Here is a 57,671-nt window from a genome sequence, read left to right as displayed (position 1 = left end):
GGTACAAGCACCCCGAAGGCACGATTGCGTATGAGTTTACGGGTGAATTGGCCAAGCCCAAACGCAGCAGCAGTGCCGGGCAGCCCAGCATGAAGTTGGCACAGAAGAATCAGCCGCACATTGAATTGCAGGTGCGTAAACCCACAGGCCACGCTGGCCATTGATTGTTTTTTAAAGGAGTAAAACCATGAAAAATACATTGAAACTGAGTGCAATTGCTGTGGCTATTTTGAGCGCAGGTGCAGCCTACGCAGCCGACCACACAGTGCATGTGATTGAAAATCAACAACGCATGGAAGCCGAGGCCAAAGCCAAGGCGAAAGCCGCAGCTCAATCTGAAATGGCCGATGGCGAAATTCGCAAAATCAACAAGAACACCGGCAAGATCACGGTCAAGCACGGTGAAATCAAAAGCGTTGAAATGCCACCCATGACCATGGTGTTTGGTGTGGCTGACAAAGCCATGCTGGAAGGCTTGAAAGAAGGTGACAAGGTGAAGTTCAACGTGAAGCAGGAAGGTTCGAACTACACCGTAACCGAGATCAAGAAAGCGCAGTAACCGACCAAGGTTTACCGATAGGAAATCAGGCCATTGGGTTTGGCGGCAAATGCCTCCAGCCCATTGGCTTGATCTGCCAACACGCCTGCAATTTCACCTTCGAAATGGGCCTGCTCATTGAAGCTGGCCAGGCTGATTCCCCGTTGACCAAACAACAGTTTGCTGACACTGCAATTGGTGATCATCCAGTTCAGGTTAAATGCATTCGCATCGGGCAATTGCAACAGGTTTTGCGTAACCGCAGTAATCGGCCCGCCGGAAGTGAATACCGCCACATTGGCTGAGCCCGTGCCTTGTTTCAGTTGCATGGCTTGCGCTGTTACTGCACCCAATCCACTCATCACCCGGGTTTTGAAAGTTCGCCAACTTTCGGGGTAATCAGAATCGTGTTCACCGCTCACCCAGCGCGCAATCGCTTTTTCAAAAATCTGTTGAAATGCTTTGCGGGGGTCTGCGTTCTGCATTACTTGTTGCTCGAAGGCATCGGGGTCGTCGTACTGACCAATCAACGCCTGCAATATGGCCTCGTGGTCGTACTCATTCAAACCCGCATGCTGCACCGGTTCTTGAAACACACCGTAGGTGCTTGCAAAAGCCTGGGCGGTTTGCAAATGCCTGTTCATGCTGCCACTAAAAAAGCCATGCAATCGAATTTTCCGGGCCTTGAACCAGGCGCCTAGCTGTGCTGCTTGTAGTTGTCCAAGATCCGACAAATTGTCGTAATCAGCACTGTCAAAGCTGGCTTGCCCGTGGCGGATTAAATAGATGGTTCCCATGCGTGTTCAGCCCAGTTTTCTGATCAGCGATTTGCAACGCCAATCAAAATAATTCACCATGATCCAGAAGTTTTTGAATGCCGGGTTGCGGGTTTGCTTGTGGTGGTAGCGGTAATAAATTTGTTGGGCGATCACGGCGATCCGGAACAAGCCAAATACCTCGTAGAAGGTCCAGTTGTTGGTGTGTATGCCGGTTTTCTGCATGTAGTAGTCCACCATTTCCTGGCGCGTCATCATGCCGGGAAGGTTGGAAGGTTGCCGTTGCAGCATCTTCATCAAGAAGTTGTCGTCGCCTTGTACCCAATAAGTAATCACACTGCCCAGGTCCATCAGTGGGTCGCCCACGGTGGCCAATTCCCAGTCCAGCGTGCCGATAATTTCGGTGGGCTTTTCCGGGTTCAGCACCACATTGTCAAGCCGCCAGTCATTGTGAATCATGCACAGTTTCACATCTTCGGGGCAGTTCAAATCAAGCCAGCGGCGTACCTTGTTGAATGAACTCACGTTCCAGGTGCGTGCTTTTTCGTAGCGTTGATTCCAGCCATCCAGCTGGCGGCGGGTGTAGCCGCTGCCTTTGCTCAGGGCATTCAAGCCGCTGTCGTGAATATCGATCTGGTGTAGCTCAATTAATCGATCCAGAAAGTTGATGCTTAGTTGCCGGGCCTGTTCCCGGTCTAGCTGTGCACCGCGGGGCATGTGCTTGCGCGGAATAATGCCTTCGATTCGGTGCATCACATAAAACTCGCTGCCAATCAGCGACTCATCTGCGCAGTGCCCCACCATGTTTGGCACATAGGGGTACACCGGCTTTAGCAGGCTTTGAATGCGAAACTCGCGGCCCATGTCGTGCGCACCTTTGGCCTTGGTGCCTTTGGGTGGGCGGCGCAGTATCAAATCAGCCTCCGGGTACTTCAGCCGATAGGTCCAGTTCGAGGCCCCACCCGAATACTGAGTCAACTCCGGTTTGTCGCTTAGCGTCAAACCCTGCGTACGCAGCCAGCCGGTCACCACGTCGGTGTTTAATTCTTCGCCTGGTCGAACTGCAGTGCCTACATCCAATACCGATTTCGCTGAACCAGTCATTATTTGAAACCCCGCTTCATCATTTCAATGCGGGCAATCACGCCTTTGTGAACTTCATCGGGGCCATCGGCCAGGCGCAGGCTACGTGCTTGAATGTAAAAGCCGGAAAGCGGAGTGTCGCGGCTAACGCCCGCGCCGCCGTGCATTTGAATGGCCATGTCCACCACCTGTTCCAGCACATTGGGCGCCACCACTTTAATGGCTGCAATCTCGGTCATGGCCTGTAGCGCACCGACCTGGTCCAGTTTCCAGGCTGCGTACAGGGTCAACAGGCGTGCCTGGTCGATTGCCAGGCGAGCCTCGGCCACACGTTCGCGGTTGCCGCCCAAATTAATCAATGGTTTGCCAAAGGCCACGCGTGAGATACCACGCTTGATCATCAGGTCCAGCGATTCCTCGGCGGCGCCAATGCAACGCATGCAATGGTGAATGCGACCAGGGCCCAGTCTGCCTTGTGCAATTTCGAAACCTTTGCCCAAGCCGGCAATCACGTTGCCTTGGGGCACGCGCACATTGTTGAATTCCACCTCGCCGTGGCCGTGGGGTTCATCGTAAGTCCCGAACACCGGCAACATGCGTTTGATGGAAACGCCCGGCGTATTCAAAGGCACCAGCACCATGGTGTGTTGGTGATGGCGGTCCAGGTCAGGATTTTCTGTGCGCGCCATCACAATGGCTATTTTTGCACGCGGGTCGCCAATACCACTGCTCCACCACTTGGTGCCGTTGATCACCACTTCGTCGCCTTCCAGGGTGGCGGTGGCTTGCATATTGGTGGCGTCGCTGCTGGCCACATCGGGTTCAGTCATGCAAAACACAGACCGGATTTCACCAGCAAGCAGGGGCTCCAACCATTCTTTTTTCTGCTCGGCATTGCCGTATTTCCACAGCACTTCCATGTTGCCGGTGTCGGGCGCATTGCAGTTGAACACTTCAGGTGCCATCAGGCTGCGGCCTGTTTCTTCGGCCACCAGCGCATATTCCATGGTGCTCAGGCCCGCACCCAGTTTGTCGTCGGGCAAAAACATATTCCACAGGCCCGCCTCGCGCGCCTTGCTTTTCAGGGCCTCCATTTCCGGGGGTATGCGCCAGTTGACCCACTCGCGACCATTGCACTGGGCCTCAATTTTGTCCCAGTAAGCGGCCTCTAGCGGGGCAATTTCGTTTTTCATGAAGGCGCGGACGCGCTTTACAAAGTCTTGCGCCTTGGCGCTGGGCTCAAAATTCACAACGTGTCTCCTGGTGTTTCTTGGTGTTCGGCTTGTTTCCTCCGATATCATCCATGCTAACGGAAATTTCAAGGTGTCAACAACATGCGTGCTTTGGGCAAAGTTTTGATTACAGTGGTATTGCTGCCGGTGGTCGTTATTGGTGGTGTCGTGGTGTTTGGTTCTACGCCTGTGGAGCCTGTGGCCTGGAAGCCAGCGCCCATGCCCAGCCTGAGTTCAGGCCCCTATGCCAGCAACAGTTTGCTGCAAGATGCACAAGTGTTTGGTACCTACAACCTGCTGCAGCCAGAGTCCATTGCACCTGGTCCAGACGGATTGCTATACACAGGTATGAACACCGGTGAAATTGTTCGTTTCGACCCGGCAAAACTGCAGGTGCCTGAAAGCCCCCAAACAACCCCTTTTGATCTGATTGGCAACACCAAAGGCCGCCCCCTGGGTTTGGTGTTTCATCCCGAAGGTTATTTGGTGGTTGCCGATGCAATCAAAGGTTTGTTGAAAGTCACCATGCAAGGCGAAGTCACGGTACTGTCGACTGGGTCCGAAGGCGTGCCATTCAAGTTTGTAGACGATGTGGCTGTGAGTGCAGATGGTCGTTTTGCCTATTTCTCGGACGCTTCCAGCAAGTTTGACTTGAACAGCTACGTGCTCGATGTTCTTGAACATGGCCCCAACGGACGATTGCTTCAATATGATTTTCAAACAGGTGAAACCAAAACGTTACTGAGTGGCTTGCAGTTTGCCAACGGCGTCACAATTTCAAAAGCAGGCGATTATGTGCTGGTCAACGAAACCGGCGAATACCGCATTCTGCGCTATTGGTTACAAGGCGAAAAGGCTGGAACCAGCGATGTATTGATCGATGGCCTGCCCGGTTTCCCGGACAATATTCGCACGGACGCCGATGGAAACTATTGGGTTGCTGTACCCAGTTTACGTGACCCGCTGCTGGATTCGCTCGCCGACAAACCTGCTGTTCGCAAAGCGATGGCAAAATTATTGAACTACGTTCAATTCCCGATCAAACCCAAGGCCATGGCGCTGGCAATTAACCCGCAAGGCACCGTGATTGCCAACCTGCAAGCTGAGAAGGCTGGTGCTTACTATTATTACGTGACGCAGGTGACGCCCTTTGATGGCAAACTGTACTTTGGGTCTGTGCACATCAACGGGGTTGCAACTATTTCCAATCCACTGGGTCAGTCACCCATCGAATAGAACAGGAGAGAGAAAATGGCCAAAGCAGCAAAGAAACCTGACATGCCCTCCATTAACATCGGTATCCCCGATGCCAAGCGTGCCGCGATTGCCCAGGCCCTAAGCCGCCTGCTGGCCGAAACCTACACCTTGTACCTGACCACGCACAACTTCCACTGGAATGTGACCGGTAAAATGTTCAATACCCTGCACACCATGTTCATGGGGCAGTACACCGAAATGTGGAATGCAGTGGACCCGATTGCCGAACGTATCCGGGCGCTTGGTTTTCATGCACCAGGCTCCTATGCCGAATTCTCGAAGTTAAGCACTTTGAAAGATGCGCCTGCCAAGCCACCCAAGGCCATGGAAATGGTGGAAATTCTTGCCAAAGGTCACGAGGCGATTGCACGCACCGCTCGCGAAATTTTTCCTATCATTGAAGACGGCGATGACCAGCCCTCTGCTGATTTGCTGACACAGCGCATGGACATTCACGAGAAAACTGCCTGGATGTTGCGTGCCTTGCTGGAGGATTAATTCAGCTTGTTTGTTTTAACCCAAGCGGGGGGCCACCTTGTTTTTGCCCTCCCTTTTGCATCTGTTTCACCTTGCAGCGAGTAGTGTTAACGTGACCGACAAATATTCTACTGACCCAAGCGACTTTGACTACGAGGCGGCACTTTTGGCCTGTGCGCGTGGTGAAAAGTTTGCATTGCAGGCCATTTATGCGCGTGACAGCCGCTGGTTATTTTCGGTGGCCTATCGAATCGTGAAACGGCGTGAACTGGCCGAAGAGGTTTTGCACGATGCCATGGTCAAGGTTTGGAATCGATCTCGGTTATACTCTCCCGCCTTGGGATCTGCGCGCGGTTGGGTGTACACGGTGGTGCGCAACCAAGCGTTAAATACTGTGCGCAAGCGCTTGATGGAAGTGTCTTCCGAAGAGCACGACGTGCCGGAATTGTCGACCAACGACAATCAAGAGTTGGCCCAAGAAGCCGAAAAGCTCAGTGCATGTTTGGGAAAACTGGACGAAACCAAACGCAACGCCATTGTATTGGCCTTCGTAGATGGGTACACCCATGAGCAAATTGCAGAACGATTGAATTCGCCCCTCGGCAGTGTCAAAAGCTGGATACGCCGGGGATTGTTGAAATTGAAGGAGTGTTTGTCATGACAGAGACGACGCAGACAGAAGCCAAGATTGTTGAGGCTGGCGAGTACGTGCTCGGCGTAATGACAGACGCTGAGCGACAGGATTTCGAGCGACGCTTGAACCAGGATCCCGAGTTGGCCAAAGAAGTGAGCAGCTGGACTGAACACTTCGCCGCCATGTCCAGGAAGTTTGAGCAAGAACCTGTGAGTGCCAAGGTGTGGGCCAAAGTGGACCGTTCTATTGCCATGGCTGGCGAAAAAACTGCTTCAGCAGTGGCCGCGCTTTTTGCTTGGTTGTGGAAAGGGTGGGCTGTAGCAGCCAGCGCTGCAGTGGTAGTGCTGGGCGTGCAGTTGTTTGGTGCCAGTCAACAACTCAATGATGGGCCCCGCTACGTGGCAGTGATGAAAAGCCCCGATAAAACCACCGAATGGCTGGTGGAAGCGCGCCCGAACGACACCATTCGCGTGTATCAAATTGGTGGTTTGCCCATTGAAGGCAACCCCGCCAACATGGGCAAAAGCTTGCAGCTATGGACCAAAGCACCCACCGATGCTGGCCCAACCTCATTGGGTTTGATGGAATTGGGCAAGCCGCTGGAACTGCCCGCCGACATGCTCCCCAAACTGGTTGAGCAGCAGTTGTTCGAAGTCACGCTCGAACCAGCAGGCGGATCGCCTTTGGGCAACCGCCCTTCCGGTGAAATCATGTTCATTGGTACCGCGGTGGCGTTGAAGTGAATTCGATGGTGTGAATAAAAAAGCCCCGGTCTAACAGACCGGGGCTTTTTGCTTCTACAACTTGATTACTGTTGGTTGTAGATAATCGCCAAATCGCGAAGGTCGGCTGGGCCGGTGGCGCCACCAATTTGGTTGGTAGCGCCCGTGCCGATCAGTGCCCCAGCAGCGGTCGCTGCACCAGTTCCCAGGTTAATGTCAAACAGGCTGTATGGGCCGGTCAAACCAACGCGCCCAGCAATCACTCGCGCGCCATCGTCACCGCCCACTACATCAAAGCCGGCGAAGTTGTCCAAGGTGCCACCGATCGCACCGATTTGCCTCAACAAGCCCGTGTTGGGGGGCAGTTGTTGCAGCAAAGTCGAATTGGTGGAATCAATGTCGAACATTTTTGTGGCTGGACTCGGACGGATGGTCGATGAGAAATTGCGGGTGTAGGCAATTTGAGTCACGCTGAAGTCTGCAGCAGCTGGCGTTGGTGCAGCGGCATCAGCTTGCAAGTCACCACCAGCCGCATCGCCGCCGGGTGCAGCCAACCGGTCACGTTCCACAATAGTGGCACCCGTGTCTACGTTGATACGGTAGTTTTCGCCGTCACCAATGCCTGAGCTAACAACTCGCAGGCGGTCTGCTGCTGGGTTGAAGTCGATGCTGTAATTTTTGCCTGCGTCAAATACCAAAGCGCCACCGGCCGTATTGGCATTGCTCAAGCTGGATTCCAGCGTGGCTGCGCCAGTATCGGGGTTAATGGTATACAGCTTGCCGTTCGTGCCATTGCGCACGAAGCCGTATAGTTCTCCAGTTGCTGGGCGTACATCAATGCCCAACAGCTGATCGCCCATGGCCAACCCTGTCACTGCGACTGGGCTGCTAATCGTGTTCGGAGTGCGCAACGAGAAGCTGAACAGGGTTGGCGCAGTCAGTGTGCCGTTCAAGCCAACAACCGTTGGGTTTTCGTTCAATTCAACAGCAAGACCAATCACGTTACCGCTGATGTTGACGTTGCCCAGCAATGCTGCTGCATTGGTTGTGAGAGGAAATGTTTCGGCTGGGTCAGGAATACGCACTGTGTACAAGCCTTTGCTGCCCCCCACTGTGAGTAGCGCATAGCCCACATTGGTTTCAGGGTCGATGTCAAAACCATTGACAGCTGTTGCTGTTACTCCCAATGGAGCAATATCTGTCAACGTGCCCGGGTTTGCGCTTTGTAGTACCAAGCGATTGTTGACAGTGTCGATGTCAAAAAGTCGGGTGCCGCTGGTGCCATCAAACGAGTTGGTGTAAGCCGCGCCTGTTGTCTCTGCGTTGGCTGGGCCACCGTTGATTTCCAGGTCGGTGATTGTTTGTCCTGCTGTTTTGGTAGCACGGCGATCGTTGTCGAGGAAGATACGCAGGTTCTGGCCTGCATCGCTAACTACACGCAGCGCGTCAGCTGCTGGGTTAAAATCCACGCCAAAATTGTCGCCTAGCAAAGTGGCATAAGCGGCGTTTCCGGGTGAGTCATCTGCGGGGTCGGCCACCAAGGTGGCAATAAGAGTGAGCGCGCCAGTGGTGGTGTTGGCAGTGTAAACACGCCCTACATCACTTGCATCTTTGGTCACTACATACAGGTTGCCATTAAAAGGGCGGAAATCCATGCCAATTGCGACTTCGCCGTTGGTCATGAAACCGTTCAATTGGGTGCTGGTTCTTAACTGTGTTGGATTATCCCGGTTTAGAGAAGCCAACTGGTTTGCATCGGTCAGCAGGAACACATCACCTGCGCTCATCGCTGGGGTGTCATCGTCTGAAAAACAACCACCCAACACCAAACTGGACAAAGCCAGTGCCACAAATTTTTTCTTGAATTTCATTTGAATCCCTCTGTCGTTAATGCCTAAAACAGGTGTCAAACCACAAGTCGACACAGAGGGAACACAGCGTGGCGTGTTTTGGATGCAGCTAGTTGATTTGGCCTTTTTTCTTCAAGCCATCAAGATCCAGAATTTCAATATTTCCGCGTCCCAACAACAACAGACCTTCATGCTCCAGCTCCTTCAGCATCTGGTTCACTGTTTGCCGCGAAATTGACAGCATGGCTGAGAGCTTTTCTTGCGACACATGCAGGGTGCGCGCGCTTACGGTGCTGCTGTCCGATCGTATGCCGTAGCCCTCAGCCATTTGCAGCAAACGGCGGGCAAGGCGGGTGGGGGTGGGTAACAGGGCCGCGTCTTCAATGGCTCCAAAAATAAGGCGAACCTTCTGGGTTAACAGCAGGCCAAATTCACGCCAGTAGTTGGGGTTTTCTGAAATTAGTTGATCCAGCAGAGCCTGCCGCACATGAAATACAGTGGCAGGTCCATCCGCCAGCGCGTCGTGGGTTCTGGGTTGACGGTCAAACAGGCAAATTTCTCCAAACCAGTCCGGTGGGTCAATCAGGGTCAGGATTACATGCTTGTCCTCTGCGCCATGTTTGCTGGCCCCCACAATTTGTACCGACCCGCTGAGTACAGCATACAAACCGTCGGCACAATCGCCCCTCGAGAACAGGCGCTGCCCGTTCTGGAACTGACGCAAAACGCCATGCTTTAACAAAGCCTGTTGCAGGTTGCCGGGCAAACTGGCAAACCATTTTCCGCGGTTCAATATTTGTTGAATGTTGTGTGTCTGCATTGTTTTTTTGTTATGTCTCCACCTGTTCTACTAAATTAGCATCAAATGTCAGGCAATTGACAGACCTTTCAGCCTTGATTTGTAACCATACAAGCTCAAAATCAAACGTTTAGAACATTTGCCGCTTCAAGGAGAACAAGCCATGAGAACGTTGGTCGACCAACTGGCAACCTATGCCACGTATCACCGTGACCCACGCAACATTGCCACCCACTTTGTGGGCGTTCCCATTATTGTGTTGTCGGTGTTAATCCTGTTGTCGCGCGTGTCGGTGGATGTGGCCGGTATCGCGGTTACACCCGCCTTGTTGGTTTTTTTGCTGTCCAGCCTGTTTTATCTCAAGCTGAGCCCCACCTATGGCCTGGCCATGTTTGTCATTCACGGCGCGCTACTGCTGACTGCCGGGCATTTTGCAACCTTGAGCACAGCAGCCTGGCTGGGTGCTGGCGTGGGTATTTTTGTGGTGGGCTGGATTATCCAGTTTGTGGGCCATTACTACGAAGGCCGCAAGCCTGCTTTTGTTGATGACCTGATTGGCTTGGCGATCGGCCCACTGTTTGTGGTGGCTGAACTGGGCTTTTTAATTGGCCTGGGCAAGAAAACCCAAGCACAAGTTGAAGCAATTGCAGGCCCAGTGCGCCGCCGCGAAACAGCAAACGCCTAATTACACGCCAGCCAGTGAAGGGGGTTCATCAGAACCCCCAATGCACATCCACTTCTTTTTTCGCCGCTTCTTCCAGCATCTTCAACAAAGGGTAAGCCCTTTGTTCAAGTCCCACATGGTTTTTCAGGGCAATTTTTTCTTCTGCGCTTAGCTCATCTTCATCAATCGGGTTCTCGGCGCGAGCCATGCGTTCGGCATTTACCGCGGCCACCAGTTGTGCATGCGCATGGGCCAAGTCGCGAGGCTCAATCACACCCCGCTCGCTGGGTTCAATGCCCATGATTCGAAACAGTTGGTCTGCATTGGACTTGAACATCACAATGTCGCCGGCTGCTTTTGATTTGAATTTCACAATACCCATTCTGTTCACACTCTGGTTATCACTGCTATTGATCTGTATCAAGAGCCCCTACAATGGAGCACCTGCCTAATTTTCGCCTCAAAGCGCCTCATGAAAACAGCCTTTGCTCAAAGCCGTGCAATTTTCGTTTCCCTGCTCGCATTATGCGCCTTGGTCGCGTGTTCGCCCCAGTTCAACTGGCGGGTGGTACCCAACACCGACATTGGCTACATGGCTACATTTCCTGACAAGCCGGCGCAGGCCACCCGAACCATGGATTTGATCGGGCTTCAAGTGCCGCTGACTTTGCAGGCGGCTCAAATTGAAGGTTTATATTTTGCAGTGGGCACCGTGCCTTTGCAGGGCGACCTTGCTTTACAGGGCCCCGCCTTGCGGGATGCTTTGGCCCAGGCGATTGCCAACAATATTGCCGCTGGTCAAGCAGAAGTAAAGCCCATTCAATGGTTGGGTAAAACCGTGCATGAAATGTCGATCACAGGCAAGTTGTCTTCCGGTGAAGCCGCTTTTGCGCAGGCCCGTTTTTTCGAGCACCAAGGCGTACTTTATGAAGTGTTGATGATGGGCCCTGGTGAAGCAGCCAATCCCGATTCAGCCACTTCCTGGTTTGGTGGCTTTTCCCTGCTGGGGCAGTAATGCAATACAAGCCCCAAAATGTATCGCGTGAAATTGGGCCAGACGGCGTAGAGCACATGTATGTGAATGGCAGCCTCGCCATGCGCATGTTTGTGATCTTTGCGGCTGCGTACATCATGTCCTATGCATTCAGGGCCATCAATGCAGTCATTGCCCAGCCTTTGGTTCAAGAACTCGGACTGACTGCCGGGCAGCTGGGCTTTTTGGCCTCGGCCTATTTTCTGTCCTTTGCCATCATGCAATTACCTGTTGGCGTCATGCTGGATCGTTACGGCCCCAGGCGTGTTGAGGCGGTATTGATCGGTTTTGCAGCGCTGGGTGCCTTGTTGTTTGCCGTTGCTGATTCTTATTTGGTGTTGTGGCTGGGCCGCGCCCTGATTGGTGTGGGTGTGTCGGCATGCTTGATGGCGGCTGTAAAAGCCTACTCGCTGTATTTCAGGCCGCACATGCAGGCTAGCTTGTCGTCGTGGATGCTGGTGGCCGGGTCGTTGGGAGCACTCACCGTGACCACGCCCGTGGAGGCGGCGCTGCCTGCCCTGGGGTGGCGAGGTGTGTTTGGTGTGGCCGCGGTGCTGTGTGTACTGGCCGGTTTTGCTTTGTGGTTTGCTTTGCCTGCGTTGTTCAAACCCCAAAAAACCCAGTCAGTGGCGGACATGGCCCAAGGTTACCGGGCCATTTATGCGCACCCTCATTTTTGGCGTGTTGCCCCCTTGGCGATGATCACGCAAGGGGGGTTCATGGCATTCCATGGTTTGTGGGTAGGCCCTTGGTTCACCAATGTGATTGGGGTCAGCAATGCCCAGGCGGCGCAAAACATGTTCTGGATTTCTGCAGTGCTGATGTTGGGCTATCTGGCCCTCGGTTTCCTGACTCGCAGGGTGTCCAAGGCGGGGGGCGATGAAGATCAAATCATGATGATCGGCATGGGCCTGTCTTTGTTGGTGTTTGCCGTTCAAATTGTGCAGGGCGCGCAATCAAGCCTGTGGGGTTGGTTGATCCATGCTTTCCTGATTTCCTCCGGCATCATGACCTACGCCACCTGCAACAAGCCTTTTCCCAAAAAACTCACGGGTCGGTCCAGTACGGCCTTGAACCTTCTGATTTTTATTGGTGCCTTCAGTATTCAATGGGGCATTGGCATAGGCATTGATACCTTTGTGGCATTGGGGTTGGAGAGTACCGACGCCATGCGGCTTTCGCTGGCCATTTTGTGGACTCTGCAATTGTTCAGTTGGATTTGGTATGCTCGACCTGGACGCAAAGTAAGTCACCTAATTCCGTTTGGGGCAGAACAACAACATCGGGGGTGAGCATGGCTCAGGCTCTTGAGGATGGCAGTAGTCACGAAGCACAGGAGCTTGGAGCCGCTTGGACCAGCCCTGATTACCTCGATGAGCAGCAATGCCTGGCCAGCATGGAGCGAGTGTTCGACGTGTGCGCCACCTGCCGGCGTTGTTTGTCCCAGTGCAGCACATTTCCCGCTTTGTTCGACCTGATTGATGAGTCTGAAGACTCAGAGCTTGGCAGCGTACCAAAATCGCACTATCTTGATTTGGCCAATCACTGTCACCTGTGCGACCAATGCCATGTGGGCCACTGCCCATATAGCGAACCCCATCCACAGCAAATCAACTTTCCAGCCATCATGTTGCGGGCCAAAGCCGTGAAATTTGCCAAGGGCGGTACTCATTTCGGTGCTGCGTTTGAGCGGCACAATCCGTTCTCCCATTTGGCAGGTATTCCGGTGGTTGCCGCGCTGGTCAACATCGCCGCGGGCAGCAGTGCCGTGCGCAAGTGGATTGAACGCGGCACGGGTGTTGATGCACAAGCCTGGTTACCCAAACTGGCGACTCGAACCTTTCTTGCTAGGGAAAGCAGTTTGATGTTGGCCAGCCCAGCGCAGCCCCCTGTGGTGGCAGACCATGTCAGAGTGCCCCGACAGGTGGCCCTATTGGCCAGCTGCTACGTGAATTTGCACGAACCTGAAATTGGTCAGGATTTGATTCAGGTGCTGCAACACAATGACATTGAGTGCGTGGTGGCCGATCTTGAGGGCTGTTGCGGTCAAGCCAAACTGAACATGGGCGATCTTTCCGGTTTTGCTGAATTGGCGCGAATCAACATTCCTCGCTTGTTGGCCTTGGCCCAGCAGGGGTATGCACTGGTGTCCCCAAGCCCACGCTGTGCGCGAATATTTACTCACAACTTGCCTGCTCTTTTCCCGGCCAATGCCGAAATTCAGCAAGTGAAGGAAGCGTTTTGGGCGCCTACGGAATACCTGATTGCCCTGCACGGCGAAGATGCCTTGAAAACTGATTTCGTCCATTCTTTGGGCAAAGTGAACTATCACGAACCTTTCTTGGGCGGTGCTCATTTGGGTATTGCCAGGCACACCGAGGCTTTGTTGGCCTTAATACCTGACACTGAGGTAAACGTTGTCAAGGGCAGCCCTGGCTTTGGTGGTGACTGGGGTAGTCGGCGTGAGCACTTTCCTATGGCCATGAAAATAGGGCGGCAGGTAGTGCGGCAAATGGCCGACCAGGCCCCCGATTATTTGTCGACAGACTGTCAATTGACGGGGAGGCAAATTGCCTGGGGTATTGAAAGCCTTGGCCTTTCACAAACCCCCGATAAAAAACCGGAACTGGTGCATCCACTGAGCTTGCTGCGAATGGCTTACGGGTTGTGATTCAGCTGGTAAGCACAGGCGAGTGGTTGCCCGCCTCGCCACTTAGCGCCTTTCTGTATTGAATCGCTGTGGCAATGTGCTTCTTGTCAATGTGGTCTGCAGTGTCGAGATCAGCCAAGGTGCGTGCAACCCTGCAAATTCGGTGCAGTGCACGCGCTGAAAGATGGTTTTTTTGTGCATAGGCCAACAACAGTTTTTCAGCGCCGCTGGCAGGTTTGCAATATTTGTTGATTTGGCCCGCGCTCATTTCACCATTCAGGCAGCCCTGGCGTTCAAGTTGAATGGTTCGGGCCTGTTCAACTTGCCTGCGCAGCCCAGCGCTGCTGCCGAATTCAGAGTGTTGCGTTTCCCCCGTTAGCAAGGTGCCGTGGTCAATGGCTTGCACTTCAACTGAAATGTCCAGCCGGTCGGCCAACGGACCAGACAGTTTGTTTTGATATTTTCTCACTTGGTCTGGCGTACATCGACATTCTTTTGCAGGGTGGCCCAACCAGCCGCAGGGGCATGGGTTGTGGGCACATACCCACAAAAACCTAGCGGGAAAACTGGCTTGATGGCCCGATCTGGAAATATTCACACGCCCGGTTTCAAGCGGTTCACGCAACGACTCCAGGCAACGTCGATCGAATTCCAACACTTCATCGGTGAACAAAATGCCTTGATGGGCCAGTGTAATTTCACCTGGTGAGGGTGGGTTTCCGCCACCTATCAATGCAGCCATGCTGCTGCTGGGGTGAGGGTTCCTGAAAGGACGTTGCGGGCTGAGCACATCACTTTCGCCTTTCAAGCTTCGAATGGCCGAGATTTCCAGCGAGTCTTCAAAGGGCAAAGGTGGCATCAGGCTGCCCACACGCTGTGCCAGCATCGACTTTCCACTGCCGGGCGGCCCCACCAAGCGAATGTGGTGTTGGCCTGCGGTGGCAGTCAGCAAGGCATGTTTTGCGGTTTGGTGGCCAATAACCTCGGCCATGTCGAGCAGGTTTACCAGGCCTGTATGGTTTTGCGTGTGGTGGGCGTGTTGTTCAAGAGGTGCGCCGTGCCCCACCAAATGCGCAGCCGCTTCAAACAAATTGCTGGCACCGAATATCGCAATGCCGGGCACCGTGGCGGCAAGGCTGGCTTGTGCTTTGGGCATCATCAGTTTCATGGGGCGCTGGCGCGCAGTGGCCTCTTTGCGGGCAGCAACAGCGAGCGCAAAAGGACTGCGCACAGCAGTCAGCGCACCGGAAAGCGAAAGTTCGCCGGCAAACAACCAGTCAGAAAGGTCGGCTTTGGCCAGTTGGCCCGATGCACTGGCAATGCCCAGTGCCACCGCAAGATCGAATGCAGCGCTGCCCTTGGGAAGGTCGGCTGGTGCAAGGTTGACTGTAATTCGTTGGGAAGGGAACTCGAATCCGCTATTAAGCAGCGCAGAGCGAACCCGTTCTTTTGATTCGCGAATTTCGGTGTCGGGAAGACCAACCAGCGCAAAGGAAGGCAAACCAGCCGACAGATGAACCTCAATTTGAACCGCGACTGGGCGAACGCCCACAAAAGTAAGACTGTGAAGAGTGGCTAAAGGCATGGTGGGGCAGGCAGTCAAACCCCGACGATTATCCCCACACGGTGTGTTTTGGCAAACGGGTGCTTCGGTTTACATCACCCGGCAGAGAATGCCAGGCCAGACAATCAATCAAGCCCGCTTTTCGAGTTCAGCCACGCGCATTTCCAGTGCATGCACCTTTTCGCGCAGCCTGTTCAGCACTTCCTTTTGAATTTCAAAATCCTCAAGGCTGACAAATTCCATGTCTTGCAAACCCTGTCGAATCAGCTGTGTGACTGGGTTTTCCATGTTTTGAAGGCCCTTTGCATTGAGCAATTCACCCACTTTGGCCGCGACGGTGTCGAAAGGATTATTCGCCAATGTTTACCCCAAAAGAGTTGTCTCGCATCGCACCAAAAGAGTGCACCAATTTGGTGCTGCGACTGAAAATTCAAAAAATTGAATCGCTATTGTGCCCGAAAAAGGGGGATTTATCGCGAAATTACCGACGAGTTCACGGCTGGCACACTTCTCGCTAATAGACCCTTGCCAAAAAAACTTTACGGCATTCATCTATTTTTAGGAGAGTGAGATGAAAAAATTAGTACTGGTCGCTGCAATCGCCGCAACTACTTTCGGTGCTGTTTCAACTGCACAAGCTGAAGTAACTACATCTGCTAACGTTGGTGTTTACACTGACTACCGCTTCCGCGGTGTAAGCCAGACTAACAATGACTTCGCGCTGCAAGGCGGTTTTGATGTTGATTTCGGCAATGGTTTCTACGTAGGCAACTGGAACTCCAACGTTTCTTTCGGCGCCAACAGCCTGGAAATGGACTTTTACGGCGGCTATGCTGGTGAGTTTGCAAACGGCATCGCTTATGACGCTGGCTTGTTGTACTACTACTACCCAAACACACCCAATAACACCGGCTTGACAGATGCCGACACCCTGGAAGCCTACGGCTCACTGGGATACAAGGGCCTGACAGCGTCTTTGAACGTGTCATTGACAGACGACTACTTCGCTTTGCAGACCATCACCAATGGCGTACAGCAGGGCGCAAACTCTGATCTGGGCGGTTCAACTTACTTCAAATTGGCGTACGAGTATCCAATTTCTGAAGCTCTGGCCTTTGGCGTTTCATATGGCATCACCAATTACGCCGATGACATCGTTGCAATCGATGGTAGTGCCCTTGATTCATATCAGGATTACTCAGTTGGCCTGACCTACACCGCTGGTAAGTTTACTTATGGTGCTGCTTTTGTTGGTACGGATGACGACGGCGAGTTGGTTTTGGGTAAAGACCAAGGCGAAGCGGACCTGATTCTGTCTATCAGCACATCGTTCTAAATTGTATTAAGACAGCGCTCTGAAGAGGGCGCTGTTTTCACCCTCTTCAAACTTAATTCAGGAGTGCGTAATGAAGCTAATTTCAGCAGTCATTAAGCCTTTCAAACTCGATGAAGTCCGTGAAGCGCTGTCTGCCATCGGCGTGCAAGGCATTACGGTTACCGAAGTGAAAGGTTTTGGTCGCCAAAAGGGTCACACAGAGTTGTACCGTGGCGCCGAATATGTAGTCGACTTTTTGCCCAAAGTGAAAATCGAAGCCGCAGTGGACGACAGCCTTGTAGATCAGGCCTGTGAAGCCATTGAAGCCGCAGCCAAAACTGGCAAGATCGGCGACGGCAAAATTTTTGTGTTTGATTTGTTGAGTGTTACCCGTATTCGCACAGGCGAAACCGGTAAAGACGCCCTTTAACCAGAGAGAAGTGAGGAAATCATGAAAAAACTTCTGACTGTCTGGCTGGCGGCCGCTGCACTGGGTTTCAGTGTTGCAAGCCCCGGTGTGTTTGCACAAGAAACACCGATGGCGCCTGCCACCGAAGCCACTGAAACAATGCCCGCTGCAGTTGAAGCAGCGCCCGCGGCAGTAGAACCTGCTGCCGAAGCACCCATGGCTGCTGAAGCTGCCCCCGCAGAAGAAGCCGCACCTGCTGTTGAGCAAACAGTGGACAAGGGCGACATTACCTGGATGATGATTGCCACAATTTTGGTAATTTTCATGACCATTCCTGGTCTGGCACTGTTCTACGGTGGCCTGGTCCGCTCGAAGAACATGCTGTCCGTGCTCATGCAAGTCATGTCCGTGTTCTGTTTGATTGTTGTGTTGTGGGCCATTTATGGCTACAGCCTGACTTTCGGCGGTGGTGACAATCCGTTCGTGGGTAACTTCAGCAAGCTTTTCCTGAGTGGTGTAACACCCGATTCATTGTCGGCCACCTTCACCGAAGGCGTGATGATCCCCGAATTCATTTTCATCGCATTCCAGTCCACTTTCGCGGCCATTACTTGTGGGCTGATTGTGGGTGCATTCGCTGAGCGCATCAAGTTCTCTGCTGTACTGTTGTTCTGTGCAATCTGGTTCACATTCAGCTACATCCCAATCGCACACATGGTGTGGGACGCTGCAGGTTTCATCTTCGCAGACGGCGCAATCGACTTCGCTGGCGGCACAGTAGTTCACATCAACGCTGCGGTTGCAGGTTTGGTGGGTGCCTACATGATCGGCAAGCGTGTTGGTTACGGCAAAGAAGCAATGACTCCACACAGCCTGACATTGACCATGGTTGGTGCCTCCATGTTGTGGGTGGGTTGGTTCGGTTTCAACGCCGGTTCAAACCTGGAAGCCAACGGTGGTACAACACTGGCCTTCATCAACACATTGCTGGCCACGGCTGCTGCAACACTGAGCTGGGCCGCTGCTGAAGCACTGCTTAAAGGCAAGGCCTCCATGCTGGGTGCTGCTTCCGGTGCAGTGGGTGGTTTGGTTGCGATTACTCCAGCTTGCGGTACGATCGGCCCAATGGGCGCACTAATCCTCGGCTTGATGGCTGGTCCAATCTGCCTGTGGGGCGTAACTGGCCTGAAGAAGATGTTGGGTGCAGACGACGCACTGGACGTATTCGGTGTACACGGCGTGGGCGGTATCTTGGGTGCCTTGATGGTGGGTGTGTTGTCAGCACCTAGCCTGGGCGGCACCATGGGTGACGACTTCGTGATCGCTTCTCAGTTGGCAGTACAAGCCAAGGGCGTGGTAATCACCATCGTTTGGTCTGGTATCGTGGCTGCAATCGCGTTCAAACTGGTTGATCTGATCGTCGGTTTGCGTGTTTCTGAAGATGCAGAGCGCGAAGGTCTGGACATCACCTCACACGGTGAAACAGCCTACAGCAAGTAAGTCACACTCTCCACTTAGGTGGAATCCTTCAGCCCGGGGTAAAGGGCTGATTCAAAGGCACCTTCGGGTGCCTTTTTTGCTTCACCCCCGATTTCCCTTCCCCAATGTGGCAGTGCAGCGTTTTGGATTACACTTGGCGAAGTGTCTTACCCAGAGAGTGTTGATGGTTCCTCATCTAGTTACTGCTTTAACCGGTCCGCTGCTGGATCTTGAAAAACGAATGCTCGACAAAACCACCGAAATCGAGCGGTGGTTTCGCATGGCCTGGAACGAGAATACCCCCCCGTTCTACAGTTCAGTCGATGTGCGCAACGCTGGTTTCAAGCTGGCCCCTGTGGACACCAACTTGTTCCCCGGCGGGTTCAACAACCTGGCCCCAGACATGATGCCGCTGGCCATTCAGGCCGCCATGAGCGCCATCGAGAAGATCTGTCCGGAAGCGCGCAGCATGGTGCTGGTGCCCGAGAATCACACACGCAATACTTTTTACCTCACGAATGTGGCCCGCTTGGCTGCCATTCTGAAGCAAACCGGTCTGGATATTCGCCTGGGCTCGGTGTCGCCTGAAATTACCGAACCCACGCGCTTTGATTTGCCAGACGGTCAGCACATTGTGCTGGAGCCGCTGAAGCGCTATGGCAACCGTGTGGGTGTTGAGGGGCTGGAGCCCTGTGCGGTGTTGTTGAACAACGATTTGTCCGCAGGCGTACCTCCCATTCTTCAGGGCATTAAAGATCAAATTTTGCTGCCGCCTTTGCATGCTGGCTGGGCCACTCGTCGAAAAAGCACCCACTTCAAGGCTTACGATTCTGTGGTGGAGGCATTCTCTGAAATGCTGGAAATCGACCCTTGGTTGATCAATCCCTATTTCACCCACCGCAATCAATTAAATTTCCAAGAGCGCGTGGGCGAAGAAGCCTTGGCGCAAGCGGTCGATGAAGTATTGGCCAAAACTCGCTTGAAGTACGCCGAGTACGGTATTGACGAACAACCTTATGTGGTCGTTAAAGCCGATGCCGGTACTTACGGCATGGGCATCATGACTGTAAAAGACGCCTCGGAAGTGGTGGGCTTGAATCGCAAGCAACGCAACAAAATGTCGGTTGTGAAAGAAGGCTTGCAGGTGTCTGACGTGATCATTCAAGAAGGCGTGCATACCTTCGAGAACATTGAAGACGCCGTGGCCGAGCCAGTGGTTTACATGATCGACCGCTATGTTGTGGGCGGCTTCTACCGTGTACACACCGGCCGTGGGCGTGATGAAAACCTGAATGCACCCGGCATGCACTTTGTGCCTTTGGCGTTTGAAACACCGTGTAACACACCCGATTGCAGTGACCGCCCCGATGCGGCCATGAATCGTTTCTATGCCTACGGCGTGATTGGTCGTCTGGCCGCACTCGCTGCATCGCAGGAACTGGAGGCCACAGCCAGCGTGGAGTTGGCCGCATGAGCAGTCGCAGCTTTGTGTGTGTCATCGACCCACTCACCAGCCTGAATCCGAAAAAGGATTCCTCAATCGCCATGATGGAATCGGCGCAATCGCGCGGCTGGAAGGTGGGGGTGATTGAGGATGGTGGCCTGCACTGGGCCACTGGTGCAGGTGTTCGCGCCCAAGTGGTGTGGATCGCGATTGACCGCGCCAGCAAGCCTTGGTACTCCGAGGTGGGCCGTGAAGAGGTGGCCCTGAAAGACCTGGATGCCGTCATCATGCGCAAAGACCCGCCTTTTGATGCCGAGTTTGTGACCGCTACCTGGTTACTCGAGCAGGGCGAGCGTGAGGGTGCGCGCGTGTTCAATAGTCCGCGGGCCATTCGTGATCACAACGAAAAATTTACCATCGCCCAGTTTGAACAGTTCGTGGTGCCTACCCTGGTGTCGCGCAACGCCGCCCAGCTTCGCGGTTTTCTGGAACAACACCCAGATGCCATCGCCAAGCCATTGGATGGCATGGGTGGCACCTCAATTTTTCGCTTGAAAAAAGGCGATCAAAACGTGGGTGTAATACTTGAAACGCTGACCGACTATGGCAAAAAAACCGCCATGATTCAGCGCTACATTCCAGAAATTGTGGATGGCGACAAACGTGTGCTACTCATCAATGGCGAGCCGGTGCCGTATTGCCTGGCACGCTTGCCCAAAGAAGGTGAGCACCGTGGCAACCTGGCTGCTGGCGGAACCGGGCGTGCTCAGCCTTTGAGCGAGAGTGACTGGCATATTGCGCGCACACTGGCTCCGGAATTGAAAAAACGCGGCTTATTACTCGTTGGGCTGGACATCATTGGACAAAACCTGACTGAAGTGAACGTAACAAGCCCTACGTGCTTCCGCGAAATCATGGATCAAACCGGTTTCCCGGTGGCAGATACCTTTGTGCAAGCCGTTGAAAACGCCTTGCAGGAGGGTAACTGATGCTGGGGTTGGTGCTAGTGACCCACGCCCCATTGGGCGATGCAATCGCCCAATGCGTTAAACACGTGATGGGTTCTTTACCCGAGGGCTTGGCGGTGGTGGATGTGCCCGGCGACGAAGACATTGAACAGTCGGTACAGCGCATTCAGGCTGCCGCGCGGCAGGTACACGCAGGTGAGGGTGTGGTGTTTTTAACCGATCTGTTCGGTGCTACTCCCTCCAACGCCGCTGTACGTGCCGGTGTGGAATCCTTGAGCCTGCCCACAGTTTTGGTTTCAGGTTGCAATTTGCCCATGGTGTTGCGTGCACTTGGTTTTCGGGATTTGCCCATTAATGAAGTGGCCGAACGTTTGGTCATGGGTGGTCGAAACGGTATCGTAAGCACTGGTGCTACGGCGCCACAACGTCAAACTTTTAACCCGGCGAAAAACGATGATTCAGCAAGAAATCACCATCAGCAATAAATTGGGTTTGCATGCGCGTGCGTCAGTCAAATTGACTCAAACCGCCAGCCGTTTTCAATCCGAAGTGTGGATTGCCAAGGCAGGTCGCCGCGTCAACGCAAAAAGTATCATGGGTGTCATGATGCTGGCCGCAGGCAAAGGGCACAACGTTGTTCTTGAAGCCGAGGGCAGTGACGAAGCCGAGGCCATTGCAGCACTGGTTGCCTTGATCGATGACAAATTTGGCGAAGGCGAGTAAACCATGACTCTGGCCTTGCATGGCATTGCAGTTTCCCGAGGTATTGCGGTCAGCCGCGCCCTGGTGTGGGACACGGCCATGCGGGATATTCCCCGCAATCGCATTGATAAAAAATCGGTTCGTTTCGAGAAAAAAAGATTCGACAACGCCATCAAACGCGTGGCCGATGAACTGATTGAAATTCGCAGTCAAATTGCCGCCGATTCTCCAGCTGAATTCGACGCTTTCCTGAACCTGCACAGCCTGATTCTTGCCGACCCCATTTTGTCGGAAGAACCCAAAAATCTGATTCAAAGCAAGCTGATCAATGCCGAGTGGGCCTTGATTGAGCAAATGGAAGTGCTGCTGGAGCAGTTCTCCGCGATTGAAGACGACTACTTCCGAGAACGCAACAGCGATGTGCGCCAGGTGGTTGAGCGCGTATTGAAATCGCTGCGCGGCCATGCCACGGCTTTGCCCCTGCCGCCGGAAGGCGAGAATGAAGACCCCTGGCTGATTGTTGCACACGACATTTCACCGGCCGACATGGTGCAGCTGAAAGGCCGTCGTGTGGGCGCGTTCGTAACCGAAATGGGCGGCGCAACATCCCACACTGCGATTGTGGCGCGTAGCCTTGGCATACCTGCCGTAGTGGGTGTGCCGCGTGCACTTGAGTTTGTGCACAACGGCGACCTGGTGGTGGTTGACGGCAAGGTGGGCGCCGTATTCCTTGACCCAGCCACCATGGTGGTCGAAGAATATCAGCGCAAGCAGGCCATTCTGGCCTTGTCGCGCCAGCGCCTGAAACGACTGATCACCACCGAGGCACGCACCCAGTGTGGTCGCCGTGTTGAACTGCTGGCCAACATTGAATTGCCCGAAGACGTGAAAGGTGTGGTCGATGCGGGGGCTGATGGTGTGGGCCTTTTCCGTTCCGAATTTCTGTTCATGAACCGCAAGGAATGGCCTTCAGAAGATGAGCAGTATGAGGCTTACCGCAAGGTGATCAAGGCCATGAAAGGCAAGCCCGTCACTGTGCGTACTCTTGACCTGGGTGCCGATAAAACCTTGCAGTTTGACGGTGCCAACAGCAGCGCACCGCCGGTGTCCAGCACCTCGGCGCTGGGTTTGCGTTCCATCCGTTTCAGTTTGGCTGAACCTGCCATTTTCCTGACCCAAATTCGAGCTTTGTTGCGAGCTGCAAAGCATGGCCCTGTGAAAATTTTGTTGCCCATGCTCACCAACATTCGGGAAACCAAACAGGCTTTGGCTTACATCGACATGGCGCGTGAACAATTGCTGGAGCGGCGCTTTCAGGTGACGCAGGCCGTGCCGGTAGGTGGCATGATCGAAGTGCCCGCGACTGCGCTTAGCCTGCCGCATTTCTTGAAGTACCTGGATTATGTGTCGATCGGCACGAACGATCTGATTCAATACACCCTGGCGGTGGACCGGGTGGATCACCAAGTGGCCCACCTGTACGACCCCCTTCATCCAGCGGTGTTGAGGCTGGTCTACGAAGTTATTTCCAGTGCTGAAAAAGCAGGTGTGCCTGTGAGTGTGTGTGGCGAAATGGCAGGCGATATCCGCTTGACCCGTTTGTTGCTGGGCATGGGCCTTACCCAGTATTCAATGCATCCTTCGCAGTTGCTGGATGTGAAAGAGTTGCTGCTGAAAACCGACTTTGAGGCCACGCAAAAACTGGTCAAAAAAGTGACTCGAACATTTGACATCGATAAAATTGACGCCCTGATGCGTCAACTGCACGAAGACTGATCCCGCAACCGGACCGCCTTCAAAGCCAGTTTGCGATTTATACTCAAAGGCTTGCGAAAACCAACAATCCAACCTAAGAAACACCGTATTGTGTCTGCCAACCAGTCCGTGGGCTTCGTAAAGCCCGAGCTTATTGAATTCACCGCACCGCTTTTGCTGGAGTGCGGAAAGTCCCTGCCCAGCTATTCGCTGATGGTGGAAACCTATGGCACGCTGAATGCCGAGAAAAGCAATGCCGTGTTGGTGTGCCATGCATTGAATGCATCCCATCACGTGGCGGGCCTGTATGAAGGCCAAGAGAAAAGCGAGGGCTGGTGGGACAACATGGTAGGTCCCGGCAAACCCCTGGACACCAACCGGTTTTTCGTCATTGGTGTGAACAACCTGGGTTCGTGTTTTGGGTCCACTGGCCCAAGCAGCATTAACCCACAAACTGGCAAACCCTACGGTGCCGATTTTCCGTTTGTGACCGTGCAAGACTGGGTGAATGCGCAGGTGCGTTTGGCTGATTATTTCGGCATTGAAAAATTTGCAGCAGTCATGGGTGGCAGCCTGGGCGGCATGCAAGCCCTGCAATGGAGCCTCAGTTACCCCGACCGCGTGGGCCATTGCATGGTGGTTGCTTCAACCCCGAAGCTGAGTGCGCAAAACATTGCTTTCAATGAAGTGGCGCGCCAGGCCATTGTGACCGATCCCGATTTTCATGGTGGCAATTATTACGAGCATGGCGTGGTGCCCAAGCGCGGTTTGCGCCTGGCCCGAATGATCGGCCACATTACCTACTTGAGCGGCGACGACATGGCCGAGAAGTTTGGCCGTACCCTGCGCAACGGCGATTACAACTACGGGCTCGAAGTAGACTTTCAGGTGGAAAGTTACCTGCGTTACCAAGGCGACAAGTTTGCAGATTACTTCGATGCCAACACCTACCTGTTGATTACCAAAGCGCTCGATTACTTCGACCCTGCACGCCACACGGGTGGCGATTTGGCCAAGGCGCTTGCAGCGGCCAAAGCCAAATTTCTGCTGGTCAGTTTCACCACCGACTGGCGATTTGCACCCGAGCGAACCCGCGAAATTGTCGAGGCCTTGATGGCCAACCAGCGCGATGTCACGTACGCTGAAATTGACGCACCGCACGGTCACGATGCTTTCCTGTTGACCGACGAACGCTATCACAACGTAGTACGTGGTTACTTTGAGCGCATTGCCAAGGAGCTTGCATGAAAACCCTGCACGCTGTTCGACAAGATGTACAACCCTTGCCCATTGTGGTGCCTCGGGCCGATCTCGATTTGATCGAAAGCTGGGTGCCCATGGGTGCACGCGTTCTGGATTTGGGTTGTGGCGACGGCTCGTTTCTAGCGCGCCTCATGAAAACCCGCAAGGCCACCGGCTATGGCGTTGAAATTGACGACACCAATGTGCAGCGCAGTGTAGCCAATGGCATCAATGTGATTCAGCAAGACCTTGAAAAAGGCCTGGCCATGTTCGAAGATCATGCCTTCGACGTGGTGATTTTGTCGCAAACCCTGCAAGCCATGCACAACACCGAGCGAATCCTGAAAGAGATCGCCCGAGTGGGCAAGGAAGGCATCGTCAGCTTCCCCAATTTTGGCCATTGGTACCATGTGTGGTCGATTGCTTTGGGCCGCATGCCGGTGTCCAAACAAATGCCTTATCAGTGGTACAACACCCCAAATATTCACCTGTGTACCCCCAAAGATTTCGAGGCGCTGGTTGCTCAAATCGGACATAAAGTACTGGGCAAACAACTTTTTTTAAACGGTGAACCCGTGGAATTGCTGGGCAATTTGCGCAGCACTTTGGCCGTGTATCGCTTCAAGCCCCAGTTTGCAAACTAGGCCAACACCATGAAAAGCCCGCAACCCACCCCACTTGAAAACGAGTATTGGCGGCAGGTTAAGCGAATTACCTGGCGCCTGTTGTGGGTGTGGATTGCACTGATTCTGAGCGTAGTCTTGTTTATTCCCCAGCTCGGCATCACGGTTTACGGGGTTCCCTTGACCTATTGGGTCATCTCAAGCGTGCTGCTTTTGAGTTTTTTAGGATTGGTTGCGTGCTACGCATGGCGCATGGATAGGTTAGAATTGAAATTCAAACGAGCGGTGGAAAACAACCGCGACCTTCCAGGAGACACGAATGAAAAGCAGCACCGGCGAGGTGGGAAAACCCCTCACTGACACCAAAGGCACGCCTCTGCGTTTTGTAACGGGTTCGTCCCTATTCGACGGGCACGACGCCGCAATCAACATGATTCGCCGTTTGTTGCAAAGCCAAGGTGCTGAAGTCATTCACCTGGGGCACAACCGTTCTGTTCAGGAACTGGTGGATGCCGCCATTCAGGAAGATGCCGATGGCCTGGCCGTGAGTTCCTACCAGGGCGGGCACAATGAATTTTTCAAGTACATGGTCGATGAGCTGAAGGCCAATAACGCCGGCCACATTCAGGTGTTTGGCGGCGGCGGTGGCGTTATTCTGCCCTCCGAAATTGAAGCTCTTCAGGCCTATGGCGTGAACCGGATTTACAGCCCGCAAGACGGCCAGAAGATGGGCCTTGAAGGCATGATCGGCGACATGATTGCCCGTGCAGCCCAAGTACGCGACGCCCGCAAAAAAATTGACACAGCTTTCACGCCAGAAGGCATCAAGGCCTTGGCCAACAACTGGCCGCTGCTAACCCAACTGATTACCCGCCTTGAGCGCGATGAAGTGCCCGCTGCCGACCTGGAGGCCATTCGAGAACAGGCCAAAGCCAGCAAAACCCCGGTGCTGGGCATTACCGGTACGGGTGGTGCGGGTAAATCCAGCCTGACTGATGAATTGATTCGCCGCCTGCGCATGGATCATGGCGACGACCTGACCATTGGCGTGGTGTGTGTGGACCCCTCCCGCCGCAAAACGGGTGGTGCCTTGCTGGGCGACCGCATTCGAATGAATGCCATTGGCCCTTGGGCTGGCAATGGCCCCAAGGTGTTCATGCGCTCGCTGGCCACACGCGATTCTGCACAAGAAGTGCCTGCCACGCTGCCCGACATCATTGCGCTTTGCCGGGCTACCGGTTTTGATGTGGTGCTGATTGAAACCCCGGGCATTGGCCAGGGTGACGCTGCAATTGTGCCGCATGTGGATTTCAGCCTGTATGTAATGACACCGGAATACGGTGCAGCCAGCCAGCTTGAAAAAATCGACATGCTGGATTTCGCTGATTTTGTAGCGGTGAACAAATTCGACCGCAAAGGCGCACTGGATGCGCTACGCGATGTGTGCAAACAGGTGCAGCGCAACCGCATGGCATTTACCAGCATGCCCGACACCATGCCTGTGTACGGCACACTGGCCAGCCGTTTTAACGACGATGGTGTCAGTGCCCTGTACAAAGCCTTGCGTGCGGCCTTGCCGATTGCCAAGTCTTCCAAAGGGCTGTTCGATTCCATCGACACCAAACATTCCACAACCATGAAAGCGGTGGTACCTTCCGAGCGTGTGCGCTACCTGGCCGAGATTGCGCAGGCTGTGCGCAGCTACAAAGCGCAAGTTCAGAAAGACGTGGCTGCCGTGTACGACCTGGAGTGCATGCAACGCGCCCAGGCCTTGTTGCTTGAACACAAGCCTGACAAGACCAAAGCCGTTGAAGCGCTGGACGACATCGTTGAATTAACCAACACCCGAATCAGCATGGCTGCACAAAAGGCCATGAAAGATTATTCCAAGTTGGCCGAGGGTTACCAGGGCGACACACTGACCTACGAGGTGCGGGGCAAGGCTTTGCAGGCACCACTCACGGTGACCTCGCTGTGTGGTTTGAAAATCAATCGCGTCAGCCTGCCGAAGTTCACCAGCCGAGCTGACCTGCTGAAATTCGTGATGCTGGAAAATCTGCCAGGTTACTTCCCCTTCACTGCAGGTGTGTTCCCGGTGAAGCGCGAGGGCGAAGACCCCACCCGCATGTTTGCTGGTGAGGGCGACCCCGCACGCACCAACCGCCGTTTCAAAATGCTCAGCAGCGCAAGCGATGCCAAGCGATTGTCGACCGCGTTTGATTCGGTCACCCTGTACGGTTTCGACCCTGACCTGCGCCCCGACATTTACGGCAAGGTGGGCACCAGTGGCGTAAGCGTGGCCACGCTAGACGACATGAAAGTGTTGTACAGCGGCTTCGATTTGTGCGCGCCCAGCACCAGTGTGTCCATGACCATCAACGGCCCGGCACCCAGCATTCTGGCCATGTTCTTGAACACGGCCATTGATCAGCAGGTGGACCTATTCACCGCCAAAAACAAGCATGCCCCGAACGCTGATGAATACGCAGCCATCAAGGCGGCAACCCTGAAGGCAGTGCGCGGCACGGTGCAAGCGGATATTCTGAAAGAAGACCAAGGCCAGAACACTTGTATTTTCTCGACTGAATTCAGCCTGCGCGTAATGGGCGACATTCAGCAGTACTTCATCGATCACGAAGTTCGCAACTTCTACAGCGTGTCGATCAGCGGTTATCACATTGCTGAAGCGGGTGCGAACCCGATTTCACAACTGGCCTTTACGCTGTCGAATGGCTTTACCTTCGTGGAAGCGTATTTGGCGCGCGGCATGAAGATTGATGACTTTGCGCCGAATTTGAGCTTCTTCTTTTCCAATGGCATGGATCCGGAATACACCGTGTTGGGCCGCGTTGCCCGCCGCATTTGGGCCATTGCCATGCGCGACAAATACGGTGCCAGCGACCGCAGCCAAAAGCTGAAGTACCACATTCAAACCAGTGGCCGCAGCCTGCACGCTCAGGAAATTGCATTCAACGACATACGCACCACCTTGCAAGCCTTGATTGCTGTGTACGACCATTGCAACAGTTTGCACACCAACGCCTATGACGAAGCGGTGACCACACCGACCGAAGAAAGCGTGCGCAGGGCTATGGCCATTCAGTTGATCATCAACAAGGAATGGGGCCTGGCGAAAAACGAAAATCCAAGCCAGGGCGCATTCATTATTGAAGAGCTGACGGAATTGGTTGAAAACGCTGTGCTGGATGAACTGGACCGCATCAGCGAACGCGGCGGTGTGTTGGGAGCCATGGAAACAGGCTACCAGCGTAGCAAAATCCAGGAAGAGTCGATGCATTATGAAATTCAGAAGCACGACGGCACGTTGCCAATTGTGGGTGTGAATACTTTCACCAACCCCAACGACAATTCCGACTCATTGAACTCGCTTGAACTGGCGCGTGCCACTGAGGAAGAAAAGTTGAGCCAATTGGATCGCCTTGCGGAATTTCAGAAGCGGCATGAGGCGGAGGCTGGCCCCATGCTGGAGCGTTTGAAGCAAACCGCGATGGACGGTGGCAATGTGTTCGAGGTGTTGGTGGACGCAGTGCGAGTGTGCTCGCTGGGGCAGATTACGCAGGCGCTGTTTGAAGTGGGTGGGAAGTATCGCAGGTCGATGTGAGTTTCTGCCACCTCGTCGGGTTCGCCACATTGTCGCCAACTCGTCGGGGTTGCCTGATTCCGCACAGGGCCGGTGACTTGGGAGCTAAACTTGAATGGTCACCGCTGCCCGAAAACTTGGCATTTCGGCTTGTTTGCTTGAGCCTGCACTAAGCCAAGCCCTCCAAAAGTAACGGTCGGGTCTTGGCTTTCGCGCCAGGGCGCGATCGTTTGCCTCTGCGCGCCAAGCCGGCAAGTTTTCTGACTGGTCATCGTGCGACCCATTGCAAGTTCATCTCCCAAGTCACCCGGCCTACGCCTTTCTAACACTGAGCGACTCACGGATGTGTTCGGCGCCCAATCGGCGGCGGTGTTTCGATCGCCTCGCCTTCAAGAAAACCTGCCCGTTTGAATTCACCCGCCACGGTCGGCCGTGGGCCGGCACCGAGACTCGGCCCGCTCTTTTGCCGAGCGAGGTGAGTCAGGTTGACATTCAAAAAGGGAAAATCAGGTTTTCTGGCGAGAGATTGAAACCCAAGCTGATTGGGCTAGACAAAACGGCACTCGAGCATGCAAGAACCCAAGCTGATTGGGCTAAACAAACTCACCGTCGAGCTTTGCGGTAAAATAAATCCATCGCAGTAAGTACTCACCAAGCAGCACCATGAAACTCAACGCCGATCTTTCCCAACGCGCAGTCGTCAACAGCAACAACGTCGAGTGGGTTGCCTCACCAGCCGCTGGTGTATGGCGCAAACCCCTGGAGCGAGATGGCGATGAAGTGGCGCGTTTAACCTCGATTGTGCGTTACGACCCGGGCTGTGCATTTCCGGAACATGAACACGGCGGTGGCGAGGAATTTTTCGTGCTTGAAGGCACGTTCGAAGATGAATTCGGTGCCTACCCAGCAGGTACCTTTGTTAAAAACCCGGTGGGCACCAAGCATTCACCTAAGTCGACCCAGGGTTGCACCATACTCGTGAAACTGCGCCACATGCGGCCTGAAGATCAAACCCCTGTGGTCATCAATACCAATACAGCAGAATGGCGACAGGGTCTTGTACCAGGCTTGAAGGTCATGCCGCTGGACAGCTTCGAGACCCGCCACACTGCGCTGGTGAAGTGGGCGCCGGAAACCTATTTCAACATGCATCGCCACATGGGCGGCGAGGAAATTTTCGTGCTGGAAGGTGTGTTTTCGGATGAACATGGCGACTACCCCGCTGGCACCTGGATACGCAGCCCGCATGCCAGTGCACACACACCGTTCAGCAAACCGGGTTGTACCATTCTTGTCCGCACAGGTCATTTGATCGACGCATAGCAAAGTGGCACTAATTGTGTCAGTTTGGTGACTTGTCTCTTAGAAGGTTTCACCTCATCCCAAGCACGCGCAACTTGGTAACAGTACCAAACCCAATTGGACTGTTGCCATGTCGTATACCCCCCGAATTTTCTTTCCTGCGCTTCTTGTTTCACTCCTGGCCGCATGTGGTGGTAGCGACAACAACAGCAATACCCCCACGAGAACAGAAGGGCAGGAAAACCCTCCTGCCCTAAGCGCGGGAAGCGATCAGGAAGCCGCAGAGCGCAGCACCATCGAGTTGCGCGCAGCGGTGCAAAACACAGATCAAAATTCTGTGGTGGCTTATGCCTGGTTTCCTGTCAGTGAAGAAACAGTGTTCTTTGGCGATGCGGGTCGCTCCGACGAATCAGTCCTGAATTTGCAGTTACCCCAAGTCAACAACGACACCCCTGTCGAGTTTGTGGTGCAAGCCCAGCTTTCCAATGGCACCGTGCTGGAAGACCAGGTTCAAATCACCATCCAGAACACTTTCGACAACGCTTTGCCCGTGGTCAATACCACGGTGGTGCCAATCCAGACTGACAACAGGTTGATGGCCAGCGCGTGTGATTCCACCGATTCCGACGGTACCATTCAAACTTACCAGTGGCGCAATGAAACACTGAACATTCAATACGAAGAAACAAGCTGCAATTTGAGTGCGCAGCTTCCCGGTTCGCCTGAATCACAAACCTACACCTTGCGGGCCATTGCAATCGACAACGAAGCTGGCCTGGGCTTCAAGCTGTTCAATGTCACTACGCCCAACCGCCCTGCCAATACTGCACCAGTGATTCAAAGCGCCAGCGCATTGCCTGAACCGGTACGTCCCGGTGAAATGTTGAACCTGCAAGTGAACGCAAATGATGCCGACGGCGACACTCTGTTTTATCGCTGGACACAAACAGCAGGTACCATGCTGGCGATCAACAACGCCGACAAGGCAATGGCTCAGGTACAAATTCCAATCGACCTGGCCAATCAAACCCTGAGCTTCCGCATCGAAGTGTCGGACCGGGCCAATTTCCAAACCTCAGTGGACCAGCGCAGCGTGGATGCCAGCGTACGCAGCAACACCAGCAGCAACGCCGGTCTTCTGGAATGCCTGCAAGACCCCACACGCGTTGGTTGTCCCTTGGCTGGCTTGTTGTCTGCTCCACCAGTTGGTACCCAACAACCCAACAGTGCGCAGTTTTCAGCGGGCCAATGCACACCCTTCTATGGCGGCGGTTTGAATGGGCAAGGCTACACCCACCTGTTGGGTGCCATGCACGAGCACACCGCCTATTCTGACGGGCAAGCCAACACCGATCCGCTTCAGGTGTACCAGCAAACCCGTGAACGCGGCATGGACTTCGTGATGTCCTCGGATCACTCCGACAACCTGGCCATTCCTCTGGCCTTGCCCGACACCGACAATTGCACCGACAACCCTTTGTCTTGTCTCATTTCTGATCCCGATAACTTGCCCAACAGCTTGACCAAGTGGCGCAGTACCTTGAATCAGGCCAATCAGGTAACCGGCGAGTCGCCTGGTCTGTTTACCGCCATGCGGGGGTTTGAATGGACTTCTGATCGCTTCGGGCATGCCAATGTGTACCTGAGCAGAAACAACATCAACGCCAAGCTGGGGCCGGGTTATCTGGTGTCCATGGACCTGTTCTGGCAGTGGTTTGTACTGTCGCCCCAATTGGGCGGTGGTGGTGACGGCATTTTGGTATTCAACCACCCGGGCCGTGAAGACGCCCTGCACAGCGCCCTACTGCAAATTGGCGAGGGCGTGGGGCAAGCCACACGCATGGCTGGTGCGCTGAATGCCTTGAATGTGTTTCAGCAAGGCGACCCAGCCTATGCCTTCAACGACTTCAAATATGTGGCACCTGCCGACTACCGCGTGGTGGGCATTGAGGTGTTTGGCAAAGGCGATGAATACGACACCGATGGCAAGTTTGGCTCTTGGTACGGCCACGCCTTGGACAAGGGTTGGTACGTGGGGCCAGCCGGTTCGGAAGACCACCATGAAACCAACTGGGGCGGTGGCAATTTGCCCAAAACAGTGGTTATATCGCGTGCCAACAATCAAGCCGATATTCGCGAAGCTTTTTTAGCACGCCGCTTTTACACAGTGGCTCAAAATGAAAATGCATTGCGCATCAACTTTGAAGCTGTTCAGGCCTCTACGCAAGGCAAGCAACGCCTGCCCATGGGTTCGCGCATAGGTACCCAGGCCGAAACAGTTCAGTTTGAATTTAATGTCAGTAGTGTCGATCCTATGGATCCTTTGCAGGACATGTCATTCGAGTTGTTCAGCTCACAATCCGGCCCAGGCAGCAACGATGAACAGCGTTACTTGCCCCTGCAAACCGCGACCGGGAAAAACGGACGTTTCACTGTAAGCCCGGTCGACGGAAAGAACTGGTACTTCCTGCGCGTGAAGCGAGGCGATCGAATTGTGGCGGTGAGCGCACCGATCTGGATATTCAAGGGAAGCGAGCCGTTGCCAGAATGCAGCCCATTGTAAAAAGACAGCACTTTAAACTGTTTTAAAACTGACAAATTCAGGTCATATACCCGTATTACTTTGATGTTCTTTAGTAGCAAAAGCATCGAGGTAGTTGTGTATCAAGCAGCAAAAAAAGGTTTAGTTGGTCTGGGCGTGGTTGCCGTGCTGGCAGGGTGTTTGGGTGGTGGCAATGGCGGCTCGGCAGTCAACCCCTCTGATTCCGCGCCCACTGCAGCATTTGAACTTCAAGTGCTTCATATCGCAGACATGGACAGTGGTGGCAACCTGGTTGAAAACTCGCAGAACATTTCCGCGATTTTGGCCAAGTTTAGGGCTGAGAAACCTGACAACACCGTGTTCTTGAGTTCCGGTGACAACTACATTCCAGGCTCCTTCTTCAATGCATCTGCAGACCCCACCTTGCAGGAAGAATTGGGTGTGCCCAGCGCCGGCCGTGGCGATATTGAAATTCTTAACCAGCTTGGTCTGGATGCCTCGGCATTCGGCAATCATGACTTCGACCAAGGCACTGCCAAGGTACTGAATTTGATTGCCCCGCAAACCGTGGGCGCAAACACATGGCGCGGCGCGCAGTTCCCCTATCTTTCAGCGAACATCGATTTTTCTGGCGATGCAAATTTGGCAAGCCTGGCTGACCCCGCTAACGACGGTCAGGAAGCCAGCAGCCTTGCAGGTAAAATTGCGAAGTTTGCCGTGATCACCGTAAATGGCGAAGAGATTGGAGTGGTGTCGGCTGCAACGCCTACCCTGCCAACCATTACCACCTTGAATGGTGCAACGGTCAGCCCTGCCCTGGATGGCAGCGGCAATTTTTCGATAGATGATCTGGCCGCTGAAATTCAACCCTCGGTCAATGAATTGCTGAACCGTGGCATCGACAAAATCATTTTGCTGGGCCACATGCAGCAAATTACCGTGGAAGAACAATTGGCCACACGCCTGACTGGTGTGGATCTGATTATTGCGGGCGGGTCAAACACCCGCTTGTTCGATTCAAACGACTTGATCCGCGCTGGCGACACCAATCAGGGCGAGTACCCCAAGCAGTTTACCTCGGCCAGTGGTGAACCTGTTTTGCTGGTCAATGTGGATGCCGACTACAAATACCTGGGTCGAATCGTGTTGCCCTTCAATGAAGACGGCGAAGTCATTGTTGAAAGGCTCGATCCCGCTGTGAACGGCGCTTACTCCACCGACGCCGCCGGATTGGCAGCCCTTGGACTGGATGCGAACGATGTTAAGCCTGAGGTTGCTGCGGTAGCGCAAGATATTTTGGCAGTTAATCAAGCTCTGGAAGGCGTTATTCTGGGTTCAACCAGCGTGTACCTTGAAGGCGACCGTGCATTTACGCGTAAGCAGGAGAGTAACTTGGGCAATTTAACGGCTGATGCCAACCTGGCTGCAGGTCAAGCCAGGGACGAACTCACAGCTGTTTCATTGAAGAATGCCGGTGGTATTCGTGGCTCAATCGGCACGATTCTGGTTCCACCAGGTGGCACAGGTGCCGCTCAAAAGTTGCCGCCACAGGCCGATGAGTCGGTGGGCAAGCAAGAGGGTGATATTTCTCGTGGCGACATTGAACGCGCGCTGGCTTTTAACAATGGGCTCACGCTGGTCAATGTGACGGCTCAACAACTCAAAGATTTGTTGGAGCACGGTGTGTCTGACTATGATTTGGCGGCGCCACAAGGCGAAGGCAAATTCCCGCAAATCGGCGGTATGCGATTCAGTTTCGACCCCACTGCGGCACCTGGCTCGCGCGTGCGAACCATTGTTGTGAATGACCCGGATGGTTTGGGACCACTCACCGGCCCGCAAACCGTGTACTCGGGTGGTCAGTTTATCGGATCGGTTAACCAAGTGTTTCGCATGGTCACACTGGGTTTCCTGGTGGGTGGTGGTGACAATTATCCCTTCCCGATGACGAACACAGACAGGGTTGATTTGAATAATCCGGGTGACGCGGGCTTCGCAGCAGAAGGCTTTGAACAGCAAGCCCTGGCCGACTTCCTGGAAGCGACTACAACACGCGACATGCCGTTCTCTCAGGCAGATTCAGGTGCAGACATCACAGTGGATGAACGAATCGTCATTCTGACCAACGGCCGGGTAGACCCCCTGCCGCAGTAAAAGCAGGGTAATGAAAAAGCCGGGCTGTTGAATCACAGACCCGGCTTTTTTTATGGCACATCTGGTTTAAAACTCTTCAGCCCATTTCCTGAACTGGTTGAGTGACCCCTTGAACAAATGGTCAATGTCGGCCAAGTGCTCATCAACAAATTCCCGCACCATTGAACTGGTGCTTGCTGGTTCCACCCGCAGGTGGGCCTCGCATTGGCCGTCGGCATTGCTCACCCGCATGTTCAACTTGTGGGCAATGCGCAGCATGGCCTCGTTGTCCATCAAGGTATAAATAAACAGCATTTCAATGCCTTCGTTGCGCGCTCTGCGCAAAGCCCTTTGAAACAGGAGTGTGCCCAGGCCATGCCCGCGCATATTGGCGTCCAGCGACAGCCCCAATTCCGCACCCTTGGGGGCAGTGCTGTCTTTGGGCTGGTTCAGTTCGGCCAAATGCACCACGCCAAGCAGCACATCGTCACGCCCGAAAATACCGAACACCGAATCGCGCTCAAAGTCGATGCTGGCGGTGTACTTTGCAATTGCGGCGTCGCCCAGTGCATAACTAAACCGCAAACGGCGGTCGGTCTCATCCAGGGCCAGCAAGTGTGCAAGAATTAAAGGGCGGTGTGAATCATCCAGCTCCACAATAGGAACTTTGGACAGGCCCAGAATGGACGCGGCCCGGCGCCCCAAGACGCTGGGAATATCAAACCATTCAATGGGCTCTGACGACATGATGAACTCGACTGCAAAATTGTGAAAAATCGGAAATATGCCTACATGATCCACCAACAAGAAAGCAAGCCGCAACCCAACACCCCGCAAGTTGGAGTACCACTTCAAATTCGGGAATTGGGTTTGGTGGATTATTTGCCCACCTGGGAAGCCATGCGAAATTTCACAGACGCCCGCTCAGAGCAGGATAGCGACGAGATCTGGATTTGTGAACACCCCCCAGTGTTCACTTTGGGCCTGGCAGGCGACCCGGCACACATGTTGCAGCGCAGCAACATACCCTTGGTGAACACCGACCGAGGGGGGCAAATCACCTACCATGGCCCGGGCCAAATCGTGATTTATCCACTTCTGGATCTTCGCCGCTTTGGTTTGAAGGTGCGGGAGTACGTTCAACTGCTTGAACAAAGCATTATCGACGCCCTGGTACAGGTGGGTGTGGCGGATGCCCAACGCAAGCCAAACGCCCCTGGCGTGTACACCATGCACCATGGCAGCCTGGCTAAAATTGCCGCCTTGGGCATCAAGATCCGCAAGGGGTGTAGTTATCACGGTCTGTCGCTGAATGTAGCCATGGATTTAAAGCCCTTTCTGCACATTAACCCTTGTGGTTACGCGGGTTTGGAAACAGTGGACTTGGCCGCGATTGGTGTTAAAATTTCACAAGCTGAGATGCAAATGCATCTGATGAAATACCTGATTCAACACCTTGAAGCTGCGCGATCCGCGGTGGCAAAGTAAACACATGGCCCACATCACCCAACGGCCAGGGAGCAAAAAACGTGTCCGAGATCAATGAAAAGTCCGCTGTGGCCAAAGAACTGAGCGCAGTCAGCGATCCGACCGTCAAGCAAAAAGCGGCTGCAAAAACCGCCCGAATTCCCATCAAGATTGTGCCTGTTGAGCAGTTGAAGAAACCCAGCTGGATCCGGGTGAAAGCCGGTTCACCGTCTACCCGTTTCTACGAAATCAAGGAAATTCTGCGCGAGCACAAACTGCACACCGTGTGCGAGGAAGCCTCTTGCCCCAACATTGGTGAGTGCTTTGGCAAAGGCACCGCCACCTTCATGATCATGGGCGACAAGTGCACACGCCGTTGCCCCTTCTGCGATGTGGGCCATGGCCGCCCCGATCCTTTGGATGAAAACGAACCCCTGAATTTGGCAAAAACCATTGCTGCCCTGCGTTTGAACTACGTGGTAATTACCAGCGTAGACCGTGACGACCTGCGCGATGGTGGCGCTGGTCACTTTGTGGCCTGTATTGAAAAAACCCGTGAATTGTCGCCTAACACCAAAATTGAAATTTTGGTGCCCGACTTCCGTGGCCGCCTGGACCGTGCCTTGGGTATTTTGAATGCAGCCCCGCCCGACGTGATGAACCACAACCTGGAAACCACCGAGCGCCTGTACAAAGAAGCCCGACCCGGCTCAGACTACAAACACTCGCTGAAACTGCTGCAAGAATTCAAGAAAGCCCACCCCAACACGCCCACCAAAAGCGGCATCATGGTGGGGCTTGGCGAAACAGATGAAGAAATTTTGCAAGTGATGCGCGACATGCGCGAGCACCAAGTGGACATGATCACGATTGGTCAATACCTGGCACCTTCTGGACACCACCTGCCGGTGCGCCGCTATGTGCACCCCGATGTGTTCAAAATGTTTGAAGAGAAAGCCTACGAAATGGGCTTTACGCACGCAGCCGTTGGGGCAATGGTTCGCAGCTCATACCATGCAGATGAACAAGCGCATGGTTTGGTCTAACACACCGCTCGCCGTGCCTGCGTTTTAAAATTCGCTTCAATTCAATTCGGTGAATGTCGGCCTGCACCCGTTTCAGGTGCCGAATGAACGCATAACGAGCCAGGGTGCCCAAAGCAAAAGCGCCGCCCACCGCGTACGCGGTGAATATCAGCAGGTACAGAAAAATTTCTGTGCCCTCTATGGCGTGCAGCACGGTACTCAAAATGTAAATTGAGTCCAGAAAAACAATGGTCATCAAACCCAAAGTGATCGATACACTGATCTGTTTGGCTTGTCGCTTGGCCAGCAACTGAGCTTCCAGTTTGTCAATTTCGGCCTCACTCACCGTACACCCCACCACCTGAATATTGCCAATCTCCGCGCCTCGTTGCGCGGACTAGCATTGTCAGGCGTCTTGCAATTTCAGTCCATAGAGGGTTTGCTGCGATGCATCAGTAAAAGCACCAAGAACGTGATTATCTGAGCATATTTGTCACGTAAACGGTGTACCTATTCACCTGTTTTTTGTTCAGTTAATTGCGAAACTGCCCGGCGCTGATAAATTCTCCGAAGCGTTCACACCACACAACAGCCGCGCTGTAATTTTGCAAATCAGTATTTGGCGGAAGGTCGAGAATGAATCCGCCGAAGGTTTTTACAGAACCCACTTGCAGGGATTGGCTTTTGATCTCCAAAAAACCCGCTTCGTCTTCCACAAATTTTGGTACCAGGTACAAGTAATAATCGGGCCCCGGTGAAAGCTCACCTTCGAACACGGCCTGGCTTGCAGACAAGGTTAAGCGGCCTTCTCCCCAATGTAAAAAGTCGCTGCCCTTTAGGTCGCGTTTGAATTCGGTAGAGAACAGCGCCCCGCTTTGCGATGCCGTAATGGCTTCAGCGCCCGGGCTTTCAGGCTCTACAAGAATGGGGAGTAAATAAATGCCCAGCGCAACACCAACAATCAGCGCGCCAGCGTGGGTAATCAAGAGGAGAATTTTTTTCATGGTGTTTCGAGCCATCAGGGTGTGAACTTCTCAGTTCGCTCCCTGGGCTCAAAACGTTTCACGCGTTGTTGAATAATTCTGGCTTACAGTTCCCGCTTGTCGGCACACTCACCCAGGCTACCGTCAAGCCGACAGCGAATACGCTTCAAAATTTTCATCATTTCAGGGTCGTAGAATCCCTCAGCAGTCATCTGGATTCTTGATTCCCGCATCAGCACGTCGTACTTGGCGCGGTCGCCCTCGGGAATGTCCAGCCAGGCTGCTGCAGGTACACCTTTTTCAGAGGTGTCCACCAAGGCAATGGCGCGGTCAAACTGCTTTTGAATCCACTCGCGCGACTTTTGCCCGTAACCTTCGGGAAACTTGTCTTTGCGAATCAAAATATTCGCGGTCAGCTGCACCAGTGGAAAGCGATAAATGCCACCTTTGGTTCCAATGCCTTTGTACAGTTCCAGCGGTTGGTAAGCGATTGCAGGTGCGGCAATAATGTCCACCTGCCCATTGTTGAACTTCGTACCGAAGTTGATCACTTCACTTGATACCGGCTGCGCACCCAGTTGCTGCACCATTTTCGCTTGCGACTTGTCGTAGTCCAGCACCGCAATTTTTTTACCTGCTGCTTTTTCAACTGAATTAATGGCCCTGTCGTTCACCATCACATACGCAGCGCCAATCGGCAAAATGCCGGCCACTTCAAACAGGCCCGAAGTCATTTTGTCATTCAGCTTTGGGCTGCTCATGAGGTCGATCACCGTGCGCAGGTGCTTGTAAGTGGGCACCGCGCCAATGGAATCGATACTGCCCACAAACTTGTTGAACTGCCTGCCACGCAAAGTAGAAATGGCCGCCGCATCGCATTTGCCGGTTTTGAAATCTTCGGCTGCAAGGCGTTCATCTACATACGCTTCCAGCTCAATGTTGGCACCCCAGGCCTTGGCGGCCACTGCGTAGTCTTTCGCCTGCGCAAAGGCAGGGCCGCTGCGCCCGGCGATGTCGAAAATACACATCTTGGTGCTTGCTGCATTGGCTTGAAGGGGTGCGACCAGGCTTGCGCCCAGCAATACGAGTGCTGCAGCTTTGATGGTGTTCATGTCGTCTCCGGTAATTTTGGGCTTTTTTTGTAATGTTTCAGCCCTTGGGGAAATTTCATTCTACAGAAGAATTAATCCACCGCATCTAATGAGAACCAAGCTGCAGCCAGTCGATCAATGCAACTACCATTGGCGCACGGGCTAATTCCTTCGAGTGCATGAATTGGCGATCCAGCTTTTCCTTGATCAGCCTGAATTAAGCCGAATCCGTAGTGGTCCTGAAAGTTCAAGTGCTCGTAGTTACGCGGCTGCTCTGTTACCACCACTAGAAACTGATTTTCACCGGCAGGGCCTGCAGCTTGAATGGGTTCATTATTCGGAGGTAATTGCAGGGGCTTATTGGCTCCTATCGACAATACCGGTACACGTGCATTTGGAAGTAATTGAATCAGCGACTTGTCGCTACCACGAACATACACTGCCACGAAACCTGACTCTTGGGACTGAATTTGAAAACGCAACAAGTCCACACCAATTTTAAGCACGGTTTGTTCAATTTCGATATTCAGTGCGCTGTCGGCTCTGTCGATTACAGCTTGAAACGACGCATCCAAGTTGTTGGTCAGCTCTGGACTGATTGGTATTGGTTCAGCCGAGGCCCCATCTGTTTGAACAACAGTTGTTTTCGTGGTGTCAGCTTTTTCCTCCATGAGTTGAACATTTGGGTCAAAGTTGAATGTCGCAACCAGAGCCGTAACTGCAATCGTAGCAACAATCACTGGGCCCCAAAGCTTCATTGGCCTTATTAAGTGAGATCGTTTTGGACGTGTTTCCGGTTGAGGGTGGGCTGCCTGATCATACAGGCTCAGAATGTCTTGTGTTTCGGTTTGCAAAGCCTGCCGAAACAGCGACATGCTGGCGGTGCGGTCTTGTGGCTGCACTGCCAGTGCATGGTCAATGGCCTTTTTTACATGCGGGCTGTAGGGCAATTCCAGTCGTTCATGCAAGGGCAGGTAGCTGTCGTTCACCAGTCGCCCAACTGAAGAAGGCGGTGTTTTTCCGGTCATCAAGAAGTGAGCAACCGCTGCCAGTGCGTACACATCTGTCCAGGCACCTTGGGTCATGGAAGGCACTTCGGCATACTGCTCAATCGGTGCGTAACTCGCTTTGAGAATCACGGTGAATGGTTGCGACACACTGCCAATGGCTCGGCGCGCTGCACCGAAGTCCAGCAAGATGGGCAGGTCAGTGTTGTCTTGAATAATGATGTTCTCTGGCGAAATATCCCGGTGATAGCACTGCTGCGAATGCATTACCTCCAGTGCTTCGGTCAATACAAGCAGCCAATTCACCAGTTGTTCCTGCGCCAGCGGGGCAGCGTGGTTTTCGGCATACTGTTTCAGGTTCATGCCTTGGTACAGTGGCATCACCATGTAAGCCGTTCCGGCCATTTCCCAAAACCGGTACACCTTTACCAGCGCAGCATGGTCAAATTGTGCCAGCAGGCGAGCTTCATTGATAAAACTTCGCATGCCAGCATCAAAGGTGCTTTTATGGCGTGCCTCACGCACTTTCACAGCGCCACCCGGAATGCGTTGGGCCAATGAAGCCGGCAAATACTCTTTCAAGGCCACTTGCCGTTCAAGCATTGGATCAAGTGCTTTGTACACAATCCCGAATCCACCCACGCCAATCACATCCTGAATCTCAAATCCTTCAATCCGTGTGCCAACAGGCAGCGGTTGCTGGCCTGAATCATTGGGTATCACAGGCGCAGCCTGAATAACGGTGTTCTCGTTCATCATGGTGCGGTGCCAAGTCCAAGCAAGGTATTGAAATCGTGGCTTGCAGGCAAGCCCGCGCATTGAAGTACTGCCTTGATTGCACCGCCGTAGTCAATTTCGAACCAATGGCTTTGTGCGTCTCCGACCTGAATGGAATCCTTACTTCCCGACTCATCCATACATAGCGCAAGAGATTCTGACTTCAATTCAAACTTGTTCAGGCACCAGTCCTCGTTCAAGGCATCCGCGCACAAAGCGTGGGCTTGTTGAAACCACAGTGCGAGTGATTCAAAAGCAAGTTTATCCAGGCTGCATGAAGGCAGTTCTTGAAGCAAAACAAATGGAAATGCCCGCCCGGCTTTGTCGACCGAGGGCATCAAGACGCCGATCGCCGCATTGTTGTGAAACTCGGGTGTCACTCGCGAGCCCCACAAAAATCCGTGCATGGGCATTTTGAAATACGCGTTTGTCCACGCACTACCGTACGCAGCTTGGCCTTCTTGCATGGTGCTGCTAAGCCAAAGATCCAGTGTTTCTAGTAGCCTGGCAGGCATGTTGTGGCGGCAAAAATCGCCCACACAGGGTAGTTTGCCAAACCAGCGAAGTTTTTCGGCATGGGTGTTCATAAATTGCCCGGGCAGCGGAATTGTTTTAGCTCGGTGAGCCGCAGCGGGTTGAAGGCAGAATTGGCCAGTACTTCAAACTCAAATTGTTTGCTATCCAGATTGAAAGTCGCCCGGAATTTTTCTGGTCGCTCTGTGTTCTGAATTTGAGCTGCATCGAAAAGGCGGAACAGTGCCCAAGGTCCGTTGTATGTTTTGTAGTTTCCCTCTGAGGCCCGAACACGCAATGTGGTTGAAGGCAATTGCCCGCCCCATTGAATTCGGTGGGTGGGCTGAAACTGTTTCGAGAACATTTTCAAGTCGCCATTTGTTTCAATGTAAAACACATCACTGGGGTTACTGGCGTTGATCAAACGCATTTCCACATCGAAGCTTGCAGTCGGTTTGCTGCCTTGAAAAAATACATCGCGAATACGCGCTGCGCGCTGAAACTGCACCAGAGAAGGATTGGCCTGTGGTGCAGAACCGTCACTCAAGGGTTTCAGCGTCCAGTTCGCGCCACCTGTGTCGACCACGCTCGCCAAGCGGCTCGAAAAGAACTGATCCATCAGGCCACCGGGCCCAAAGAACCGGGCGAAGTCCTCTGTCAACACATCCAGACCTGAGCCAGGGTGAATTGGATAACGGTTTGTCACAGTGCGTCTGCACACCTCTTGCAGTGGGCGCAGGTCTGCTGTCAAATTCGCCCGTTCTGCGGCACGCCCTTGAGCGCTGCCTTGTCCCGCCAATTGACCAACAATCGCACGTACGGGCTCAGGCAGTACGCCAGCACCCACCAGCAGCGAGTCCATCGCAGACGCAGGTGGGGGTGGGACCTTGCTTTTCTTTGCGCTGGAAACAGCCGCCAGTTGTGCATACAAATCGTTCAACAAGGTTGCCACCTGGGCGTAGGCAGGCGGGTTGCCCTCAAACAGATTATTGATGTCACTGAAGTGGTCGTCCACTTGCTGTTCGAGCGGAATCTCGAAGTCGACAGGTTTGAAGTCTGACCCAGCCAGTAGAGCCAGATTGGGTGACAGCGCCTGATTGGCTTTTTGGTTGGCAAGTGCTTCGGTTTTTTCGCCAGCCTTGCTCATGGCAGAAGCCAGTCGAGTATGCGTTGAAACACCCTCGAGAAACTTTTTCAGGGGTGATTGCGGTGAGGCCAGTACGCGGGCCAAATCGACGGCCTGGTCAAATTGTGCAGGTTTTAGAATTTGTACATCTTTCAGGTAGGTGTCCCAGGTGCGAATATAGTCCCGAACATAAAGCTGACGGGCCTGTTGAAGCAAAGCTTTGGAATTCAGCTCACTGGCCCGGTTGCCTGTGGAAGTGCCCCCCATCACCCAGCTTGATTCCTGACGCAGGCGGTCCGCTTCAACTGGCAATTTCGCCAGAAAATAGCTGACATAGCCTTGGCGCGTATACAGGGCGTCCACCCCCTGGTTCAGTGATTGCCCACTGGGTCGATTGAAAATTCCAGCTGCACTGATACCAACAGTTTTGATCAAATTGAAATCCGTACCCGGTTGCGGCTTGAAGAACCGCTGCATGCGTTTGTACAAGCGTTCATCCAGCGCCTGGGCACCGATGATTTGGCGAGCGGTATCGATCAGCTCTTGATCTTTGGGTGGAAGGCTATTGGGTGCTCCCAGGTGAATTGCTGCCTCCAGGTGTAAACCAGCCGAATCCCGCAGTTCGGGCTCATAAGCCACAAAAACATTTTGCTGCCAGTCATACACCACCCAAGTCGACAAGGCTTCTGCATCATAGTGTTTGGGTGTGTGAATCATCACATAGGCTTTCAGAGATTCATATGCCAGTTCCATGTCCTGATTCAAGGCATTCCGCAACCGGTCTTCAAGGCGCTTGGCCACCCGGGGTATTAGCGCATTCGCAAGGGAATTCCGATAGGCAATTTGTTCGGCCTGTTGAAGTTTTTCATCCTGATTCAGGCCCAAGGTGTGGTTCACTGCGTCGGGGCTGGCTTGGGCTACCGCGCGTAAATCATTCAGCGCCTTGAACAATTCCTGCAGCGGTGCCAGTGCTTCTGTTGGCAAGTTGGCGGTTTGCGTGGCCAGTGCAGTGCTCCGTTCTAGAGTCTGTGCTATGGCTTCACTGTTGTTGCCGTGGCTAACCCACCACCCCAAAGACAACAATGAAACCCCAATCACTGCCACTGCGATTGTGCTGAAATAAACCAACTGCTCAAGAAGGGCTTTCTTTTTCACATAGGCAGCCAGGTGCTGTTCTGCAAACACCACCTGCGACAACACATCACGAATGAAAAAACTTTTCCCGGGGCCTTTGGCCGTTGTACCTTCAGCTGGATTGTTGGCCATCGCCGATGCAATTCGATCGAACACATTGCCGTCTTGTGTGCCGCTGGTTAAATAAACACCGCGTAGTGTCACCTGTTTTTCAAAAGGACTGTCCGACTGAAAGGCCATGCTCAGCAGGCCTTCGATGGCGGGCTTCAATTGGGCCACAGCCAATGGAAACTCAAACAGCTTTGTACATTTGTAGGCTTGTTCTTCCCGTTCCAGTCGAGCGTCTAACTGAACGCTCAGTTTCTCCATCATTTGGCCCAGAGCCTGTGGCAAATCCTTGCTTAGCGTGATGCTCAAATTGTTGGGGTGCTCGAAGTTCACGCCCCATGCTTTTGCGCGTTCCGTTTCACTCAGGCGACCAAAGGTTTCCTTGAAACCACTGAGCAAATCCAGCTTGGTTACCAGCACGTAAACTGGGGGGCACATGCCCAGGGTGCGAATCATCTCCTGCAAACGCAAGGCAATTTTTGCAGCGGTTTCCTTTCGTTTTGCTTCAACGTCCAGCAACTCTTGAATACTCAATGTCAGAAGCACACCATTGACTGGCTGCTTCGGTCTGTGTTTTTTCAGCAGACCCAAAAAAGAATTCCAGCCCGCAGCATCGGTGTTCTGATCGGAATCTTGCGTAGTGAAACGGCCTGCTGTGTCTATCAACACCGCTTTGTCTGTAAACCACCAGTCGCAGTTTCGCGTGCCGCCCACGCCCTTGACGGATTCCTTGCCCAAGGGGTCTTGCAATGGAAAACGAAGCCCGGCGTTTTTCAGTGCCGTGGTTTTTCCACTGCCGGGTGGGCCCACAATCACATACCATGGCAACTCGTACAAGCCGGGTTTGCTAAGGTACCAAGCCTTGCGGGATTGATGCTGCCTCAGCGTTTCCACGGCCTGCTTGAATATGTCATGCAGCTTGGCGGTTTGCATCTGAGATTGCTCATCCTGACGAGTCAGCCCTGCTTTCAATGCATGTTCAGCTTTGTGAACTTTCCACCATCGCCAGGCCAAGGGGCCAAATACCAGTGCGAAAATCAGCACGCTTAGTGTGCTTCGAATCCAGATGCCGGCAAAAGGCTGCGAATCCCCAATAGAAACAATTGGACCCACAAGCCAAATCAAGGCCAGAAAACCAATGAATGCCAATAGGCTGAGTACAAATTTCAAAAGCATGTTGAATACCTGGTGATGTGGAGTTCGAGATTCAGCTCTGCCTTCATTGGTTGTGAGTCAGCATGATCTCGACACGACGATTTCTTGCCCGGCCTTGCGCGCTGTCATTGGGTGCGATCGGGTTGGCAGCCCCCGCGCCTTCAGTGGCAATTGCAGTGTTCGGAAGAAATGTGGCGATGCGTTGGCCCACATGTTCCGCGCGTTCCGCGGACAGCTGCCAGTTCGATGGAAAGCGAATGGATCGAATAGGTTGGTTGTCGGTGTAGCCCGTCACCGTAATCTGTCCCGGGTGTAGCGCAAGTTTTCTGGCCACTTTCTCCACCAGCGGTATTGCACTGTCATTCAATTCAGCACTGCCGGAATTGAACAAACCGTCGCCAGTCAGAATCACAGTTGATTTATTGCCGATTTGTTTCAGGGTGAGCAATCCCGCAACAATTTCTTCCCGAAGTTGAATGGGCAATTCAGGTCCCTGTGTTACTGGAACGGGCTCACTCTGAGTCTGCGCGAATTGGGGTGATGGAAATTGAATGGATACAATTTCTGCAAATGCGTGATCCGATTGGGTATTCAAGTTGAAATACAATCCGATGAAAAACAAGGCGCCCAAAGTACTCAGGGCGCTGATTGGTAACCACAAGGGAATTTGGCGCATTCGCCTGTTGTTGCCGGGTGCTTTCGATTGCCAGAAGTCGGGGTGAAGACTGGTTGGCGTGTTGGTTGAATTGGGTTGAACCAATTGAAAAAGACGGGTTTTCAATTGACTCAGAGCAAGGTCGCCACACTGTTCAACCTTGTATTTGCCTTTGAATCCAAAGCTGAGAATCACAGCCATCACTTCTAGCAAATCCCGATTGTCGGAAGGGTTTTGCATCAACTTCTGAATCAGCGCGAAAATCTTTTCCCCACCCCAGGTTTCACTGAAAAACTGCAACAGCAAACTGTGATTGGCCCATTGGCCCGAGCCACCCCATGGGGTACCGGCGGCACGTTCATCCATGAAGGTACACAGCGCATAACGAATGGACAAACGTTCAGCCTGTACGCGCCCAATTTGTTCCAGTTTCTGATCAAGTTCAGTCAAGCCTTTTGACAGGGTGGCCGACAAAGCCTTGTGCGATGGAATATCGCTGAGCGCTCCCAAGGTACAGATCAAGCGCAGCAACGGGCTGGCATGGGCCAGCAGTTTGTTCTGGCTTGCTGTCGGGTTTGCCTGAAGTTGATGCAGCATTTGATCAAAACCGGCTTGCGCTTGCGCGTCGGGCATCCCCGTGCCGGAACCTGAGGTGGTCGATGGCCCCAAAATATTGTCGAGCGACTGAATGGCTGGCGATGCAGGTTTACCCAAGCGTGGCTTGATAATGGTGCGTTCACCACCCAGTGCGAAAAACGGATCATTGGGATTCATAGCAAACGCTCCTGTTCACGGCGAACAGCCCACAACTCCAGGCGTAGTTCAGGCAAGTCGCCGGCGTAATGAATCGCAATGTGCCCGGTTTGATCCAGCATTTTCCACAAAGGATCTGTGCGCGTTTCCAGCTGAAAATACAAATGGTCTGCGTAATAGGGCAAAGCGGCGTGCGCCTGCTGAACATGCTTTAGTCGAACACCCGGGAGGTTCAGATTGACGAGGTCGCGCAATTTCTCAACCGGACCAATTTTGACAGTGCTTGGAAATTGTCTTTGTACCAACTCCTCGGGTGCCGCAGCATGCACAGTCAGGTAAAAGTGAGCGTTGACCAGCAGGGTTCTGTCGGTAATTTGACCCAGATGAACACCCGCCTGTTTTTGTATCAAAGGAATTTGTACGGCGTGCTGGTCGTGAAGGCCTGCAAGTGCATTGCGAAGGGCTGTAAAAACTGCATCAAAAGCCAAACGCAAATTGTCATGGTCGTAGTTAGGCAAGAAGTCGGCTGCGGTGTCGTCACCATGCAATGTGACTGCACCCAAACAAGCCAGAAGTCGCAGGTAGGCAGCCTCAGGATGTACCTGTTTGCTGCGAAGCAGGTGTGCAACAATCAATCGCTGTTGTACGCAAGCTTGCAATAACAAGAAGTCCCCTATTTCCGAACTGTTGTGGCTTCCCTTGCGCACGCGTCGTTGCCGAAGCTGGTTGATTTTACTTTCCAGCAACGCCAGTACAGCTTCCAGTATTCGGCGAATGTTGGCGTTTTGAAGGCTGCACAAGCAAGGTTCAATGAAAGCATCAACAAGCTGGATTTCTGAATTTCTTGATTCACGAAATTCGCAGATCGCCAGTTGAACATGCCCTTCCTGATGAAGGTGTTCCGCACTCAAAAAAAGATTCAAGCGCGCCAGGTCAACCGCAGAGGGTTCAAGCTCAGGGTCGTAAACACTGGAAATTTCAGTGGTTTCGGCCAGGTACTTTAGCGGCGAACGGTTGTTTGTTGGTGTCTCTTCCGGTGTCCAGCCTAAATGCCTCCCCGCCCAGTGGGGTTTGGCCAGCGAAAGGTAGACCTTTCCGCTTTTCACGGCATTGGCGAAATCAAGACAGGGAGGTGCCGGGTCCTTGTCAGGAATCGAGAAGTGTGTCCCGTCCGGAAAATACCCTGATGCCTTGAGAATACCCACCTTGCCGGCCTGCAACAGATCAGGGTCCAGCTGTAGCTGATGAAAGCCGTGGCAATGCCCGTGAAAGTGCGCTGTTCGAATATGAATTTCATGGTCGAAATAGCGTTCTTGCTGCTGAAAATGTTGGGGTTGGAGAAAGAGACCTTCACTCCAGATTACACGGCTATTTTTAGTCATTTAGGGGGATGAGTTTCACTCTCTGTTGGCTGTGATGTATCACTCGTTGGGCGAATTTTTTCAAAAGGAATAGACTCGTGGCCCAAGTCGCGAAAAATCCTATCACGAGATTTTTTAAGGTGATTTTTTTACCGATGCCCTACCTATTCCGGAGTAGCTATGTTTGAAAAACATATTCTGAAGTTAGCTTTGTTGGCGCCCGTGCTCATCGGCTTGCACGCACCGTCCCATGCAGAATCGTTGGTGGTTGATTTGGCCGACACAGTTCCAGCAGTCGAGCAGGTTAAAGAGGGTTTGTTCCCCGAAGAGGCATGTGAAGAGCTTCGTAAAAACGGTTTCAAATGCATGGGGTTCAAGCCCGCAGTGCGTTTTTCAATTCCGAATGCGCATTTCCAGTTGGGATCTGCCGAGCTTCCCGCTGAACTGAAAAAGCAGTTGGATGTTTTCGCACAGGTGCTGAGTAATCGTCCATCCGATTCCCCGCCAATTGTGGTTACGGGTCATGCCGATGCCAGCGGTGACGCTTCCTTGAACCAGGTGCTTTCTTCAGAGCGCGCCAAAGCTGTTAAAACTTACCTGACTCAGAAGGGTGTATCGCCACGCTTGTTGCGTGTGGAGGGCAAGGGTGCTGAGAAGCTGGTTGACGTGAATAATCCTTTTGCTCCCGCCAATCGCCGAGTTGAAATCAGCCGCCAATGAACAGATTGATCAGCCTGAGCGGTTCAGCTCCTCTGGACGAGGTTCATTTCAGATCTGCGCGCTTGCAGGAATCACTTTCCGAGAACAGTACAGGCTCTGTGGTTCTGGAATCCGATTCTGCGCGGTTGAATGCAGACGATTTTCTGGGAAAGAATTGTTGTCTGGCCTATGAAACCCGTGAGAAAACCACGCGTTATTTTGACGGTGTGATTGTGGAAATGGAGCAGATTTCCATGTCCAGCGCAGGGCGCTGTGCCTATCGCCTGGAATTGAAATCATGGACGTGGTTGCTGGGCAAGAACCAGGAGTTTCGCGTTTACCAGAACAAGACCGTACCGGGCATTGTTTCAGAAGTAATTGGTCGCCACGGACATTCCTCAGCGCGGTTCTCCGATCGCACAATGGGCGCCAAGCGTGTTTGGGAGTATGTGGTTCAGTACGGTGAAAGTGATCTGAATTTTATTCGCCGTATACTTGAACAGGAAGGCGTTTATTTTTACTTTGAACATGGTGAGGGCCAGCACACGCTGGTACTCGCAGACTCCAGCAGTACACATCAAGTTTTTCCCGGTTATGCCAACCTGGCTTATGACCCAGCTTCGCAGAGTGGCAGGATGACCCCGGAAGAAACGATCACCAGCATGTCATTGAGGAAGTCCATTGAACCGCCAAGGCATGCACACACGGATTACAACTTCAAAACACCATCGAACTCCTTGCTGGTGAACTCACAGGGCAAGGCAGAAAGTTACAACTCGGCCTACGAGGTGTTCGAGTATCCTGGTGAGTTTGAAAATGAAGGTGAGGGTACTCACTACAGCAAACTGCGTCACGAAGAGTCTCAGGCGCGCCAGCAAACGTTCAATGCAAGCACTTCGGCAAGGGGAGTTGCAACAGGCCATTTGTTGAACACGGTTTGCAAGGACAACCCCGCGTTGTCCAAAACTTTGCTCGTAATTGGTACCCTGATCACCGTTCACGAGTCAGAGCCAGAAGCCAGTGGCGGTGCACAATCCGATTTTGATTGTCAGTTTGAAGCTATTGAGTCCAGCCAGCCTTTCAGACCCGAACGGAAATCCAGAAAACCCCAAGTCAAAGGACCCTTGCCCGCCTTGGTTGTTGGCCCGGAGGGGCGAGAGATACACACCGATGAATTTGGTCGAATCAAGATTCAGTTTTACTGGGATCGATACGGCAAACACAATCAGGACAGCTCTTGCTGGGTGCGTGTAGCCTCTCCTGTTGCTGGCAAGGGCTGGGGTTTTGTGGCCATTCCGCGCATTGGCCAGGAAGTGGTGGTGTCATTCGAAGATGGCGACCCCGACCGGCCCTTGGTTACCGGGGTTGCCTACAATGCTGAGCAAACAGTTCCCTATCCATTGCCTGAACACAAAACAGTGTCTGGCTGGCGTTCCCAATCCAGCGAGAAAGGCTCACCCTCCAACTTCAATGAACTTCGTTTCGACGACAAAATTGGCAGTGAGTATGTGTGGTTTCAGGCCGAGAAAGATTATTTAAGCCTGATCAAGAACAACAGCAACACAGAAATTCGCGGACATTCCCACTGCATGATTCACGGCAACCTGATTGAAGAAATCAAGGCCGATGTGTCGCGCACAGTGCTTGGTCAACTCAGTCAGCAGATCGACAAAGCCTTGCATTTGACGGTGAACGATGATGTGTTGGCCAAAGTTCAAGGTTTACTCGGGTTGACCAACAACGGGCAAATTGCAATTAGTACCACTGGCCAGTGCTCATTGAAATCCCAGGGCAGCACTGACCTGGATGCAGCAGGCAATTTGAACCTGAGTACCTCGGCCCAAGGCAACTTGAAAGCGGGCTCAAGCCTGAAGTTGACCGCGGGTTCTAGCCTGTCGTTGAATGTGGGTGGCTCTTCGATTGTTATTTCCGCATCGGGCATCAAATTCAGTGGCCCTGCAGTTTCAGTCAACGGAAGTGCCATGGGTGGTGACGCCTCAGCAGCTTCCCCAAGTCCGCCCGAAGCCGCACTGGCGCCCGATTTGGTAGAGCCACCCATCGATCCAATTCCCTGAGGAATTTTGCCCAGATGTTGACCGTTTACGGTGTGGCCCCTTCTGAAATTGTGTCTGGCGGATCGACGCTAGTGCAGTTTCCTCCCTTGTCGGGGCGGGCTGTGGGCGGAGTTATTCCAGTGGATTGCCAAGTCAGTGTGCTGAAACTTGCAGACTCTGCCTTGGGCTCCACTGCGTTCTGGCCCTGGAAGCCCATAGAGCGAGGCTACGTAATTTCCAGCAGAAATGTGCAGTCCAGTTTGCTTAAGAATCACCTGCGAGAGGTTCGTCATCTTCAAGATTCCTCTGGCTGTAATCGAATTTGGCCCTGGTTTGATCCGCGTTACCTGAAGCTTGCCTTGAACACCCTGGCAGGACAAGAGTTGGTCAAACTGTTTGGTCCAGTGGAGTCGTTTGGTTTTGCCGATGAATCCGGTGTGGAGGTGTTTCAACTGAGGTCTGGGCTTGTTCATGTTACACAGGTGCGCCGTTGATCACGATTGATCTTCAAGCCAGTTTCAATGAGCAGGCACGCGCTGATCACTTGCGGCGCATGCATGTGCTGTTGAGCTCGCTCGATCTGGATCAAAGCTACAGCTTAAAACCAGATTTCACCGAGTCACTTTCAGCCGCAATTGATTTGCTGGAAGCCCATGATGTAACCCAGGCGTATTCGCAAGCCTGTGTCTTGCTCAGCTTGTTTGCAGGTCAGGTGAGCATTCAGGGTATATCGAGTGAAACCGACCCTCAAACCAATGTTTTGCGTAGCATGCAACAGGCTTTGAGCGCCGGAGTGTCCCCAAGCGCCTTTCATTGTCTGTATGAATCATTGGCCGGTCTCGGGCGATTTGATCAGCCGTGGCCAAGCGGGCAATTGCAGATCAATTTGATCGACCTGCTGGCCGCCGTTCAAATAGGCAGTCAGCCAACGAAAATTCCGTGCAATCAAACAGGTAATTTGGCCACTGACGTAAGCACCATCGCTGGTGAGCTGGTGAACTGGTTCAGAACAGACTCTGGTTTTGTACATCAGGTCTTCGGACAATTCACTCCCGATTATCTGATTGCACAGGTCTGTAAAAATTCATTACCAGCAAATGATTTGGTCATTCATGTAGACCCCGTATTTGAGCGTTGTGAAATTGGTTGGCAAAACAGGTCTGGATTCCTTGCACTTCAGCGTATGGAGCTGATTGACAAGCGGCTTGTTCAGCTGGATTTTAAACAGCGCAGTTTGTCCTGCTCGCCTGAAGAAAAACAGGGCTTGCAATCAAGATGGTCTGATTCAGGAGTACTGATTGAGCCGGTGGTGCAACAGTCCAATTCCTGGCTCAGCACGGATTTGAACTTTCGTGCCCAATGGATGATTCATGAAGGCTTGATTGAATTTGTTACCACAGCGGACATGCAGCTTCGTGCAGCCGCAGATGATTTCAAATGGCAGGCCCAACTGATTCACAAACATGTGTCGGTGAATTTGAGCATACAAACCGAACGCGATATCCACGTTCACTGGCAACACAGCGAGAAACAATTGCCAGGATTGTTGCCGCTGGGCGAGCCATTGTGGCTGGCGCAATACAGGTTGCCTTTGCATGTTCAGGTGTGCAGCGTTGTTGGTGTGGGTAAACCGCTCATTCGCGCTGCCAGCCCTTTGGCGGGTGAACTTGTTTTCAGTGTGTCAGCGGTGGTTAATCCTGAAAATCGGGCACTGGAGGTGGTACTGACTGTTGATCATTCCGAATTGGTTTGCGACTGGCAAAGTGTCGATCCAGTCAAGGGCTGGGCCTTGGGCCGCTGGCACTTGGCAGCGTCTGCGCGAATCATGCAACAGGGCCTTCAGCATGGATAAAACCCTGTTGTTGCGCGCCAGTGTGCAGGGTCAGAATGCTTTGCTGACTCTGAACGGCATGGTGCTTGGCAAGTTACAAAATGGGCGAGAACTGGTGTTGCCCATCCATGAGTATGTTCAGTCGGGCGAAAACAGAATTCAGGTGATTCTGTTACCGGGTGCTTCAATGCAAGGCACGTCATCGAATTCTGACCATGCCCTGCTGACGCAAAACTGCAGCACAGCCGTGTGGGTTGAACTTCAAAAAGACCGTGGGCCTGATGTGCTGGTGCAGCCACGGGTGTTATTTGAATTGAAAACTGCTTTTCAACGTGGGCAGCGTTTGAGAAAAAACCGTTTGCTGGATTCGACAGTTGACTTGCCGGTTTCCTTTCCCCGTTGGCGCTATCTCGATGTATTGCCTTCCACACACGGTGCAAATGATTCGGCACTGATTGAAGATTTTCTGCTGAATATGTTTGCCCAATTCAAGTCAGGCAAGGCATCTGCCTTGCTGCCGTTTTTTACCGTTCGCAATCGCGAATTGGCTGCGGCTTATGGTCTCGACCCACAAAATGTAGTCAGCGATTTCGCAGCACATCTGACACATCTTTGCACACAATCCGAGTTGCTTGAATCCGCGCTGGATCCCCAACACTGGCAGTTTAAATGCGTTCGCCAATCTCCAGTTCACGCATTGCTGGATATCAATCACGCGCCGCTGCTGCAATGGAAATGCAAGCTGAGCGGAGCCACCCTTCAACTGCCCATGCATGTGGGTGTGTTGGGTAGTGAAGTATTTGTATTGCGCTGAGGGTGGGTTGAATGTATTCCAACTTTGAATTCCAGATTACCCGCGATGGTCAGGCGGACAAGGCAATCGAACAGTGGCCTGTGCCCTTGCAGGGGGGGTCGATTGGCCGCTCGCCCGATTGCACCTGGGTGTTGAAAGATCCCCAACGGGTGGTGTCGCGTTTACACGCACAGGTACTTGTTGAGAATTCCCAATGCCACTGGACAGACCTTGGCACCAACAGCACCTTGGTTAACGGCAAACCCATGCCCCAGAATCAATCCGTGCCCTTGAGTCCCGGCGATGTGCTGCGAATTGGTGATTACTCAATCATTCTTGCGAAGGTTGCCGCGAATTGGAACGGATTCGAGGACTTGATGCCGAGGCCCGAAATTGATCCTCTGGAATCCTGGTTGCCACAACCAGCTTCTAACGTCGAGATCGACGATCTGTTGGCAGCTTTCGGTATGCCCTTGCCGCCTGTCGAAAGCGAAATCGAAGAGAACATTTCGCCGTTGGCCCAGCGCATGTATGTGGGTTCCCAACAAGCTGATTCAGCTGTTCGAGGTGTGGTGGCTGAACAGCCGACAACACCCCCCACAATTCAGGATGTGGAGAAGTTGCACCACTTGTTGGGTATCTGCGTTCAAGGTTGCATGCAATTGCTTTCAGCGCGCCGAATTTTCCAGGAAGAAACGGGCAGCAAGCTGACCAGTATTTCCGCGAAGGGCAATAATCCACTGAAGTTTTCTGCATCACCGACTGAAGCCATGGGCAAACTGCTTGGCGATAATTCACTGGCTTATCTGGATGCAGAGCAGGCCTTTGAGCAGGCGTTTCAGGATATTCAGGCGCACATGCAACTGAGTGTTGCGCGAATTCAAGTATTGATTGAGCAGGTTCAGGGTGGTCTGGATCCAGCTGTGATCGCACAAGAGATCAATCGGCAAGGTGGATTGAGTTTGAGTCTCGAACTCGCCAGAAAAGCACGCATGTGGGACCTTTATTGCGATCGCTACCGGCATCTGGCGGGCACATGGAGTTGACCATTCAACTGGGTGGCGCACACGAAGGGCGATTGTTGCAAGTACAGGTTACACAGCGTACCGACATTGGTAACCGCCCGGAAAATCAGGACGCTGTTGGGCATAAATTATTTGGAGACTGGCTGGTGTGCGCGCTGGCAGACGGTGCTGGTGGTCATCGCGGCGGGCAGCTTGCTGCTGCCTTGGCTGTTGAAATGTCTTTGAGTGCATTTGAACAATCACCCACGCTGGAAAGATCACGCTTGCTGGAACTGATGCAACAGGTGAATCAAAATATTTTGCATCAACAGACCACACACCTCGATTGCTCAGACATGCACACCACCGTTTGTCTTTTGGTGATCAATCAACGATCTGCACAAGCAGTTTGGCTGCATGTCGGCGATTCGCGTGTGTATCACTTTCAGCAAGCTGTGCTGTGCTCAAAAACCAGGGACCACAGTGTGTTGCAGTGGATGATTGACCATCAACAATCCGATGGTCAAGCCAGTCGAAACGCGTTGTATACCGCATTGGGTGAGCAAAACGAACATCTTCACATGGATGTGACCGAGCCTTGCTGCTTGTTGGCTGGGGACTGGTTCTTGATGTGCAGCGATGGTTTGTGGGAACACCTCAATGACGACGAGCTCGCATTGCTGGGCACCAGCCTGTGGTGCGCAGAGGATTGCAATGCCCACATTCATCAACTGGCATTTAATCGCGCCTTGGGGCGGGCAGACAACCTCAGTAGCATTTTGATCTTTGTGGGTGAGGGGGGTGCTCAATTCGGTTGACACCATACCAATGACCCAATTTCCTGGTTTCCGGTTTTGATGTTTCACTCCGGTTCGCTCTCATTCCAAGTGCCTATTCCATGTTGACCAACCGATACACAATTGCCCTGTTACTGCTCACACTTGCCTGGCCGGTGCAGGCCCAAGTGTCTACGCCCGCCCCCTTTATCAATCCCGAGTCTGCTACGCCTGCTGTGGAAAAAGAAGCAGAGCCTGTCATCGACAATCAGGCTGAAAGAAAGGCGGCCCCTGAGTTGGGCAAGCCGTTGAACGATGTATCTCTGAATGTCAGCGCTTATCGAATTGAAGGTGTCGAAGCCACGCATCTGAACGATATTCAGGGATTGCTGATGCCGTACGTGGGCGAAAAGCGTTCGTTTGAAGACCTCAGCAGTGCAGCACAGGTGGTGACTGCATTCTTGCAACGTGAATTGGGCTATTACCTTGCGTATGCCTATTTGCCCGCGCAAGACATTAAAAACGGTGTGGTGACCATTGCCGTGTTGCCCGGTGTGCTGGAGTCAGTCGAAGTGGTTTGGCCTGCAGAAGAACTGCGCGTGAATCGGGATATTGTTGAAGCGCACTTGAAGCGTTTAAAGCCCGGTACGGTCATTCGTGTGGAAGAGGTAGAGCGGGTGGTGTTTCTGCTCAATGACTTGCGTGGCATTCGAATGTCATTTGCCATCAAGCCTGGCACACAAGCAGGCAAAGCAATTCTGGTTGCAACACCCAGCAATGACAAGGCACTGACCGGCAGTGTTGGCCTGGATGCAAACGGCTCGCGGTACGCAGGCACGTACCGTGGCATTGGCACCTTTTCCTGGGAAAGTCCGTTTGGCTTGGGTGACTCGTTTTCGGTCAGTCATCTTCAATCTGAAACAGGTGGTTTGGACTTCACGCTGCTGGGTTACACCCTGCCGGTTGGTGCGGATGGATTGAAGTTGGGTGTGAACGTGTCTACCGTGAATTATTCACTTGAGGAAAACGATTTTCCCTTGGGTTTGAATGGCGATGCAGAATCGCTGGGTGTATTCGCGCTGTATCCCCTGGTGCGTTCACGCAACCTGAATGTGTTTGCACTGACTGGGTATGACAAAAAGGAGTTCACTGACAGGCAGAGCCTGTCTGGTTTGGAAACCGTGAAGGAAGTGGATTCATTTCGCCTGGGTCTCAGTGGCGACTCCCGTGATAGCCTGGTGGGCGGCGGTCTTAACTTCTTCAACTTCAACGTAGAGGAAAGCAAAACGAATTATCCGGGTGGTGTGCCGTTTGGTCTGGACGATGAACTTAACACCATGCGTGTGAACTACTCGTTTGGTAGGTTGCAATCTGTTGTGCCCGGCAAGTTGATGCTGTGGAGCTTCTTGCGTGGTCAATATGCACTCGACAATCTTGACAGCAGTGAACAATGTTCGCTGGGTGGTGCTACGGCTGTACGCGCATTTGCACAAGGTGAAACTTCTGGCGACAGCTGCGATTTGTTCACGCTGGAAGCGCGCTATTTGCCCTCTGCCAACTGGTTTGGCAGTGCGGCGCGTGAATTGTCTTTCAATGTGTTTTTTGATCAAGGCCGTGTTCGTTTTCGCGAAGACACCAGCAATCAGCCCGCAGGATTCAACAACCATGCCGAACTGGCTGGTTACGGCCTTGGTTTAGCTTGGGACAGGCAAGACATTTTCACATTCAACTTGAGTTTGGCCTGGGAGCTGGCGGGTGTTCGGCAGTCTGATCCGAAACGCCAAAGCCCAAGAATCTTTGCATCTTACATCTACTATTTCTAAGAGAATTTTTATGACTTCCGCAACTTGCAAGCCGAATTCGTCCTTCCCACTCAAGCCACTGGCAGCTGCCGTGTTGCTGGTGTTCAGTGCCAATGTGCAGACTGCGCCGATTCTTGATGGCGTCTTGGGCAATAACCTTGATCTGGACGTGTCATTGCCCGGCACCACTGTGATCACTCAGACAGTCAATCAACGTGATGTGATCAGGTGGCAGGAGTTTTCCATCGGCAGCGGAGAAACAGTTCGATTTGTTCAGCCCGGTGCCGATTCTGTCATTTTGAATCGGGTTGTCGGGGGTAATTCATCTGAAATTTTCGGCAGCCTGGTGGCCAATGGTCGAATTTTCCTGATCAACCCAAGTGGTATTGTGTTTGGTGCGGGTTCTCAGGTGAATGTGGGTAGTCTTGTAGCGTCTACATTGAATCTCAAGGGCAATGGTAACGGCAATGGCCAAATGCCCGGTCAAACAATTGAGTTTGAAACAGGTGCAAATGCCGGAGGTATTCTCAATGCTGGCAGCATCACTGCAAAAGACATCGTATTCCTGGCGCCTTCCATTACAAACTCGGGAAATCTGACAGCAGGATTGCAACCACAACATCAGGCTGGGTCTGGCGTGTCGGTGAATCTTATTGCAGCCAAGGAGGTCACCGTAAATACCTCGGGCAGTGACCTGGTTGTTCAGGCAGTTGAAGGTCACAACAACGCCTTGATTCAACAGCTTGGCCAGGTGCTGGCCGAG

The 57,671-nt window shown here is 53.1% G+C and carries 53 protein-coding genes (2 of these 53 running past the window's edge); 36 read left to right on the top strand and 17 right to left on the bottom strand.

Going from position 1 to position 57,671, the window contains the following annotated elements:
• Nucleotides 1-164, top strand: the end of a protein-coding gene (locus tag LMED105_RS03650; protein ID WP_008248284.1) for a multicopper oxidase family protein. The gene continues 1,264 nt to the left of window position 1, outside the view; only the last 164 of its 1,428 coding nucleotides appear in the window; its start codon lies off the left edge, out of view; it ends in the stop codon at nt 162-164.
• 23 nt (nt 165-187) lie between these two features.
• Nucleotides 188-559 carry a copper-binding protein gene (locus LMED105_RS03645; RefSeq protein WP_008248283.1) on the top strand — a complete coding sequence of 124 codons (372 nt, stop codon included), beginning with the start codon at nt 188-190 and terminating at the stop codon, nt 557-559.
• Nucleotides 560-570: 11 nt separating this feature from the next.
• Here the strand turns inward: LMED105_RS03645 and LMED105_RS03640 are convergent, their stop codons facing one another.
• The 3 genes from LMED105_RS03640 to LMED105_RS03630 are packed head-to-tail and all read right to left on the bottom strand — an operon-like array spanning nt 571 to nt 3,647.
• Nucleotides 571-1,335 (bottom strand): histidine phosphatase family protein, encoded by a 765-nt coding sequence (locus tag LMED105_RS03640; protein WP_008248282.1) that lies wholly within the window; start codon nt 1,333-1,335, stop codon nt 571-573.
• Nucleotides 1,336-1,341: 6 nt separating this feature from the next.
• The gene (locus LMED105_RS03635) at nt 1,342-2,418 is read right to left on the bottom strand and encodes a phosphotransferase family protein (protein WP_008248280.1); all 1,077 of its coding nucleotides are present in this window, start codon (nt 2,416-2,418) and stop codon (nt 1,342-1,344) included.
• Complete coding sequence (locus LMED105_RS03630; protein WP_008248278.1) at nt 2,418-3,647, bottom strand: acyl-CoA dehydrogenase family protein; 1,230 nt, start codon at nt 3,645-3,647, stop codon at nt 2,418-2,420. The genes LMED105_RS03635 and LMED105_RS03630 overlap by 1 nt, the downstream gene beginning before the upstream one ends.
• A gap of 84 nt (nt 3,648-3,731) precedes the next feature.
• On the opposite strand from LMED105_RS03630, the gene LMED105_RS03625 reads away from it, so the two are divergent.
• The 4 genes from LMED105_RS03625 (at nt 3,732) to LMED105_RS03610 (ending at nt 6,740) form a co-directional block, all read left to right on the top strand.
• Complete coding sequence (locus LMED105_RS03625) at nt 3,732-4,865, top strand: SMP-30/gluconolactonase/LRE family protein (RefSeq protein ID WP_008248277.1); 1,134 nt, start codon at nt 3,732-3,734, stop codon at nt 4,863-4,865.
• Between the two features lie 15 nt (nt 4,866-4,880).
• Nucleotides 4,881-5,384 carry a Dps family protein gene (locus LMED105_RS03620; RefSeq protein WP_008248276.1) on the top strand — a complete coding sequence of 168 codons (504 nt, stop codon included), beginning with the start codon at nt 4,881-4,883 and terminating at the stop codon, nt 5,382-5,384.
• A gap of 91 nt (nt 5,385-5,475) precedes the next feature.
• Nucleotides 5,476-6,024, top strand: a complete 549-nt coding sequence (locus tag LMED105_RS03615) for a sigma-70 family RNA polymerase sigma factor (protein ID WP_008248275.1) — start codon at nt 5,476-5,478, stop codon at nt 6,022-6,024.
• Nucleotides 6,021-6,740: an anti-sigma factor domain-containing protein gene (locus LMED105_RS03610; RefSeq protein WP_008248274.1), complete on the top strand. Its 720-nt coding sequence runs from the start codon at nt 6,021-6,023 to the stop codon at nt 6,738-6,740. The genes LMED105_RS03615 and LMED105_RS03610 overlap by 4 nt, the downstream gene beginning before the upstream one ends.
• A 65-nt stretch (nt 6,741-6,805) precedes the next feature.
• Here the strand turns inward: LMED105_RS03610 and LMED105_RS03605 are convergent, their stop codons facing one another.
• Together LMED105_RS03605 and LMED105_RS03600 are read right to left on the bottom strand one after the other, a co-directional pair.
• Nucleotides 6,806-8,590: a DUF4394 domain-containing protein gene (locus tag LMED105_RS03605; RefSeq protein WP_008248270.1), complete on the bottom strand. Its 1,785-nt coding sequence runs from the start codon at nt 8,588-8,590 to the stop codon at nt 6,806-6,808.
• Nucleotides 8,591-8,678: 88 nt separating this feature from the next.
• Nucleotides 8,679-9,389, bottom strand: a complete 711-nt coding sequence (locus LMED105_RS03600; RefSeq protein WP_008248269.1) for a Crp/Fnr family transcriptional regulator — start codon at nt 9,387-9,389, stop codon at nt 8,679-8,681.
• A 142-nt stretch (nt 9,390-9,531) separates the two neighbouring features.
• On the opposite strand from LMED105_RS03600, the gene LMED105_RS03595 reads away from it, so the two are divergent.
• The gene (locus LMED105_RS03595; protein WP_008248268.1) at nt 9,532-10,053 is read left to right on the top strand and encodes a DUF962 domain-containing protein; all 522 of its coding nucleotides are present in this window, start codon (nt 9,532-9,534) and stop codon (nt 10,051-10,053) included.
• 28 nt (nt 10,054-10,081) lie between these two features.
• Here LMED105_RS03595 and LMED105_RS03590 read toward each other — a convergent pair whose 3' ends face one another.
• The gene (locus tag LMED105_RS03590) at nt 10,082-10,414 is read right to left on the bottom strand and encodes a DUF1840 domain-containing protein (protein WP_008248267.1); all 333 of its coding nucleotides are present in this window, start codon (nt 10,412-10,414) and stop codon (nt 10,082-10,084) included.
• A 90-nt stretch (nt 10,415-10,504) separates the two neighbouring features.
• Here LMED105_RS03590 and LMED105_RS16115 point away from each other — a divergent pair, with 90 nt between their 5' ends.
• Genes LMED105_RS16115 through LMED105_RS03575 form a run of 3 tightly spaced genes read left to right on the top strand, consistent with a single transcriptional unit; the run spans nt 10,505 to nt 13,736 of the window.
• A complete protein-coding gene (locus LMED105_RS16115) occupies nt 10,505-11,047 on the top strand; it encodes a hypothetical protein (RefSeq protein WP_008248266.1) in 543 nt (180 codons plus the stop codon).
• Nucleotides 11,047-12,357, top strand: coding sequence for a nitrate/nitrite transporter (locus tag LMED105_RS03580; protein ID WP_008248265.1), 1,311 nt, complete (start codon nt 11,047-11,049; stop codon nt 12,355-12,357). The genes LMED105_RS16115 and LMED105_RS03580 overlap by 1 nt, the downstream gene beginning before the upstream one ends.
• Before the next feature lie 2 nt (nt 12,358-12,359).
• Entirely contained in the window at nt 12,360-13,736 is a 1,377-nt protein-coding gene (locus LMED105_RS03575) for a heterodisulfide reductase-related iron-sulfur binding cluster (RefSeq protein ID WP_008248263.1), read from the top strand.
• 1 nt (nt 13,737) lies between these two features.
• Here the strand turns inward: LMED105_RS03575 and LMED105_RS03570 are convergent, their stop codons facing one another.
• Nucleotides 13,738-15,300, bottom strand: coding sequence for a YifB family Mg chelatase-like AAA ATPase (locus tag LMED105_RS03570; protein ID WP_008248262.1), 1,563 nt, complete (start codon nt 15,298-15,300; stop codon nt 13,738-13,740).
• A 108-nt stretch (nt 15,301-15,408) separates the two neighbouring features.
• Nucleotides 15,409-15,639, bottom strand: a complete 231-nt coding sequence (locus tag LMED105_RS03565; protein ID WP_008248261.1) for an accessory factor UbiK family protein — start codon at nt 15,637-15,639, stop codon at nt 15,409-15,411.
• Nucleotides 15,640-15,850: 211 nt separating this feature from the next.
• On the opposite strand from LMED105_RS03565, the gene LMED105_RS16110 reads away from it, so the two are divergent.
• The 15 genes from LMED105_RS16110 (at nt 15,851) to LMED105_RS03485 (ending at nt 34,815) form a co-directional block, all read left to right on the top strand.
• Complete coding sequence (locus LMED105_RS16110) at nt 15,851-16,615, top strand: TorF family putative porin (protein ID WP_008248259.1); 765 nt, start codon at nt 15,851-15,853, stop codon at nt 16,613-16,615.
• 70 nt (nt 16,616-16,685) lie between these two features.
• Nucleotides 16,686-17,024, top strand: coding sequence for a P-II family nitrogen regulator (locus LMED105_RS03555; protein WP_008248258.1), 339 nt, complete (start codon nt 16,686-16,688; stop codon nt 17,022-17,024).
• 21 nt (nt 17,025-17,045) lie between these two features.
• On the top strand, nt 17,046-18,503 hold the full coding sequence (locus LMED105_RS03550; RefSeq protein ID WP_008248256.1) for an ammonium transporter: 1,458 nt from the start codon (nt 17,046-17,048) through the stop codon (nt 18,501-18,503).
• Nucleotides 18,504-18,666: 163 nt separating this feature from the next.
• Entirely contained in the window at nt 18,667-19,956 is a 1,290-nt protein-coding gene (gshA, locus tag LMED105_RS03545) for a glutamate--cysteine ligase (RefSeq protein ID WP_040512316.1), read from the top strand.
• Nucleotides 19,953-20,915, top strand: a complete 963-nt coding sequence (gene gshB / locus LMED105_RS03540; protein ID WP_008248253.1) for a glutathione synthase — start codon at nt 19,953-19,955, stop codon at nt 20,913-20,915. Before gshA ends, gshB begins: the two co-directional genes overlap by 4 nt.
• The gene (locus tag LMED105_RS03535; RefSeq protein WP_008248251.1) at nt 20,915-21,379 is read left to right on the top strand and encodes a PTS sugar transporter subunit IIA; all 465 of its coding nucleotides are present in this window, start codon (nt 20,915-20,917) and stop codon (nt 21,377-21,379) included. Before gshB ends, LMED105_RS03535 begins: the two co-directional genes overlap by 1 nt.
• Nucleotides 21,348-21,617 carry an HPr family phosphocarrier protein gene (locus LMED105_RS03530; protein WP_008248249.1) on the top strand — a complete coding sequence of 90 codons (270 nt, stop codon included), beginning with the start codon at nt 21,348-21,350 and terminating at the stop codon, nt 21,615-21,617. The genes LMED105_RS03535 and LMED105_RS03530 overlap by 32 nt, the downstream gene beginning before the upstream one ends.
• Before the next feature lie 3 nt (nt 21,618-21,620).
• Nucleotides 21,621-23,372: a phosphoenolpyruvate--protein phosphotransferase gene (gene ptsP / locus LMED105_RS03525; RefSeq protein WP_008248247.1), complete on the top strand. Its 1,752-nt coding sequence runs from the start codon at nt 21,621-21,623 to the stop codon at nt 23,370-23,372.
• 90 nt (nt 23,373-23,462) lie between these two features.
• A complete protein-coding gene (locus LMED105_RS03520) occupies nt 23,463-24,599 on the top strand; it encodes a homoserine O-acetyltransferase (RefSeq protein ID WP_008248245.1) in 1,137 nt (378 codons plus the stop codon).
• A complete protein-coding gene (gene metW / locus LMED105_RS03515) occupies nt 24,596-25,237 on the top strand; it encodes a methionine biosynthesis protein MetW (RefSeq protein ID WP_008248243.1) in 642 nt (213 codons plus the stop codon). The genes LMED105_RS03520 and metW overlap by 4 nt, the downstream gene beginning before the upstream one ends.
• Before the next feature lie 9 nt (nt 25,238-25,246).
• Nucleotides 25,247-25,576: a DUF4212 domain-containing protein gene (locus LMED105_RS16105; protein ID WP_008248241.1), complete on the top strand. Its 330-nt coding sequence runs from the start codon at nt 25,247-25,249 to the stop codon at nt 25,574-25,576.
• On the top strand, nt 25,536-28,838 hold the full coding sequence (gene icmF / locus LMED105_RS03505; RefSeq protein ID WP_008248240.1) for a fused isobutyryl-CoA mutase/GTPase IcmF: 3,303 nt from the start codon (nt 25,536-25,538) through the stop codon (nt 28,836-28,838). Before LMED105_RS16105 ends, icmF begins: the two co-directional genes overlap by 41 nt.
• Nucleotides 28,839-29,480: 642 nt before the next feature.
• Nucleotides 29,481-30,140 (top strand): cupin domain-containing protein, encoded by a 660-nt coding sequence (locus LMED105_RS03495; RefSeq protein ID WP_008248236.1) that lies wholly within the window; start codon nt 29,481-29,483, stop codon nt 30,138-30,140.
• Between the two features lie 109 nt (nt 30,141-30,249).
• Nucleotides 30,250-32,682 (top strand): hypothetical protein, encoded by a 2,433-nt coding sequence (locus tag LMED105_RS03490; protein ID WP_008248235.1) that lies wholly within the window; start codon nt 30,250-30,252, stop codon nt 32,680-32,682.
• A 96-nt stretch (nt 32,683-32,778) separates the two neighbouring features.
• Complete coding sequence (locus tag LMED105_RS03485; protein ID WP_232222703.1) at nt 32,779-34,815, top strand: bifunctional UDP-sugar hydrolase/5'-nucleotidase; 2,037 nt, start codon at nt 32,779-32,781, stop codon at nt 34,813-34,815.
• A 66-nt stretch (nt 34,816-34,881) separates the two neighbouring features.
• Here the strand turns inward: LMED105_RS03485 and LMED105_RS03480 are convergent, their stop codons facing one another.
• The gene (locus tag LMED105_RS03480) at nt 34,882-35,541 is read right to left on the bottom strand and encodes a GNAT family N-acetyltransferase (protein ID WP_008248233.1); all 660 of its coding nucleotides are present in this window, start codon (nt 35,539-35,541) and stop codon (nt 34,882-34,884) included.
• A gap of 45 nt (nt 35,542-35,586) precedes the next feature.
• On the opposite strand from LMED105_RS03480, the gene lipB reads away from it, so the two are divergent.
• Nucleotides 35,587-36,282 carry a lipoyl(octanoyl) transferase LipB gene (lipB, locus tag LMED105_RS03475; protein ID WP_040512264.1) on the top strand — a complete coding sequence of 232 codons (696 nt, stop codon included), beginning with the start codon at nt 35,587-35,589 and terminating at the stop codon, nt 36,280-36,282.
• Nucleotides 36,283-36,323: 41 nt separating this feature from the next.
• Complete coding sequence (gene lipA, locus LMED105_RS03470) at nt 36,324-37,307, top strand: lipoyl synthase (RefSeq protein ID WP_008248225.1); 984 nt, start codon at nt 36,324-36,326, stop codon at nt 37,305-37,307.
• Here lipA and LMED105_RS03465 read toward each other — a convergent pair.
• From LMED105_RS03465 to tssK, 8 genes are all read right to left on the bottom strand, one after another.
• Nucleotides 37,234-37,632: a hypothetical protein gene (locus tag LMED105_RS03465; RefSeq protein ID WP_040512263.1), complete on the bottom strand. Its 399-nt coding sequence runs from the start codon at nt 37,630-37,632 to the stop codon at nt 37,234-37,236. The genes lipA and LMED105_RS03465 overlap by 74 nt on opposite strands.
• 187 nt (nt 37,633-37,819) lie before the next feature.
• Nucleotides 37,820-38,290, bottom strand: a complete 471-nt coding sequence (locus tag LMED105_RS03460; protein ID WP_040512309.1) for a DM13 domain-containing protein — start codon at nt 38,288-38,290, stop codon at nt 37,820-37,822.
• Nucleotides 38,291-38,373: 83 nt separating this feature from the next.
• Nucleotides 38,374-39,381, bottom strand: coding sequence for a putative solute-binding protein (locus tag LMED105_RS03455; RefSeq protein ID WP_008248219.1), 1,008 nt, complete (start codon nt 39,379-39,381; stop codon nt 38,374-38,376).
• Between the two features lie 71 nt (nt 39,382-39,452).
• A complete protein-coding gene (locus tag LMED105_RS03450; protein ID WP_008248217.1) occupies nt 39,453-41,126 on the bottom strand; it encodes a serine/threonine-protein kinase in 1,674 nt (557 codons plus the stop codon).
• On the bottom strand, nt 41,123-41,731 hold the full coding sequence (tagF, locus tag LMED105_RS16100) for a type VI secretion system-associated protein TagF (RefSeq protein WP_008248215.1): 609 nt from the start codon (nt 41,729-41,731) through the stop codon (nt 41,123-41,125). Before tagF ends, LMED105_RS03450 begins: the two co-directional genes overlap by 4 nt.
• The gene (gene tssM, locus LMED105_RS03440; protein WP_008248212.1) at nt 41,728-45,201 is read right to left on the bottom strand and encodes a type VI secretion system membrane subunit TssM; all 3,474 of its coding nucleotides are present in this window, start codon (nt 45,199-45,201) and stop codon (nt 41,728-41,730) included. Before tssM ends, tagF begins: the two co-directional genes overlap by 4 nt.
• A 43-nt stretch (nt 45,202-45,244) precedes the next feature.
• Nucleotides 45,245-46,609, bottom strand: coding sequence for a type VI secretion system protein TssL, long form (gene tssL / locus LMED105_RS03435; protein ID WP_008248210.1), 1,365 nt, complete (start codon nt 46,607-46,609; stop codon nt 45,245-45,247).
• Nucleotides 46,606-47,970, bottom strand: coding sequence for a type VI secretion system baseplate subunit TssK (gene tssK / locus LMED105_RS16095; protein ID WP_008248208.1), 1,365 nt, complete (start codon nt 47,968-47,970; stop codon nt 46,606-46,608). The genes tssL and tssK overlap by 4 nt, the downstream gene beginning before the upstream one ends.
• 159 nt (nt 47,971-48,129) lie before the next feature.
• On the opposite strand from tssK, the gene LMED105_RS16090 reads away from it, so the two are divergent.
• The 9 genes from LMED105_RS16090 to LMED105_RS03385 all read left to right on the top strand — a co-directional run.
• Nucleotides 48,130-48,669, top strand: coding sequence for an OmpA family protein (locus LMED105_RS16090; RefSeq protein WP_008248196.1), 540 nt, complete (start codon nt 48,130-48,132; stop codon nt 48,667-48,669).
• Nucleotides 48,666-50,723, top strand: coding sequence for a type VI secretion system Vgr family protein (locus LMED105_RS03420; RefSeq protein WP_008248195.1), 2,058 nt, complete (start codon nt 48,666-48,668; stop codon nt 50,721-50,723). Before LMED105_RS16090 ends, LMED105_RS03420 begins: the two co-directional genes overlap by 4 nt.
• Before the next feature lie 14 nt (nt 50,724-50,737).
• Complete coding sequence (locus tag LMED105_RS03415; RefSeq protein ID WP_008248194.1) at nt 50,738-51,196, top strand: hypothetical protein; 459 nt, start codon at nt 50,738-50,740, stop codon at nt 51,194-51,196.
• Nucleotides 51,193-52,554: a hypothetical protein gene (locus LMED105_RS03410; protein WP_008248193.1), complete on the top strand. Its 1,362-nt coding sequence runs from the start codon at nt 51,193-51,195 to the stop codon at nt 52,552-52,554. Before LMED105_RS03415 ends, LMED105_RS03410 begins: the two co-directional genes overlap by 4 nt.
• Nucleotides 52,547-53,347, top strand: a complete 801-nt coding sequence (locus LMED105_RS03405; protein ID WP_008248192.1) for a hypothetical protein — start codon at nt 52,547-52,549, stop codon at nt 53,345-53,347. Before LMED105_RS03410 ends, LMED105_RS03405 begins: the two co-directional genes overlap by 8 nt.
• 11 nt (nt 53,348-53,358) lie before the next feature.
• A complete protein-coding gene (locus tag LMED105_RS03400) occupies nt 53,359-54,372 on the top strand; it encodes a type VI secretion system-associated FHA domain protein (RefSeq protein WP_008248191.1) in 1,014 nt (337 codons plus the stop codon).
• On the top strand, nt 54,363-55,148 hold the full coding sequence (locus LMED105_RS03395; RefSeq protein ID WP_008248190.1) for a PP2C family serine/threonine-protein phosphatase: 786 nt from the start codon (nt 54,363-54,365) through the stop codon (nt 55,146-55,148). Before LMED105_RS03400 ends, LMED105_RS03395 begins: the two co-directional genes overlap by 10 nt.
• Before the next feature lie 80 nt (nt 55,149-55,228).
• Nucleotides 55,229-56,929 (top strand): ShlB/FhaC/HecB family hemolysin secretion/activation protein, encoded by a 1,701-nt coding sequence (locus LMED105_RS03390; RefSeq protein WP_008248188.1) that lies wholly within the window; start codon nt 55,229-55,231, stop codon nt 56,927-56,929.
• Between the two features lie 10 nt (nt 56,930-56,939).
• Nucleotides 56,940-57,671, top strand: partial view of a filamentous hemagglutinin N-terminal domain-containing protein gene (locus LMED105_RS03385; RefSeq protein ID WP_008248172.1) — the start only. 6,411 nt of this gene lie beyond the right edge of the window; 732 of the gene's 7,143 nt are visible here — the first part of the coding sequence; it begins with the start codon at nt 56,940-56,942; its stop codon lies off the right edge, out of view.

The organism is Limnobacter sp. MED105, assembly GCF_000170915.1.
Classification (GTDB): domain Bacteria; phylum Pseudomonadota; class Gammaproteobacteria; order Burkholderiales; family Burkholderiaceae_B; genus Limnobacter.
This window is presented reverse-complemented; position numbering and strand designations above follow the sequence as displayed.

Bases quoted from the DNA above. Each gene is read 5' to 3' on its own strand.
- LMED105_RS03645 (WP_008248283.1), top strand. From the start codon at position 188: ATGAAAAATACATTGAAACTGAGTGCAATTGCTGTGGCTATTTTGAGC.
- LMED105_RS03640 (WP_008248282.1), bottom strand. From the start codon at position 1,335: ATGGGAACCATCTATTTAATCCGCCACGGGCAAGCCAGCTTTGACAGT.
- LMED105_RS03635 (WP_008248280.1), bottom strand. From the start codon at position 2,418: ATGACTGGTTCAGCGAAATCGGTATTGGATGTAGGCACTGCAGTTCGA.
- LMED105_RS03625 (WP_008248277.1), top strand. From the start codon at position 3,732: ATGCGTGCTTTGGGCAAAGTTTTGATTACAGTGGTATTGCTGCCGGTG.
- LMED105_RS03620 (WP_008248276.1), top strand. From the start codon at position 4,881: ATGGCCAAAGCAGCAAAGAAACCTGACATGCCCTCCATTAACATCGGT.
- LMED105_RS03610 (WP_008248274.1), top strand. From the start codon at position 6,021: ATGACAGAGACGACGCAGACAGAAGCCAAGATTGTTGAGGCTGGCGAG.
- LMED105_RS03605 (WP_008248270.1), bottom strand. From the start codon at position 8,590: ATGAAATTCAAGAAAAAATTTGTGGCACTGGCTTTGTCCAGTTTGGTG.
- LMED105_RS03600 (WP_008248269.1), bottom strand. From the start codon at position 9,389: ATGCAGACACACAACATTCAACAAATATTGAACCGCGGAAAATGGTTT.
- LMED105_RS03595 (WP_008248268.1), top strand. From the start codon at position 9,532: ATGAGAACGTTGGTCGACCAACTGGCAACCTATGCCACGTATCACCGT.
- LMED105_RS03590 (WP_008248267.1), bottom strand. From the start codon at position 10,414: ATGGGTATTGTGAAATTCAAATCAAAAGCAGCCGGCGACATTGTGATG.
- LMED105_RS16115 (WP_008248266.1), top strand. From the start codon at position 10,505: ATGAAAACAGCCTTTGCTCAAAGCCGTGCAATTTTCGTTTCCCTGCTC.
- LMED105_RS03580 (WP_008248265.1), top strand. From the start codon at position 11,047: ATGCAATACAAGCCCCAAAATGTATCGCGTGAAATTGGGCCAGACGGC.
- LMED105_RS03575 (WP_008248263.1), top strand. From the start codon at position 12,360: ATGGCTCAGGCTCTTGAGGATGGCAGTAGTCACGAAGCACAGGAGCTT.
- LMED105_RS03570 (WP_008248262.1), bottom strand. From the start codon at position 15,300: ATGCCTTTAGCCACTCTTCACAGTCTTACTTTTGTGGGCGTTCGCCCA.
- LMED105_RS16110 (WP_008248259.1), top strand. From the start codon at position 15,851: ATGAAAAAATTAGTACTGGTCGCTGCAATCGCCGCAACTACTTTCGGT.
- LMED105_RS03555 (WP_008248258.1), top strand. From the start codon at position 16,686: ATGAAGCTAATTTCAGCAGTCATTAAGCCTTTCAAACTCGATGAAGTC.
- LMED105_RS03550 (WP_008248256.1), top strand. From the start codon at position 17,046: ATGAAAAAACTTCTGACTGTCTGGCTGGCGGCCGCTGCACTGGGTTTC.
- gshA (WP_040512316.1), top strand. From the start codon at position 18,667: ATGGTTCCTCATCTAGTTACTGCTTTAACCGGTCCGCTGCTGGATCTT.
- gshB (WP_008248253.1), top strand. From the start codon at position 19,953: ATGAGCAGTCGCAGCTTTGTGTGTGTCATCGACCCACTCACCAGCCTG.
- LMED105_RS03535 (WP_008248251.1), top strand. From the start codon at position 20,915: ATGCTGGGGTTGGTGCTAGTGACCCACGCCCCATTGGGCGATGCAATC.
- LMED105_RS03530 (WP_008248249.1), top strand. From the start codon at position 21,348: ATGATTCAGCAAGAAATCACCATCAGCAATAAATTGGGTTTGCATGCG.
- ptsP (WP_008248247.1), top strand. From the start codon at position 21,621: ATGACTCTGGCCTTGCATGGCATTGCAGTTTCCCGAGGTATTGCGGTC.
- metW (WP_008248243.1), top strand. From the start codon at position 24,596: ATGAAAACCCTGCACGCTGTTCGACAAGATGTACAACCCTTGCCCATT.
- LMED105_RS16105 (WP_008248241.1), top strand. From the start codon at position 25,247: ATGAAAAGCCCGCAACCCACCCCACTTGAAAACGAGTATTGGCGGCAG.
- icmF (WP_008248240.1), top strand. From the start codon at position 25,536: ATGAAAAGCAGCACCGGCGAGGTGGGAAAACCCCTCACTGACACCAAA.
- LMED105_RS03495 (WP_008248236.1), top strand. From the start codon at position 29,481: ATGAAACTCAACGCCGATCTTTCCCAACGCGCAGTCGTCAACAGCAAC.
- LMED105_RS03490 (WP_008248235.1), top strand. From the start codon at position 30,250: ATGTCGTATACCCCCCGAATTTTCTTTCCTGCGCTTCTTGTTTCACTC.
- LMED105_RS03480 (WP_008248233.1), bottom strand. From the start codon at position 35,541: ATGTCGTCAGAGCCCATTGAATGGTTTGATATTCCCAGCGTCTTGGGG.
- lipB (WP_040512264.1), top strand. From the start codon at position 35,587: ATGATCCACCAACAAGAAAGCAAGCCGCAACCCAACACCCCGCAAGTT.
- LMED105_RS03460 (WP_040512309.1), bottom strand. From the start codon at position 38,290: ATGAAAAAAATTCTCCTCTTGATTACCCACGCTGGCGCGCTGATTGTT.
- LMED105_RS03455 (WP_008248219.1), bottom strand. From the start codon at position 39,381: ATGAACACCATCAAAGCTGCAGCACTCGTATTGCTGGGCGCAAGCCTG.
- LMED105_RS03450 (WP_008248217.1), bottom strand. From the start codon at position 41,126: ATGATGAACGAGAACACCGTTATTCAGGCTGCGCCTGTGATACCCAAT.
- tagF (WP_008248215.1), bottom strand. From the start codon at position 41,731: ATGAACACCCATGCCGAAAAACTTCGCTGGTTTGGCAAACTACCCTGT.
- tssM (WP_008248212.1), bottom strand. From the start codon at position 45,201: ATGCTTTTGAAATTTGTACTCAGCCTATTGGCATTCATTGGTTTTCTG.
- tssL (WP_008248210.1), bottom strand. From the start codon at position 46,609: ATGAATCCCAATGATCCGTTTTTCGCACTGGGTGGTGAACGCACCATT.
- tssK (WP_008248208.1), bottom strand. From the start codon at position 47,970: ATGACTAAAAATAGCCGTGTAATCTGGAGTGAAGGTCTCTTTCTCCAA.
- LMED105_RS16090 (WP_008248196.1), top strand. From the start codon at position 48,130: ATGTTTGAAAAACATATTCTGAAGTTAGCTTTGTTGGCGCCCGTGCTC.
- LMED105_RS03420 (WP_008248195.1), top strand. From the start codon at position 48,666: ATGAACAGATTGATCAGCCTGAGCGGTTCAGCTCCTCTGGACGAGGTT.
- LMED105_RS03415 (WP_008248194.1), top strand. From the start codon at position 50,738: ATGTTGACCGTTTACGGTGTGGCCCCTTCTGAAATTGTGTCTGGCGGA.
- LMED105_RS03405 (WP_008248192.1), top strand. From the start codon at position 52,547: ATGGATAAAACCCTGTTGTTGCGCGCCAGTGTGCAGGGTCAGAATGCT.
- LMED105_RS03400 (WP_008248191.1), top strand. From the start codon at position 53,359: ATGTATTCCAACTTTGAATTCCAGATTACCCGCGATGGTCAGGCGGAC.
- LMED105_RS03395 (WP_008248190.1), top strand. From the start codon at position 54,363: ATGGAGTTGACCATTCAACTGGGTGGCGCACACGAAGGGCGATTGTTG.
- LMED105_RS03390 (WP_008248188.1), top strand. From the start codon at position 55,229: ATGTTGACCAACCGATACACAATTGCCCTGTTACTGCTCACACTTGCC.